52 protein-coding genes and 3 pseudogenes (2 of these 55 cut by a window edge) are annotated in these 57,671 nt (G+C 61.5%); 26 read left to right on the forward strand and 29 right to left on the reverse strand.

Annotated features, from left to right (window positions below):
• Together CKW24_RS19510 and CKW24_RS19515 are read right to left on the reverse strand one after the other, a co-directional pair.
• Positions 1–448 carry the 5' portion of a GyrI-like domain-containing protein gene (locus CKW24_RS19510; RefSeq protein WP_095169796.1) on the reverse strand. It extends 41 nt beyond the left edge of the window, so only the first 448 of its 489 coding nucleotides appear in the window; it begins with the start codon at positions 446–448; the stop codon falls past the left edge of the window.
• A 67-nt stretch (positions 449–515) separates the two neighbouring features.
• Positions 516–1,178 (reverse strand): LysE family translocator, encoded by a 663-nt coding sequence (locus tag CKW24_RS19515; protein ID WP_095169797.1) that lies wholly within the window; start codon positions 1,176–1,178, stop codon positions 516–518.
• A gap of 150 nt (positions 1,179–1,328) precedes the next feature.
• Here CKW24_RS19515 and alaC point away from each other — a divergent pair, with 150 nt between their 5' ends.
• Positions 1,329–2,537, forward strand: coding sequence for an alanine transaminase (gene alaC / locus CKW24_RS19520; RefSeq protein ID WP_095169798.1), 1,209 nt, complete (start codon positions 1,329–1,331; stop codon positions 2,535–2,537).
• Positions 2,538–2,593: 56 nt separating this feature from the next.
• Here the strand turns inward: alaC and CKW24_RS19525 are convergent, their stop codons facing one another.
• The gene (locus tag CKW24_RS19525; RefSeq protein ID WP_095169799.1) at positions 2,594–3,946 is read right to left on the reverse strand and encodes a GntP family permease; all 1,353 of its coding nucleotides are present in this window, start codon (positions 3,944–3,946) and stop codon (positions 2,594–2,596) included.
• A gap of 82 nt (positions 3,947–4,028) precedes the next feature.
• Positions 4,029–4,562: a gluconokinase gene (locus CKW24_RS19530; protein ID WP_095169800.1), complete on the reverse strand. Its 534-nt coding sequence runs from the start codon at positions 4,560–4,562 to the stop codon at positions 4,029–4,031.
• 215 nt (positions 4,563–4,777) lie between these two features.
• Here CKW24_RS19530 and CKW24_RS19535 point away from each other — a divergent pair, with 215 nt between their 5' ends.
• Entirely contained in the window at positions 4,778–5,809 is a 1,032-nt protein-coding gene (locus CKW24_RS19535; protein WP_095169801.1) for a LacI family DNA-binding transcriptional regulator, read from the forward strand.
• A gap of 9 nt (positions 5,810–5,818) precedes the next feature.
• Here CKW24_RS19535 and CKW24_RS19540 read toward each other — a convergent pair whose 3' ends face one another.
• Positions 5,819–6,697: a LysR family transcriptional regulator gene (locus tag CKW24_RS19540; RefSeq protein ID WP_095169802.1), complete on the reverse strand. Its 879-nt coding sequence runs from the start codon at positions 6,695–6,697 to the stop codon at positions 5,819–5,821.
• Positions 6,698–6,817: 120 nt separating this feature from the next.
• On the opposite strand from CKW24_RS19540, the gene CKW24_RS19545 reads away from it, so the two are divergent.
• Positions 6,818–7,249: a PACE efflux transporter gene (locus CKW24_RS19545; RefSeq protein WP_095169803.1), complete on the forward strand. Its 432-nt coding sequence runs from the start codon at positions 6,818–6,820 to the stop codon at positions 7,247–7,249.
• A 58-nt stretch (positions 7,250–7,307) separates the two neighbouring features.
• On the opposite strand, the gene CKW24_RS28700 is transcribed toward CKW24_RS19545, so the two are convergent.
• Positions 7,308–7,847 (reverse strand): methyl-accepting chemotaxis protein, encoded by a 540-nt coding sequence (locus tag CKW24_RS28700; protein ID WP_371917601.1) that lies wholly within the window; start codon positions 7,845–7,847, stop codon positions 7,308–7,310.
• Between the two features lie 3 nt (positions 7,848–7,850).
• Positions 7,851–8,633: pseudogene (locus CKW24_RS28705) on the reverse strand (PAS domain-containing protein); the annotation flags it as partial.
• A gap of 583 nt (positions 8,634–9,216) precedes the next feature.
• On the opposite strand from CKW24_RS28705, the gene CKW24_RS19555 reads away from it, so the two are divergent.
• Positions 9,217–9,624 (forward strand): GNAT family N-acetyltransferase, encoded by a 408-nt coding sequence (locus tag CKW24_RS19555; RefSeq protein WP_095169849.1) that lies wholly within the window; start codon positions 9,217–9,219, stop codon positions 9,622–9,624.
• A 6-nt stretch (positions 9,625–9,630) separates the two neighbouring features.
• On the opposite strand, the gene def is transcribed toward CKW24_RS19555, so the two are convergent.
• The 3 genes from def to CKW24_RS19570 form a co-directional block, all read right to left on the reverse strand.
• Positions 9,631–10,170, reverse strand: a complete 540-nt coding sequence (gene def / locus CKW24_RS19560) for a peptide deformylase (RefSeq protein ID WP_095169804.1) — start codon at positions 10,168–10,170, stop codon at positions 9,631–9,633.
• Between the two features lie 2 nt (positions 10,171–10,172).
• Positions 10,173–11,123, reverse strand: a complete 951-nt coding sequence (locus CKW24_RS19565) for a YihY/virulence factor BrkB family protein (protein ID WP_095169805.1) — start codon at positions 11,121–11,123, stop codon at positions 10,173–10,175.
• Positions 11,124–11,291: 168 nt separating this feature from the next.
• A complete protein-coding gene (locus CKW24_RS19570) occupies positions 11,292–11,483 on the reverse strand; it encodes a CsbD family protein (protein WP_095169806.1) in 192 nt (63 codons plus the stop codon).
• 199 nt (positions 11,484–11,682) lie between these two features.
• Here CKW24_RS19570 and CKW24_RS19575 point away from each other — a divergent pair, with 199 nt between their 5' ends.
• Entirely contained in the window at positions 11,683–12,060 is a 378-nt protein-coding gene (locus tag CKW24_RS19575) for a hypothetical protein (RefSeq protein ID WP_095169807.1), read from the forward strand.
• A 45-nt stretch (positions 12,061–12,105) separates the two neighbouring features.
• Here the strand turns inward: CKW24_RS19575 and fadD1 are convergent, their stop codons facing one another.
• Together fadD1 and fadD2 are read right to left on the reverse strand one after the other, a co-directional pair.
• A complete protein-coding gene (gene fadD1, locus CKW24_RS19580) occupies positions 12,106–13,806 on the reverse strand; it encodes a long-chain-fatty-acid--CoA ligase FadD1 (RefSeq protein ID WP_095169808.1) in 1,701 nt (566 codons plus the stop codon).
• 330 nt (positions 13,807–14,136) lie between these two features.
• Positions 14,137–15,825, reverse strand: coding sequence for a long-chain-fatty-acid--CoA ligase FadD2 (gene fadD2, locus CKW24_RS19585; protein ID WP_095169809.1), 1,689 nt, complete (start codon positions 15,823–15,825; stop codon positions 14,137–14,139).
• A gap of 197 nt (positions 15,826–16,022) precedes the next feature.
• Between fadD2 and CKW24_RS19590 the strand changes: the two genes are divergently transcribed.
• A complete protein-coding gene (locus tag CKW24_RS19590; protein WP_095169810.1) occupies positions 16,023–16,967 on the forward strand; it encodes an alpha/beta hydrolase in 945 nt (314 codons plus the stop codon).
• Positions 16,968–17,010: 43 nt separating this feature from the next.
• A complete protein-coding gene (locus tag CKW24_RS19595; protein ID WP_093425453.1) occupies positions 17,011–17,481 on the forward strand; it encodes a MaoC family dehydratase in 471 nt (156 codons plus the stop codon).
• 312 nt (positions 17,482–17,793) lie between these two features.
• Here the strand turns inward: CKW24_RS19595 and CKW24_RS19600 are convergent, their stop codons facing one another.
• The gene (locus CKW24_RS19600) at positions 17,794–18,261 is read right to left on the reverse strand and encodes a PA2169 family four-helix-bundle protein (RefSeq protein ID WP_095169811.1); all 468 of its coding nucleotides are present in this window, start codon (positions 18,259–18,261) and stop codon (positions 17,794–17,796) included.
• Positions 18,262–18,464: 203 nt separating this feature from the next.
• On the opposite strand from CKW24_RS19600, the gene CKW24_RS19605 reads away from it, so the two are divergent.
• Positions 18,465–18,701, forward strand: coding sequence for a DUF3820 family protein (locus CKW24_RS19605; protein ID WP_095169812.1), 237 nt, complete (start codon positions 18,465–18,467; stop codon positions 18,699–18,701).
• 27 nt (positions 18,702–18,728) lie between these two features.
• Positions 18,729–19,910 carry an aminotransferase class V-fold PLP-dependent enzyme gene (locus tag CKW24_RS19610; protein WP_095169813.1) on the forward strand — a complete coding sequence of 394 codons (1,182 nt, stop codon included), beginning with the start codon at positions 18,729–18,731 and terminating at the stop codon, positions 19,908–19,910.
• 92 nt (positions 19,911–20,002) lie between these two features.
• Here CKW24_RS19610 and CKW24_RS19615 read toward each other — a convergent pair whose 3' ends face one another.
• From CKW24_RS19615 to zwf, 3 genes are read right to left on the reverse strand one after another with little or no spacing between them, the layout of a single operon-like run.
• Positions 20,003–20,668 (reverse strand): bifunctional 4-hydroxy-2-oxoglutarate aldolase/2-dehydro-3-deoxy-phosphogluconate aldolase, encoded by a 666-nt coding sequence (locus tag CKW24_RS19615; protein ID WP_095169814.1) that lies wholly within the window; start codon positions 20,666–20,668, stop codon positions 20,003–20,005.
• A gap of 17 nt (positions 20,669–20,685) precedes the next feature.
• Entirely contained in the window at positions 20,686–21,399 is a 714-nt protein-coding gene (pgl, locus tag CKW24_RS19620; RefSeq protein ID WP_095169815.1) for a 6-phosphogluconolactonase, read from the reverse strand.
• Positions 21,386–22,855, reverse strand: a complete 1,470-nt coding sequence (gene zwf / locus CKW24_RS19625) for a glucose-6-phosphate dehydrogenase (protein ID WP_095169816.1) — start codon at positions 22,853–22,855, stop codon at positions 21,386–21,388. The genes pgl and zwf overlap by 14 nt, the downstream gene beginning before the upstream one ends.
• A gap of 228 nt (positions 22,856–23,083) precedes the next feature.
• Between zwf and CKW24_RS19630 the strand changes: the two genes are divergently transcribed.
• Positions 23,084–23,944, forward strand: coding sequence for a MurR/RpiR family transcriptional regulator (locus CKW24_RS19630; RefSeq protein ID WP_174244630.1), 861 nt, complete (start codon positions 23,084–23,086; stop codon positions 23,942–23,944).
• Between the two features lie 150 nt (positions 23,945–24,094).
• On the opposite strand, the gene CKW24_RS19635 is transcribed toward CKW24_RS19630, so the two are convergent.
• The 11 genes from CKW24_RS19635 to edd form a co-directional block, all read right to left on the reverse strand.
• Positions 24,095–24,949: a D-hexose-6-phosphate mutarotase gene (locus CKW24_RS19635; protein WP_095169818.1), complete on the reverse strand. Its 855-nt coding sequence runs from the start codon at positions 24,947–24,949 to the stop codon at positions 24,095–24,097.
• A gap of 115 nt (positions 24,950–25,064) precedes the next feature.
• Positions 25,065–26,411, reverse strand: a complete 1,347-nt coding sequence (locus CKW24_RS19640; protein WP_095169819.1) for a carbohydrate porin — start codon at positions 26,409–26,411, stop codon at positions 25,065–25,067.
• A gap of 227 nt (positions 26,412–26,638) precedes the next feature.
• Positions 26,639–27,799, reverse strand: coding sequence for an ABC transporter ATP-binding protein (locus tag CKW24_RS19645; protein WP_095169820.1), 1,161 nt, complete (start codon positions 27,797–27,799; stop codon positions 26,639–26,641).
• 3 nt (positions 27,800–27,802) lie between these two features.
• Positions 27,803–28,648: a carbohydrate ABC transporter permease gene (locus CKW24_RS19650; protein WP_095169821.1), complete on the reverse strand. Its 846-nt coding sequence runs from the start codon at positions 28,646–28,648 to the stop codon at positions 27,803–27,805.
• Positions 28,641–29,549 carry a carbohydrate ABC transporter permease gene (locus CKW24_RS19655; protein ID WP_095169822.1) on the reverse strand — a complete coding sequence of 303 codons (909 nt, stop codon included), beginning with the start codon at positions 29,547–29,549 and terminating at the stop codon, positions 28,641–28,643. Before CKW24_RS19655 ends, CKW24_RS19650 begins: the two co-directional genes overlap by 8 nt.
• A 159-nt stretch (positions 29,550–29,708) precedes the next feature.
• A complete protein-coding gene (locus CKW24_RS19660; RefSeq protein ID WP_095169823.1) occupies positions 29,709–31,001 on the reverse strand; it encodes an ABC transporter substrate-binding protein in 1,293 nt (430 codons plus the stop codon).
• A 116-nt stretch (positions 31,002–31,117) separates the two neighbouring features.
• On the reverse strand, positions 31,118–32,344 hold the full coding sequence (locus tag CKW24_RS19665) for an AGE family epimerase/isomerase (protein WP_095169824.1): 1,227 nt from the start codon (positions 32,342–32,344) through the stop codon (positions 31,118–31,120).
• Positions 32,345–32,547: 203 nt separating this feature from the next.
• A complete protein-coding gene (locus CKW24_RS19670; protein ID WP_095169825.1) occupies positions 32,548–34,017 on the reverse strand; it encodes an ATP-binding protein in 1,470 nt (489 codons plus the stop codon).
• Positions 34,007–34,738 (reverse strand): response regulator, encoded by a 732-nt coding sequence (locus tag CKW24_RS19675; RefSeq protein WP_095169826.1) that lies wholly within the window; start codon positions 34,736–34,738, stop codon positions 34,007–34,009. Before CKW24_RS19675 ends, CKW24_RS19670 begins: the two co-directional genes overlap by 11 nt.
• A gap of 33 nt (positions 34,739–34,771) precedes the next feature.
• Complete coding sequence (locus tag CKW24_RS19680; protein WP_095169827.1) at positions 34,772–35,722, reverse strand: glucokinase; 951 nt, start codon at positions 35,720–35,722, stop codon at positions 34,772–34,774.
• Complete coding sequence (gene edd / locus CKW24_RS19685; protein WP_095169828.1) at positions 35,719–37,545, reverse strand: phosphogluconate dehydratase; 1,827 nt, start codon at positions 37,543–37,545, stop codon at positions 35,719–35,721. The genes CKW24_RS19680 and edd overlap by 4 nt, the downstream gene beginning before the upstream one ends.
• Positions 37,546–37,769: 224 nt before the next feature.
• On the opposite strand from edd, the gene gap reads away from it, so the two are divergent.
• The 10 genes and pseudogenes from gap to CKW24_RS19730 all read left to right on the forward strand — a co-directional run bounded on the left by gap (position 37,770) and on the right by CKW24_RS19730 (position 48,597).
• Positions 37,770–38,771 (forward strand): type I glyceraldehyde-3-phosphate dehydrogenase, encoded by a 1,002-nt coding sequence (gene gap, locus CKW24_RS19690; protein WP_095169829.1) that lies wholly within the window; start codon positions 37,770–37,772, stop codon positions 38,769–38,771.
• 54 nt (positions 38,772–38,825) lie between these two features.
• Positions 38,826–39,290, forward strand: a complete 465-nt coding sequence (locus tag CKW24_RS19695) for a methylglyoxal synthase (protein ID WP_095169830.1) — start codon at positions 38,826–38,828, stop codon at positions 39,288–39,290.
• Between the two features lie 78 nt (positions 39,291–39,368).
• Complete coding sequence (locus tag CKW24_RS19700) at positions 39,369–39,887, forward strand: RNA polymerase sigma factor (RefSeq protein WP_095169831.1); 519 nt, start codon at positions 39,369–39,371, stop codon at positions 39,885–39,887.
• A gap of 119 nt (positions 39,888–40,006) precedes the next feature.
• Positions 40,007–40,978: a FecR domain-containing protein gene (locus tag CKW24_RS19705; protein WP_095169832.1), complete on the forward strand. Its 972-nt coding sequence runs from the start codon at positions 40,007–40,009 to the stop codon at positions 40,976–40,978.
• Between the two features lie 120 nt (positions 40,979–41,098).
• Positions 41,099–43,687, forward strand: coding sequence for a TonB-dependent receptor (locus tag CKW24_RS19710; RefSeq protein ID WP_095169833.1), 2,589 nt, complete (start codon positions 41,099–41,101; stop codon positions 43,685–43,687).
• Between the two features lie 122 nt (positions 43,688–43,809).
• Positions 43,810–44,418, forward strand: a complete 609-nt coding sequence (locus CKW24_RS19715) for a biliverdin-producing heme oxygenase (protein WP_095169834.1) — start codon at positions 43,810–43,812, stop codon at positions 44,416–44,418.
• Between the two features lie 86 nt (positions 44,419–44,504).
• Positions 44,505–44,900, forward strand: coding sequence for a YbaN family protein (locus CKW24_RS19720; RefSeq protein WP_095169835.1), 396 nt, complete (start codon positions 44,505–44,507; stop codon positions 44,898–44,900).
• A gap of 296 nt (positions 44,901–45,196) precedes the next feature.
• A pseudogene (locus CKW24_RS28710) lies at positions 45,197–46,288 on the forward strand (chemotaxis protein); the annotation flags it as partial.
• Positions 46,289–46,663: 375 nt separating this feature from the next.
• Positions 46,664–47,194: pseudogene (locus tag CKW24_RS28715) on the forward strand (methyl-accepting chemotaxis protein); the annotation flags it as partial.
• 56 nt (positions 47,195–47,250) lie between these two features.
• On the forward strand, positions 47,251–48,597 hold the full coding sequence (locus tag CKW24_RS19730; RefSeq protein ID WP_095169837.1) for a CoA transferase: 1,347 nt from the start codon (positions 47,251–47,253) through the stop codon (positions 48,595–48,597).
• Positions 48,598–48,793: 196 nt separating this feature from the next.
• On the opposite strand, the gene CKW24_RS19735 is transcribed toward CKW24_RS19730, so the two are convergent.
• Both CKW24_RS19735 and arcD (CKW24_RS19740) read right to left on the reverse strand, forming a co-directional pair.
• Complete coding sequence (locus tag CKW24_RS19735; RefSeq protein WP_095169838.1) at positions 48,794–49,672, reverse strand: DNA-3-methyladenine glycosylase; 879 nt, start codon at positions 49,670–49,672, stop codon at positions 48,794–48,796.
• On the reverse strand, positions 49,669–51,096 hold the full coding sequence (gene arcD / locus CKW24_RS19740) for an arginine-ornithine antiporter (protein WP_095169839.1): 1,428 nt from the start codon (positions 51,094–51,096) through the stop codon (positions 49,669–49,671). The genes CKW24_RS19735 and arcD (CKW24_RS19740) overlap by 4 nt, the downstream gene beginning before the upstream one ends.
• Before the next feature lie 434 nt (positions 51,097–51,530).
• Here arcD (CKW24_RS19740) and arcD (CKW24_RS19745) point away from each other — a divergent pair, with 434 nt between their 5' ends.
• The 6 genes from arcD (CKW24_RS19745) to CKW24_RS19770 form a co-directional block, all read left to right on the forward strand.
• Entirely contained in the window at positions 51,531–52,958 is a 1,428-nt protein-coding gene (arcD, locus tag CKW24_RS19745; protein ID WP_095169840.1) for an arginine-ornithine antiporter, read from the forward strand.
• Positions 52,959–52,995: 37 nt separating this feature from the next.
• Complete coding sequence (arcA, locus tag CKW24_RS19750) at positions 52,996–54,252, forward strand: arginine deiminase (protein WP_095169841.1); 1,257 nt, start codon at positions 52,996–52,998, stop codon at positions 54,250–54,252.
• A gap of 68 nt (positions 54,253–54,320) precedes the next feature.
• The gene (locus CKW24_RS19755; protein ID WP_095169842.1) at positions 54,321–55,331 is read left to right on the forward strand and encodes an ornithine carbamoyltransferase; all 1,011 of its coding nucleotides are present in this window, start codon (positions 54,321–54,323) and stop codon (positions 55,329–55,331) included.
• A 168-nt stretch (positions 55,332–55,499) separates the two neighbouring features.
• Entirely contained in the window at positions 55,500–56,429 is a 930-nt protein-coding gene (arcC, locus tag CKW24_RS19760; RefSeq protein ID WP_095169843.1) for a carbamate kinase, read from the forward strand.
• 12 nt (positions 56,430–56,441) lie between these two features.
• Positions 56,442–56,804, forward strand: a complete 363-nt coding sequence (locus tag CKW24_RS19765) for a DUF5064 family protein (protein ID WP_095169844.1) — start codon at positions 56,442–56,444, stop codon at positions 56,802–56,804.
• A 123-nt stretch (positions 56,805–56,927) separates the two neighbouring features.
• Positions 56,928–57,671 carry the start of a sigma-54-dependent transcriptional regulator gene (locus tag CKW24_RS19770; RefSeq protein ID WP_095169845.1) on the forward strand. The gene runs 765 nt beyond the window's last position, so 744 of the gene's 1,509 nt are visible here — the first part of the coding sequence; it begins with the start codon at positions 56,928–56,930; its stop codon lies off the right edge, out of view.

The following is a 57,671-nucleotide window of genomic DNA, read 5'->3' on the forward strand; positions in this document are numbered from 1 at the left end:
GCCCGGTTTGCGGGTCGAAGTCGGCGCTGTAGCGCTCGAACTCGGGTGCATCCGCAGCCTCGCGGCCTGAGGCCGGCAGCCAGCTTTTCCAGATGTACTCAAAGGTTTGCGCGAGGCTGTCGAGGCCACCTTGATGGGTGAACACTGCATACTGCTGGGGCTGGATTTCCACCCAGCGATAGGTCTCGGGCAGGTCGTCGAGCTTGCTGATTTCGACCCCGGCGACGTACTCGAAGCCACCCTTGCCATCCGGGTTGCAACACACGCCGTAGGTCAAGTCGCCCGTTTGCCCCGGCACCTTGCCGATGTGCGGAATAAAACGCTCCCAGAGCTTGGGAATGCCCTCGGTGGCGTCCACGGCAAATCGTCCGCCCAGTCCGGCGATCAGCATAAAATGCCCCGTTTCGAAGCGCGGCTGTGCCGCTACCTGCTGTTTTGGCTGATCCACGAATCACCTCCTGCCACTGAAAATTGGGTTCGGCTGGGAGTATAGAAGCGAAACCGGATTCCCCCAGTCAAAGCCCAGGAAGTTCTGCCACGCCAGCCGCGCCGATAAACTCCTGGTAACCCGATAGGATCACGTAGACCGCGAAATAGCAGAAGATCGCTGCAGATGCCAGGTAGCTATAGCGCAGCAGTTTATCGCCCAGCAACTTGCCGCCCTGGGTCGCAGCCAAGCACAAGGCCAGGCACCAGAGAATTCCGGCGCAAAAGAACCCGGCCAGGAACAACCCGGCACTGGCCAGGCTGCTGCCGCCTGCGCGGGCAATCAGGGTCCCGCCCACCGCGGCGAACCAGAGAATGGCACTGGGCGAGGACATCGCCAGGAAAATCCCGCGAAAGAACTCCCGGCGATGGGAGCCACCACTGACCTCTGCCGTCTGCGCCAGGGCGGCGCTGTGGTGGATCGCCGAGTAGATCATCTTCGCCGCGAAGTACAACAACAGCAGCGAACCGCCGACCCACAACACCCAGCGCACCGCCGAGTACTGCAGCAGAACGGTCATGCCGGCCAGCGCCAGCACCGCGTAGACCAGGTCGCCGACACAGGTGCCCAGGCCCAGGGCAAACCCTTGGAAATAGCCGCGCTGCATGGCCAGGGTGATCATTGCAATGTTGGCCACGCCGATATCCAGGCACAGCGAAAGGCTCAGTAAAAAGCCGCTGGAAAACTCCATTTTTTTATCCTGTTGCTGTCAGTGCCGGGGAAAAAAGTTGCTGGGTGCCTCTGGACAAGCGGCCATCGGCGCCCTTATCGTGCGCCCAGACCACCGCAGTGGTCGGCGTCGCTCGGACGGTTCCGGGCGCTCACGTTATCAGAGGCAACAATGGCAGACCAAGGTTCGCCGCGCCGCTTTGCGCGCATAGATCGACTCCCCCCTTACGTATTCAATATCACTGCCGAGCTGAAGATGGCCGCCCGTCGTCGTGGCGAAGACATCATCGACTTGAGCATGGGCAACCCCGACGGCCCGACCCCGCCCCACATCGTCGACAAATTGGTCACCGTCGCCCAGCGCGAAGACACCCACGGCTACTCCACGTCCAAAGGTATTCCACGCCTGCGCCGGGCTATTTCCCGCTGGTACAAGGATCGCTACGAGGTCGACATCGACCCGGAAAACGAAGCCATCGTCACCATCGGTTCCAAGGAAGGCCTGGCGCACCTGATGCTCGCCACCCTCGACCAGGGCGACACGGTACTGGTGCCCAACCCGAGCTACCCGATCCACATCTACGGTGCCGTGATTGCCGGTGCCCAGGTGCGTTCGGTGCCGCTGATTCCGGGCGTGGACTTCTTCGCAGAGCTGGAGCGAGCCATTCGTGGCTCGATCCCGAAACCGAAGATGATGATCCTCGGGTTCCCGTCCAACCCTACCGCGCAGTGCGTGGAGCTGGATTTCTTCGAACGGGTAATCGCCCTCGCCAAGCAGTACGACGTCCTCGTCGTGCACGACCTGGCCTACGCCGACATCGTCTACGACGGTTGGAAAGCCCCGTCGATCATGCAGGTACCAGGCGCCAAGGACATTGCCGTGGAGTTCTTCACCCTGTCCAAGAGCTACAACATGGCGGGCTGGCGCATCGGCTTCATGGTCGGCAACCCGGAACTGGTCAACGCCCTGGCGCGGATCAAGAGCTACCACGACTACGGCACCTTCACCCCGCTGCAAGTGGCGGCCATCGCGGCACTGGAAGGCGACCAGCAGTGCGTCAAGGACATCGCCGAGCAATACCGGCAACGCCGCAACGTGCTGGTCAAGGGCCTGCATGAACTGGGCTGGATGGTCGAGAACCCGAAAGCTTCGATGTACGTCTGGGCAAAGATCCCCGAAGCTTATGCCCACCTGGGTTCGCTGGAATTCGCCAAGAAGCTGCTGGCCGAGGCCAAGGTCTGTGTATCGCCCGGGGTGGGTTTTGGTGAGTACGGCGACGACCACGTGCGCTTCGCCCTGATCGAGAACCAGGACCGGATTCGCCAGGCGGTGCGGGGGATTCGCGGGATGTTCCGCGCGGATGGGTTAGTCACTAAGTAAGACGATCAGCCACAAAAAAACCGCATCGCTGCGGTTTTTTTGTGGCTGCGAAACGCTTAGACGAACAACGACAACAGCAGGATAAAGCCCAGCGCGACGATGGACAGGATGGTTTCCATCGCGGTCCAGGTCTTGAAGGTTTCCGCCACGGTCATGTTGAAGTACTGCTTGACCAGCCAGAAGCCCGCGTCGTTGACGTGGGACAGGATCAGCGAGCCGGCACCGGTGGCCAGCACCAGCAGCTCACGGTTGACCCCTGGAATCATCCCCACCACCGGCACCACGATGCCCGCACCGGTAATGGTTGCGACAGTCGCCGAACCGGTCGCGATACGAATCACTGCCGCCACCAGCCATGCCAGCAGGATCGGCGAAATCTGGGCGCTTACGGCCATATGCCCGATCACATCACCCACACCGCTGGTCACCAGCATCTGCTTGAAGCCACCACCGGCACCGATGATCAGAATGATCGCGGCGGTTGGTGCGAGGCTGGCATCCAGCAGCTTGAGGATGCGTTTGGAGTCGATGCCCTGGCGATGGCCGAAGGTGTACAGCGACAACAGCAACGCCAGCAGCAGCGCCGAGATCGGGTGACCGATCATGTCCATCCAGGTGCGGAAGAAGTTGCCGTCCGGCAGCGCGACGTCAGCGAAGGTCTTGAGCAGCATCAGGAACACCGGCAACAGCACGGTGAACAGGGTGATGCTGAAGCTTGGCAGGCTGGCCGAATCCGGTTCGCGGGCCAGTTGGTCCACCAGTTCCTGGTTAGGGTGACCGGGGATGTACTTGGCAATGAACGTACCGTAGATCGGACCGGCAATGATCGCCGTCGGCAGAGCCACGATCAGGCCGTACAGAATGGTTTTACCGATGTCGGCGCCAAATACCCCAATGGCCAGCAACGGCCCCGGGTGTGGCGGCACCAGCCCGTGCACCGCCGACAGGCCAGCCAGCAGCGGGATACCGATCTTGATGATCGACACGCCAGTGCGCCGGGCCACGATGAACACCAACGGGATCAGCAGCACGAAGCCGATTTCGAAGAACAGCGGAATGCCCACCAGGAATGCGGCAAACATCATCGCCCACTGCACCCGCTCTTTACCGAACGAGCGGATCAGGGTCTGGGCGATCTGGTCGGCCCCGCCCGATTCGGCCATCATTTTGCCGAGCATGGTCCCCAGCGCCAGGATGATGCCGACAAACCCCAGTACCCCGCCAAAGCCGTCCTGGAACGCCTTGATGATGGTGCCTATCGGCATGCCCGATGTCAGGCCGAGGAACGCCGCGGCGATGATCAGCGCAATGAAGGGGTGGAACTTGAACTTGGTGATCAGGACAATTAAGCCGATCACCGTGACCACTGCATCAAGCAGCAGGAACGAGTCGTGGGACATACCGAACATTAGGGGTGACTCCTGGTTGTTGTTGTTATTAAAGCGGGTAATTCGAAAGCCATCAGGACAGCGCTACCTTTAAAAACAAAACTCATACGGCGAGCTTCAGGCCATGCCCAAGCCACCAATGGTGGGCTTGCGCGGCCAATTGCTCGACGCTGTGGGTCGAAGCATCCAGCGCCAGGGTCAGCGCTTCGCCGACCGGGGACTCGAGCGTGGCGAACTGGCTGTCGATCAGGGTCGACGGCATGAAGTGGCCCGGACGGTGGGACACCCGATCCGCGGCCACTTCCCGGGTCAGTTCCAGGAACACGAAGCCCAGGCCCGGCAAGGCGCTACGCAAGCGCTCGCGATAGCTGAGCTTGAGCGCCGAACAGGTCAGCACCGGGCGCTGGCCCGTGGCGTCGACGCGACGCAATTCGGCGCACAGGCTGTCGAGCCAGCCGGCACGGTCGTCGTCGTTCAGGGGAATACCGGCACTCATCTTTTCGATGTTGGCCGCAGGGTGAAAGCTATCGCCTTCGATGCCGGTCGCGCCGCTGAGCTGGCACAAGGCCTCGCTGACGCTGGACTTGCCGCAGCCGGCCACGCCCATGATGACCAGGGCGGAGATTGGTTGACTCATGTAACACCTCAGCGCGAAGACAGCGCTACCTTTGCTCATTGAGACTCTAGTGCAAACGCAGCCATCGTCGACGTCTTCTTGTCATTTTTATGGGTTGCAGCACGTTCTTGCTCAACGCCAAATTGTAGGGATCAGGCAACCCCCGCTCATTCATTTGCAGACGCATCGAGACAGCGCTACCTTAGTGCCTTGAATTTTGTTTGGCAAGCCGCCCGATGACCTCCACTAAAAACGATAAAAATCCCCGCACCACTGGCCGCCCTACCCTCAATGAAGTTGCTCGCCTGGCGGGGGTCAGCCCGATCACCGCTTCCCGCGCCCTGCGTGGGGTCAGTACGGTGGCCACCGAACTGGTGGAAAAGGTCCAGCAGGCCGCCCTCGAACTCAATTATGTGGTCAACCCGGCCGCGCGTGCGCTGGCCTCGGCCCAGAGCCATTCGGTGGTGGTGCTGGTGCCCTCACTGTCGAACCTGCTGTTCATCGAAACCCTGGAAGCCATTCACCAGGTACTGCGGCCCAAAGGCTTCGAAGTGCTGATCGGCAACTTCCACTACTCCCGTGACGAAGAAGAAAACCTGCTGCGCAACTACATGGCCTATCAGCCACGCGGTTTACTGCTGACCGGTTTTGATCGCACCGAAAGTTCGCGACGGATGATCGAGGCCAGCAACATCCCCTGCGTGTACATGATGGAACTGGACCACGCTGCCGGGGTGAACTGCGTCGGTTTTTCCCAACTCAGCGCCGGCGAAACGGCGGCCGAGCACTTGTTGTCCCGCGGCCGCAAGCGCCTGGCGTACATCGGCGCGCAGCTGGATCAGCGCACCTTGCTGCGCGGTGAAGGGTTCCGCCGGGCCTTGCAGAAGGCCGGTCGCTACGACCCGGACCTGGAAGTACTGACCCCGCGCGCGTCTTCCGTGGGCCTGGGCGGCGAGTTGTTCCTGCAACTGCTGGCGGCCCAGCCGGATGTCGACGGGATCTTTTTCGGCAACGACGACCTGGCCCAGGGCGCATTGCTTGAGGCCCTGCGCCATGGCATCCAGATTCCCCAGCAGGTGGCGATTCTCGGTTTCAACGACTTGCCGATGTCCGAGCACATGGTGCCGCGCCTGAGCAGCATCTATACCCCCCGCGAAGCCATTGGCCGGCGCGCGGCGGAACAGATGCTGACGTTGATGGCGGGCAACAAGGTGGCGCGGCCGGTGGAAGACATGGGGTTTGAGCTGAAGATTCGCGAAAGCAGCTGAGACTGGCGCCTACACCGTCTGGCCGAGCAGATCGACCAGGGCCAATGCGCCCTTTTGCAGCGGCTGGCTCTTGAGCCATACCGCATGCACCGGCAGCACCAGGCCGTTTTCGATATTGCGGAAGTTCAGCCGTTTCAAGCGCCCTGAATCCAGGCGTGCCTGCACCACCGACAGCGGGAAATTGCCCCAGCCCAACCCCGCCTCGACCATCTCCAGTGCCGTTTCCAGGTTGTCGGTGCGCCAGCAGGATTCGGCCACCAGCGGCCGGGTCTCGCTGATCGGCAGATCGCGGCTGGCGACGAAAATCTGCCGCACGTGCACCAGGTCCTCGAGAAACAGATCCTGTCCCTGCAGCAACGGACTGTCCGCCGCCAGCGTGGCGATCATGCGTTCGCTGCCGACGAATTGAAAGCGCTCCAGCACATTCATGCTCAGCCCGGCAAACGCCAGGCACAGGCTGACGCGCCCACTGTGCAGCATCGCCAGCACGTCATCCTGCGGCGCCGTCAGCACTTCGATGTCGAGCAACGGATGGCGCTCGGCAAGCACCTTGATCGCCGCCAGCAAGCGGCGCCGATCGATGTCCGCGACCACGCCAATCGACAGCTTGCTTTCCAGCCCCAGCGACAACTGCACCGCGTGCACCTGCAATTGCTTGAGCTGCCCGGCAATCAGCCGTGCGTGGGGCACCAGCGAATTGGCCATGGCGGTGGGTTGGGGTTCGCGGTGGCTGCGGTCGAACAATGGATAACCGAGCTCTGCCTCCAGATTGGCAATGCCCATGCTCACCGCCGAAGGGACCTTGCCCAAGGCCCGGGCGGCCGCGGAAAAAGAGCCGCGCTCAATCACGGCGAGAAACAGTTCGATGCTGTCGCTGTTGAAGTTCACTAAATCAACCTATCAATAAAACTGAAAGCTACTGACTTTTTCTGTCATCTGCATTGAAGCTATCTTTCGCCGCCTGCGCCAGCCCCACTGGCCATCAAGCACTGAAAAAGAGGCAAATCCATGCAAGGCGTCAAACGCAAACTGGTCTACGTTTCACTCTACGAGGTGATCGGCATGACCTTCTCCGCCCTCGGCCTGGCCTTGCTGTCCGGCACTTCGCCAGGCAGCACCGGGCCGCTGGCGGTGATCATCACCAGCATCGCGGTGAGCTGGAATTTCATCTACACCTCGCTGTTCGAGCGCTGGGAAAGCCGCCAGGTATCACGTACCCGCACCGTCAGACGGCGGATCGCCCATGCCGTCGGTTTTCAACTGACGTTGATCGTATTCCTGATCCCGTTGATTGCCTGGTGGATGCACATCAGCCTGGTGCAGGCCTTCCTGCTGGACCTGGCGCTGATCATCTTCATCCCCTGCTACACCTTTGCCTTCAACTGGCTGTTCGACCGCACCTTTGGTTTGCCAACCTCGGCACTGCCCGACCCAGCCTGAAGCCAGAGGCGCGGACAAGGCTGGCGAACACTTGCGCAGCCTTCGCCCCCCTCACCCGTCAGTGCAACTGCAGGGTCTCATTGAACTGGCTGATGGCATCCACCACATGCCGTGACCCCTGCTGGATCTCCAGGATTACCTCGCCGGCCTCGTTGGCCAACTCCACCCCCAACCCGGTACGGCTCAAGCTCGATTGCATGCTCGACACCGCACTCAACGAGAGGTCGTGGTTCTTGCGCACCACGTCGACAATTTCCAGGGTCGCCTTGCTGGTGCGCGCCGCCAGGCTGCGCACTTCGTCGGCCACCACGGCAAATCCGCGTCCATGCTCCCCGGCCCGCGCGGCTTCGATAGCGGCGTTGAGGGCTAGCAGATTGGTCTGGTCGGCGATGCCGCGAATGGTCTGCACGATGGTGCCGATGATGTCTGACTGTTTGCTGACCGCATCGATGCTCAGCGCAGCCTCGTTCAGGTCCTGGGAGATCTGCTCGATGATCTGCACCGTCTGCTGCACCACCTGCGAGCCCTTCTGGGCACAGGCGTCGTTTTGCACCGAGGTCGAATGCGCGGCTTCAGCAGCAGATTGCAGGGTGGTCACCTGCTGGGTGATGTCGCTGGCAAACTTGACCACCTTGTACAGTCGGCCCTTGGCGTCGAAGATCGGGTTGTAGGAGGCTTCCAGAAACACGATGCGCCCGAACTTGTCGACCCGCTCGAAGCGGTGTGAGTGATATTCGCCACGGTTGAGCGAGGCCCAGAATGCCTTGTAGGCCGACGACTCGCTTTCCGCACGGTGACAGAACAGGCTGTGGTGCTGGCCCATCACTTCGCCCGCGGAGTAATGCATGGTCTGCAGGAAGTTATCGTTAGCACTGATGACTTTGCCGTCGGGGGAGAACTCGATCACCGCCATCGCCCGGCCCAAGGCATTCACCAGTGCCTGGTTCTCATGCTCCTTGATGATTCGGGCGGTGATGTCCGTGGCCACCTTGATCACGCTGTGCACCTGCCGGTCGGCACCGATCACCGGCATGTAGCTGGCTTCGAGCCAAACCTCCCGCCCTTGCCTGTCCAGGCGCTGGAACGTCCCGCTGTTGGGTTCGCCACGCTCCAGTTCACGCCAGAAGCGTTGGTATTCCTCGCTCTTGGCGTAATCGCCCTCGCAAAAGATCCGATGGTGCTTGCCGCGTATTTCTTCGAGGGAGTAACCCATTGCCTTGCAGAAGTTTTCATTGGCATCGAGGATCACCCCGGCAGGGTCGAACTCGATCATCGCCATCGAGCGACTGACCGCCGCCAGCTTGGCGTTGGCCTCGCTCAAAGCACAACTGAAGCGTTGGATTTCGAGCAGGTCAGACTTGTGATGTAGGTTAAACATGGTCATATCACCCTAAGCGCGGTCTTTTGATTGATGAAAGTACTTCGGTCTTTCAACGGATCCACCACAACGTTCCATGGAACAGGTACACGCCTTCCTCCAGCGCAAGGACAGATAAGGTGATAAATGATGGGTAATCGGAGAGTCCGTGGGGGCAACGTTCTGGCCCCGGACATCCTGATCAGGAAGATCAGTGCTGAGCATAGACAGGCTCGGCATGGATGCAAGGCCACTAATAAGCCACCATCGAGGACAAAATCGGTTCAGCACCCGCCCGACGTCAGTACATCAGCGCAGGAAAATCTGGCAGCGAGGGGTTATTGGCTTGGAACTGAATACGGAGCCCGCTTGCCGGGCTCCGTCGAGACGGGTCTGATTAGTGGCCGAATATGCCGACCTTCTTGGCTTTCTTGTCTGCGCGTTTTTCATCGGCGCTTTTTGCCGGTTTTTTCTTCGCGGCTTTTTTTGAATCCATGCCTTTGGCCATGATACTTACTCCACTCATACAGGATGTGAGTTCAGGTATACACCTATCGCAGAGCGCCCGTTCTTTTATAATCCACGGCTTTGCGCACCGATGGCCTCTTTCATGCCCCACACCCAGTACACACAGCTAGATGACGCGCTGTGGCCCTTGATGAACAAGTTCTACCGCCGTCATCAGTCATCGATGAAAGCGGTACGGGATGCACAATTGTGGGTCGGTAAACGTGATGAGATAGTCGCCGGCCTGTGCTTGCGACCCATGGCCGAAGGGTTGTGGCTGACGGGCCTGCTGGTTGCTCCGGCCTGTCGCGGCCAGGGCGTGGCAGCGGCCTTGATGGCCGAGGCGCTGGCAACGGTCACCCAGCCGGTGTGGCTGTTGTGCCACCCGGACCTGCGTGAGTTCTATCAGGGCAACGGCTTCAGCGCCAGCCCGCAACTGCCCTATGCGTTGGCCGAGCGCCTGCTGCGCTACAGCCGCAGCAAGCCGATGATTGCCATGGGGCGTAGCTGATCGTGATCAGTCGTCCGCCGCTGGGTCGAGTTCGGGGAACATCACCTCGGTAAAGCCGAACTTGGCAAAGTCGCTGATCCGCGACGGGTACAGACGGCCAATCAGGTGATCACATTCGTGTTGCACCACGCGGGCATGAAACCCCGAGGCCATACGCACGATCGGCTCGCCCTTGGGATCGACGCCCTCATAACGAATGTGCTGGTAGCGCTGCACCGCACCCCGTAACCCGGGCACTGACAGGCAACCTTCGAAGCCCTCCTCCAGGGTGGGCTCCAGCGGGGTGATCAGCGGGTTGATCAGGATGGTCTGCGGCACGGCTTCCGCGTCGGGGTATCGCTCGCTGTGTTCAAAGCCGAAGATCACCAGTTGCAGGTCGACGCCAATCTGCGGCGCGGCCAGGCCGACCCCGCCGACGCTTTCCATGGTCTGGAACATGTCGTCGATCAACTGCCACAACTCAGGGCTGTCGAACATCTGCGCCGGAACCGGCGGGGCAATACGCAGCAGGCGCGGATCGCCCATTTTGAGAATTTCACGGATCATGGTCAGGCTTCGTCAGTGGTCGGTTTGAGCGAGTGGTCCCGTCCCAGTCCCGAAACGTGGTGTTTATGTGCATGGTCGTGGTCGCCCGGGACCTTTTCGCCAGGGTCCTTGCCTTCGCTCGACATGTGTTCGATCACCGCATTCATCTCCGCCCCCAGCAACAGCACTGCAGCGGAGATATAGAAGTACAGCAACAGCACGATGATCGCGCCGATACTGCCATACATGGCGTTGTAGTTGGCGAAGGTTTTCACGTAGAAACCAAAGCCCAGGGAAGCGATGATCCACACCACCACCGCCAGCACCGAACCTGGGGTGATGAAGCGGAACTCCTGCTTCACGTCGGGCATCACGTAGTAGATCAAGGCCACCGCGATCATCAGCAGAATCACGATCACCGGCCAACGCAGAATGGTCCAGACCGTGACGATGAATTCCTGCATGCCAATCTGCGATGCGATCCATTCCATCACCTGCGGGCCAAGCACCATCAAGGCCGCGGCCACCAGCAGCATGCCGGCGATACCGACGGTGTAGAAAATCGACAGCGGGAAGCGCTTCCAGATCGGCCGTCCTTCGACCACGTCGTAGGCGGCATTCATCGCGCTCATCATCAGCCGCACACCGGCCGAGGCGGTCCACAGGGCGATGACGATACCCACCGAGAGCAACCCGCCTTTGGATTGCTGCAACTGGTCAATCACCGGGTTCACTTGCTCCAGGGCCTGGGGCGGCAACACCAATTCCGATTGCAGGCGCAGCCAGGAGAAGAAGTCCGGCAAGTGCAGGAACCCGATCAGGGCGATCAGGAACAGGATGAAAGGAAACAGCGAGAACAGCATCTGATAGGCCAGCGCCGAGGCATAGGTCGACATTTCGTCGTCGACGAACTCGGTGACCGTGCGCATCATCACGCGATGCAGGGGCAAGCCTTTCAAATCCGGGAAAATCATAGCGTCTCCTTTCGCCGCAATCAGGTTGTAGTCGGGGGCGACTCAGGGGCCGTTTTCTACAACAAGGTAACCTGTTTGGCGACCTTGAAACAATTTCCACGCGTTGCTTAACCATAGTCGACAAAAAAACGGCCACCCGCGGATGGCCGTCGCCCTGCCTTGCGGCTATCAGGCCTTGTCGACTGTTTTCTTCACCGCGTCCTTGGCGTCGCCGAGCGCTTGCTGGGCCTCACCTTTCTTTTCCTGGATCTTGCCTTCGGTCTGCAGCTTGGGATTATCGGTGGCTTTACCGACACCCTGCTTGATGTTGCCGATCGCTTCGTTGGCCAAACCTTTCGCTTTATCGCCAGTGCTGCTCATGGTCTTGCTCCTGTGAACATTCAAAGGTCAGTGTCGTTACGTAGAGGTTGACCGGCGGGCGTCAGGCGGAGTTTCATTTATTTTCACCGCGTCATTTCATCGCCAGATGCAGGTTGGGCTTTATGTTTTTGGGCTTTGCCGGGAGAATGCGCAACGTATTCAGGCCTTGGCGCTGAACGTCCAATCCCGTAGGAACGTTATGAAACTCGATAAAAAGCAGGCCATTGCCCGCAGAAACCAGGAACTGGGTGGTGCCGTGCTTGGCGTCAACAACTGCCACTTCACTGAACTGAACCGCAACCGCAACATCTGGTGGTTCGATATCCCGGTGGCCCGCCTGGCCGTGGGTCAGTACGAGTGGATTCACCTGCTGATGCACACCCCGGACACCGACCAGTTGCTGCACTTGAAAGTGCCAACCGTGTTCCTGCGGGAAAAACTCGAAGGCCTGGTAGTGCGCAACGAAGGCAAGCGCAAGGCTGCCCTGAGCCTGGAACTGAGTGCCGACAAGGACTCGTACCTGCAGGACATGCGTCCGGCCGGCACCAATGTGAATTTCGCGCAGTTCCAGCAGTAACGTTCCACCCACAAAAAACCCCGCATCGGCGGGGTTTTTTATGGGTCAGGCGCTGACCTTCTTCAAGCCGAGCTTCTTCAGCTCTTCGTCCCGCAGCTCGCGACGCAGGATCTTGCCGACGTTGGTGGTCGGCAGCGCATCGCGGAACTCGACAGCCTTGGGCACCTTGTAACCCGTGACGTTGGCACGCATGTGCGTCATCACCTGTTCCTTGGTCAGGGTCACGCCAGGTTTGGCAACGATGAAAATCTTGATCGCCTCGCCCGACTTGTCGTCCGGCACGCCGATGGCTGCGCACTGCAGTACGCCTGGCAGAGTCGCCAGCACGTCTTCCAGTTCATTCGGATAGACGTTGAAACCGGAGACCAGAATCATGTCTTTCTTGCGATCGACAATGCGCATGTAGCCATCCGGCTGGATCAGCGCGATGTCACCGGTCTTCAACCAGCCTTCGCTGTCGAGCATTTCATCGGTGGCGTCCTGGCGCTGCCAGTAGCCCTTCATCACCTGCGGCCCCTTCACGCAAAGCTCGCCGATTTCGCCCAGCGGCTGCTCGACGCCCTCGTCGTTGATGACCTTGCACAACGTCGAAGGAACCGGAATCCCGATGGTACCGATCTGGATGTTCTGGATCGGGTTGACCGTGGCCACCGGGCTGGTCTCGGTCATGCCGTAGCCTTCGCAGATCGGGCAGCCGGTGACTTCTTTCCAGCGTTCGGCGGCGGCCAGTTGCAAGGCCATGCCACCGGACAGGGTGACCTTGAGCGCCGAGAAGTCCAGCTTGCGGAAGGCTTCGTTGTTGCACAGCGCGACAAACAAAGTGTTCAAGCCGACAAACCCGCTGAACTTCCACTTCGACAGTTCCTTGACCATCGCCGGCAGGTCGCGCGGGTTGCTGATCAGGATATTGTGGTTGCCGATCAGCATCATTGCCATGCAATGAAAGGTGAAGGCATAGATGTGGTACAGCGGCAGCGGGGTAATCAGGATCTCGCAGCCTTCGTGCAGGTTCGAGCCCATCAACGCCTTGCACTGCAACATGTTCGCCACCAGGTTGCGGTGGGTCAGCATTGCGCCCTTGGCCACGCCGGTGGTGCCGCCGGTGTATTGCAGTACGGCGACGTCGCTGCTGGCCGGGTTGGCCTCGGTCACGGGTTGCCCCTGGCCTTTGCTCAGCACGTCATTGAACTTGATGGCCTTGGGCAGGTTGAACGCCGGCACCATCTTCTTCACGTACTTGATCACGCTGTTGATCAACAGGCGCTTGAGTGGCGGCAGCAGGTCCGCCACTTCGGTGACGATCACATGCTTGACGCCGGTCTTGGGTACCACGGCCTCGGCCAGGTGCGCCATGTTCGCCAGGCAGACCAGGGCCTTGGCCCCGGAATCGTTGAACTGGTGTTCCATTTCCCGCGCGGTGTACAGCGGGTTGGTGTTGACCACGATCAAGCCGGCGCGGATGGCACCAAACACGGCGATCGGGTATTGCAACAGGTTAGGCAACTGTACGGCGATTCGATCACCGGGCTGCAAATCGGTATGCTGTTGCAGATAAGCGGCAAATGCCCCGGACAGTTCGTACAGCTCACCGTAGGTGAGTGTCTTGCCGAGGTTGCTAAAAGCCGGTTTGTTGGCGAAGCGTTGGCAGGATTGCTTCAACACTGCCTGAATATTCGGATACTCGTCTGGATTGATGTCGGCAGCAATCCCAGCTGGGTACTTATCCTTCCAAAAGTCTTCGATCATGGAAGCCCACTCCTCAGCAACGCGAATTCTTCACCGCATTTGATGCGATTATTATTGGTGTGTGTTTTTTGGTGAATCTGGCTTTTACTCAAGGCCGAGAAGTCACAAAGCGCGCCGAGAGTAGCAGCTTTGCCAAGGGCCTACTAGAGCCAAACGAAGGCTCTACGGTCACGATAATGACTCAAGACCAATCAATGGTCATTTTTAGAGTAAAAATTCTATATGCCGTGAAAGCCCCGTTCTACAGGGCTTCGCGCGCTTTTACTGGGACAAAAAAAGGGGCGCTCCAACTCGAGCGCCCCTTCTTGCTGCTGCATCGCTAACAATTCATTACGCGATATCGCGCAACTCCCGCCGCAGGATCTTGCCCACGGGGGTCATCGGCAACGAATCTCGCAGCACGATGTGCTTGGGCACCTTGTAGGCGGTGAAGTTCTCTTTGCAGTAGGCCTTGAGCTCTTCCAGGCTGACCCCGGCTTCACGCGCCACCACGAACAGCTTCACCGCTTCCCCGGAACGCTCGTCCGGCACACCGATTACCGCGCAATTGGCAACGTTGGGGTGGGCCATGACCACGTCTTCGATCTCGTTGGGGTACACGTTGAAACCCGAGACGATGATCATGTCTTTCTTGCGATCGACGATGCGCACAAAACCATCCGGATCGATCACCGCAATGTCACCCGACTTGAACCAACCCTCGGCATCCAGCACCTCCTCGGTGGCCTCGGGTTTCTGCCAGTAGCCCTTCATGATCTGCGGGCCCTTGATGCACAACTCGCCGCGCTCGCCCATGGCTTGCTCGACACCATCGTCGTTGATCACCTTCAGCGTGGTGCCCGGTACCGGCATGCCCACGGTGCCGATGCGCGACAGGTCGCCATAGGGGTTGGTGCAGGCCACCGGCGACGTCTCGGTCAGGCCGTAGCCTTCAGTAATCCGGCAACCGGTGAGCTTTTCCCAGCGCTCGGCGGTGGCCTTGACCAGTGCCGTGCCGCCGGAGTTGGTCAGCTTCAGGCTGGAGAAGTCCAGGGTCTTGAAGTCCGGGTGATCCATCAACGCGACGAACAGGGTGTTGAGCCCAAGCAAGGCCGAGAAGCGCCAGTTCTTCAGTTCCTTGATAAAGCCGGCGATGTCCCTAGGGTTGGTGATCAGCACGTTATGGTTGCCAGTCACCATCATGCACATGCAGTTCGCCGTGAAGGCATAGATGTGGTACAGCGGCAGCGGCGCGATCATCACTTCCTGGCCTTCGCGCAACAGCGGTTGTCCGTCGCGACCGAACTGGCCCAGGCAGGCACGGGCCTGCTGCATGTTGGCGACCAGGTTACCGTGGGTCAGCATCGCGCCCTTGGCCAGACCCGTGGTGCCGCCGGTGTATTGCAGCACGGCGACGTCATCGAGACCGACCTGAAGTGGCTTGATGCTCTGCCCACGGCCCATGCGCAAGGCACTTTTGAAGGAGATCGCCTGGGGCAGATTGTAAGCCGGGACCATCTTCTTGACCTTGTCCACCAGGGTATTGACCAGCCAGCCCTTGGCGGTAGGCATCAGGTCACCCATCTTCGCTTCGATCAGGTACTGGATCTCGGTGTCGGGCAGCACTTCCTGGACTTTCTGCCCGAACATGTTCAGGTACACCAGCGCCCGGGCACCGGAGTCCTTGAACTGGTGGCGCATCTCGCGCGCGGTGTACAGCGGGTTGGTGTTGACCACGATCAGGCCGGCGCGCATGGCACCAAACACGGCAATCGGGTAATGCAGGACGTTGGGCATCTGCACCGCGATGCGATCGCCGGGCACCAAGTCAGTCTGGCTTTGCAGGAAGCCGGCGAACGCCGCGCTGTAGCGTTCGAGGTCAGCGTAGGTCAGGGTCACGCCCATGTTGCTGAACGCGGGACGATCAGCGAATTTCTTGCAGGAACGTTCGAACACCTCGATCACCGACTTGTAGGCACCCAGGTCGATATCGATGGGTACGCCGGCCGGGCGTTTATCATTCCAGAAATCAGCTTGCATTATTATTGTCCTCTATACCTGAGCCAATCCGGGCCGCCTGAGCGGAGCTTCTGGGACACTAGCAGTTATGGTGAATCAGGCAAATATCAGCACCGGCGTCATTGATCGCGTGAATCTTGCTGCCGCGGGCTTTGCGCATTACCCGTCCCCGGGTTGTTGCGCTATACAATGCAGCGACCCCGCGCAAAGGAATCGCCATGATCCACGATACGTTCTGGTTGACCGCGAACGACCACAGCCAACTGTTCGTCAACCAATGGTTGCCGGAAGGTACGCTCAAGGCGGTGATCCTGGTGTCCCATGGAATGGCGGAACATAGCGCACGCTACGCACGCCTGGCCGAACAATTGTGTAACCAGGGGTACGGCGTGTATGCCCTGGACCAGCGCGGACACGGCCAGACCGCCACCAACGGGGTCCTGGGGCACTACGCCGACGCCGACGGCTGGTGCAAAGTGGTGGGTGACCTGGCCAGCCTCAACCAGCACATCGGCCAACAGCATCCAGGCGTGCCCATAGTGCTGCTGGGCCACAGCATGGGCAGCTACATCGCCCAGGCGTACCTGCTGCACCACAGCGCCAGCCTGCATGGCGCGGTCCTCAGCGGTTCGAATTTCCAGCCGGTGGCGCTGTACCGCGCAGCGCGCCTGATCGCCCGTTTCGAACGCTGGCGCCAGGGCCCTACCGGGCGTAGTGCGTTGCTGGAGTGGTTGTCGTTCGGTTCATTCAACAAGGCGTTCAAGCCCAATCGCACCGCGTTCGACTGGCTCAGCCGCGATCCCGACGAAGTCGACCAGTACGTCCGCGACCCGCTCTGCGGCTTTCGCTGCAGCAATCAGCTGTGGATCGACATGCTGGGCGGCTTGCAGCAGATCAGCAAAGCGTCCAATCTCGCCCAGATCGATCCGGGCCTGCCGTTGCTGGTGATCGGCGGTGAATGTGATCCGGTGAGTGAGGGCAAGCGTCTCACCTCTTTGGCCGAGGCGCTACGCCGCGCCGGCAGCCAGGGTCTGGAACTGAAGATCTACCCCCAGGCCCGGCACGAACTGTTCAATGAGAGCAACCGCGATGAAGTGACTGCGGACCTGCTCACCTGGCTGGCCGGGGCCTTGAGCCATCGCCGTCCTGCCAGGACCGAATGACCTTCGGTTTTTTTCACTTAACTCGTCACAGGATCCAAGACACATGACCCAGGTTACCAACACGCCGTACGAAGCCCTCGAAGTCGGCCAGACCGCCAGCTACAGCAAGACCGTGGAAGAGCGCGATATCCAGCTGTTCGCGGCGATGTCCGGCGACCACAACCCGGTGCACCTGGACCCTGAATTCGCGGCCGCCAGCATGTTCAAGGAACGTATCGCCCACGGCATGTTCAGCGGTGCGCTGATCAGCGCCGCAGTCGCCTGCGAACTACCTGGGCCGGGCACCATCTATCTCGGTCAACAAATGAGTTTCCAGAAGCCGGTGAAGATCGGCGACACCCTGACCGTGCGCCTGGAAATCCTCGAAAAACTGCCAAAGTTCCGCGTACGCATCGCCACTCGAGTGTTCAACCAGCGTGATGAACTGGTGGTCGATGGCGAAGCCGAGATCCTCGCCCCGCGCAAGCAGCAGACCGTGACCCTGCCAACCCTGCCCGCAATCAGCATCGGCTGATTCGCCCTGCCAAGAAAAATCCGCAGCCCGATAAGGCCTGCGGATTTTTTATGTCCATGAGATTAATTCAGGCGAACCGCTAGCTCGCGCCTACCTGTACATCGCCACTTCTTAAAACAACCCTACATCCATGACAGCCCCGTCCGACTGCCCATGACACTGGCTCGACTACGCCACTGCGATGCCACGGATTGAAGGTGAAAAAGTCGTCTGGCTGTGGACCGGATTTAATCCAACCTGATTGCAGTGGCTGGGCCAAAAAAACGCCGCCGTCCATGGCTGGACGAGCGGCGTTTTTACACAGCTACAAGCTTACGAGCGAGCACGCGCCTGGTTGCGCAGGGCTTTGACCTGATCGTGATTGCGTTGCACGCCGTGGTACTGACGTTCAACCAGGTCACGAATGTTCACCAGGTTGTGTTTGTTGATTTTCTCCAGCGCTTCTTTGTAAGCCTTCAGGGCATGATCTTCGCCGCGCTCGGCTTCGTTAAGTACCGCCTCCTCGTCCTTGCCGGTCACCAGCGACTTGAGGTCGACCCAGCGACGGTGCAGGTCGCCGCTTACACTGGTGGAGGTTTCCGGATCGCCACCCATCGAACGCACGGTGCTCTGCAGTTCCGCGGCGGCGGTGGCGCAGTCGGTAGAACGTTTGACAAACAGCGCCTTGAGTTCAGGATGCTTGATGTCTTCGGCGCAGGTCTTGAACCCTTCCTGGCCGTCCTTGCTGGTCTCGATCAAGTCGTTGAGGACTGAAATCGCTTCTTTATTAATGTCGGTCATTTTTCAATTCCTTGCGGGTTGAGAGAGTTGCATAAGGAGTTGCAGCTCGTGTGCCAGCTTTTGAATTGATAAATTTCCGTTATTTTTCAATGACTTAGTATTTTAGATGGAATCTGTATCCACGCTATTTGCATGATCTGTCAATTGGCCTGCATGCAGAATGCCTGTATTTTCCAAAGTGTCTGAACCAGGACCGCTGACCGATGAACCCTGAAAAGCTCGAATTACTGATCACCCGCGAAATGCCCTTTGGCAAATACAAGGGACGCATCATCGCCGACCTGCCTGGCCCCTACCTCAACTGGTTCGCCCGCGAGGGTTTCCCCCACGGTGAACTCGGCGGCCTGCTGGCATTGATGCAGGAAATCGACCACAACGGGTTGTCCGATCTGCTGGACCCATTGCGGGCCAAACACGGCAAACCCAAACCTCGTCACTGAGCCACTGAACCCGCACCGAGTCGCCCCATGCCCGATAACACGCTACGCGCCCGTGATGAAGCTTTCTGGCAAACCTTCGCTGATCGCTACGATGTCCAGCCAGGTCCGATCAACCTGGAAAACGGCTATTTCGGCCGTATGTCGCGTACGGTGATCGACGAGTACCAGCGCAATATCGAACTGATCAACCGCAGTAACTCGGTGCATGTGCGCCAGCGCTTCGAACAGTTCGAGAGCGTGACCGTGCGCGAGCACCTGGCCGACTTGCTGCGGGTACCCGCCGAGGCGGTCGCCTTCACCCGCTGCGCGTCCGATGGGTTGCAAGCGCTGATTCGCAATTACAACGGCCTGCAACCGGGCGACCAGGTACTGCTCTGCGACCTGGAATACGACACGGTAAAAAGTGCGATGCGCTGGCTGGCCCGCCATCGTGGCGTGGAAGTGATTGAAATCCAGCATGACCACCCGGCGAGTTTCGAGACCCTGCTGGCAAGCTATCGCGCGGCATTCGAGCAGTACCCACGTCTCAAGCTAATGGCCCTGACCCACGTCACCCACCGCACCGGCCTGGTGCTGCCGGTCCAGGCCATTGCCAGCGCTGCCCGAGAACACGGGATCGACGTAATCCTCGACGGCGCCCACGCTCTCGGCCAGATCGAGTTCGACCTGGATGAACTGGGCATCGAGTTTGCCGGCTACAACCTGCACAAATGGATCGGCGGCCCGTTGACCCTGGGGTTCATCTACATCGCGCCGCAGCGCCTGGGCGCGATCGATCCGGACATGGGCGAGTTCCATTTCCCCACGAGCGACATCCGCTGCCGCACGCCCTACAGCACCCCGAACATTCCAGCCCTGCTGACCCTGCCCCTGGTGTTCGAAGAGCATCGAGCCATGGGCGGCGCCGCAGCCAAAGGCGCGCGCCTCAACTACCTGCGCAACCTGTGGGTCAGCGCCGTGCGCAAGGTACCGGGGATTGAAGTCATGACCCCGGATGACCCGCGCCTGTACTGCGCGATCAGCTCCGTACGGTTTACCCACCAGGCGGATCAGCAACCGATGGTCGAGCGCCTGCTCAAGGACTACAACCTATTCACTGTGGCCCGCAGCGGCTCGGCCTGCGGCCCGTGCATCCGCATCACCCCGGGCCTGACCAGCACCGCACGGGACATGCGGCTGCTGACACAGGCGTTGATCGAATTGAGCTGAGACGCCAACGAGAACAAAAAAAAAGGCGCACCGACCAAGTGCGCCAAATAGCCGTAAAACACAGAACAACTACAACGATCCTGCAAAAACCATCAATCCAACAGAGCCAGCGCCTCAGCCGTACACTCTTGAATACGCGCCCAGTCACCGTTCTTGATCCACTCCGGATCCAGCATCCAGCTCCCGCCCACACACATCACGTTCTTCAACGCCATGTAGCTCTTGATGTTCCCCGGACCCACCCCACCCGTCGGGCAGAACTTCACTTCACCGAACGGACCGCCCAGGGCCTTGATGGCCGCGACACCGCCGCTGACCTCGGCCGGGAACAACTTGAAGCGCCGATAACCCAAGGCATAACCCTCCATGATCCCCGAGGCATTGCTGATCCCCGGCAACAACGGGATCGAGCTGGCTACGCTGGCTTCCAGCAGCTCACGGGTAATCCCCGGAGTGACGATAAACTGCGAACCCGCAGCTTCAGCGGCAGCCAGCGTGGTGCGATCCAGCACCGTGCCGGCACCGGTGACCAGCTCCGGACGCTGCTCACGCAGGATCTGGATCGCCTTGAGGCCGAACTGCGAGCGCAAGGTCACTTCCAGGGCGGTCAGACCACCGGCCGCCAGGGCGTCAGCCAGAGGCAGGACATCCTGCTCGCGGGCAATGGTAATCACCGGCAGGATCCGCGCCTTGGCGCAGAGGCTGTCGATCAGGGCAACTTTGTCCGCCATGGAAACGGTCGGGGATGGGTTTTTCATAGCGGCTGATCCTTGGCTCATGGGCACCAGTAAATCTCTAACGTAGGTTGCAGAAAGGCACGAATCGGCATTGCGGCGACATCGTCACCGGCCAGTGCGTCACTCAGGGTGGCCAGCTTGGACTGACCGGAAATCGAAAGAACCGTGACCTGCGCCGACGCCAGCAACGCACGACTCATGGTCAGGCGCTGATGGGGTACGGTCGGCGCCAGCATCGGCCAGCACCGGCGCGTGCCGTCGACCTGCAGGGCCTCGGCCAGATGCGGACTGTTGGGGAACAACGAAGCGGTATGCCCGTCGTCACCCATGCCCAGCACCAGCACATCAATCTTCGGCAGCTCGGCGAGCAGGCGGTCGGCCTGTTCGGCGGCTTGCTCAAGGTTCGCGCTGGCGCTGTACAGGCTGAGGAACTGCGCCTTGGCGGCCGGCCCCTGCAGCAGATAACGCTTGAGCAGGCCGGCATTGCTGTCGGCGTGTTCGACCGGCACCCAGCGTTCGTCAGCCAGGCTGACCACGACGTTGGCCCAGTCGAGTTTCTGCTTGGCCAGATGCTGGAAAAACGCCACCGGACTGCGCCCACCGGAGACCACCAGGGTCGCCGTGCCCCGGGCTTCGATGGCGTCGCCCAGTTGCCGGGCCACTGCCAGCGCCAGGCTCTCGGCCAGCAGCACCGGGCTTTTGAATGCATGGGCGCTGACGCCCTCGGGCAGTTTTAATTCAGATATCGCCATACCACGACCTCCCGTCCCGCGTGATCAGTGCAATGGAGCTCATCGGCCCCCAGGACCCCGCCGCGTACGGCTTGGGGGCATCTCCGGATTTTTTCCATCCGGCGATCAACTGGTCGCACCACTTCCACGCGGCTTCGATTTCATCTTTACGGACAAACAGGTTCTGATTGCCGCGCATCACTTCCAGCAACAACCGCTCGTAGGCATCGGGAATCCGCGCACTGCGATAGGTATCGGAAAAATTCAGCTGCAACGGTCCGCTGCGTAGCTGCATGCCCTTGTCCAGGCCTTGTTCCTTGGTCATCACACGCAAGGAAATACCTTCGTCCGGCTGCAGGCGGATGATCAGCTTGTTGCTGATCTGCAAGCGCTGCTCGGGGGCGAAGATGTAGTGCGACGGTTCCTTGAAGTGAATGACTATCTGCGACAGCTTGTCCGGCATACGCTTGCCGGTACGCAGGTAGAACGGCACGCCGGCCCAACGCCAGTTACGAATGTCGGCCCGCAGCGCAACGAAGGTTTCGGTATCGCTCTGGGTGTTGGAGTTCTCTTCTTCCAGGTAACCCGGCACCGGCTTGCCCGCGCTGTAGCCCGCGATGTACTGGCCGCGCACCACCTGGGTAGTCAGGCCTTCCGGGCTGATCGGCGCCAGCGCCTTGAGCACCTTGACCTTCTCGTCACGGATGCTGTCGGCGGACAGGTCGGCCGGCGGGTCCATGGCGATCAGGCAGAGCAGCTGCAACAGATGATTCTGGATCATGTCGCGCAGTTGGCCGGCTTTGTCGAAGTAGCCCCAGCGACCTTCGATCCCGACTTTCTCGGCGACCGTGATTTCCACGTGGGAAATGTAGTTCTGGTTCCACTGGGTTTCGAACAGGCTGTTGGCGAAACGCAGGGCGATCAGGTTCTGTACCGTCTCTTTGCCCAGGTAGTGGTCGATGCGATAGGTACGGTTTTCCGGGAAGTACCGCGCCACGGCATCGTTGACCTTGCGCGAGGACTCCAGGTCCGAACCGATGGGCTTTTCCAGCACCACCCGGGTGTTTTCCGTCAGGCCCACTTGCGCCAGGTTCTCGCAGATAGCGCCGTACACCGCTGCCGGGGTAGCGAAGTAGGCAATCATCCGCTGCGCGGTGCCCGCCAGTTCGGCCAGGGCGACATAGTCGTCCGCCTTGAGGAAGTCGACGTGCAGGTACGTCAGGCGTGCCAGGAAGCGCTCGACCACGGCTTCGTCAAGCTCCTTGGCCTCTACATAGCGCCGCAGTTCCCGGGCGATGAAAGCCAGGTGTTCCTGCTCCGTGCCCGCTTCACGGGCCAGTGCGATAATGCGCGTGTCCTCATGCAGCAGGCCCGCGCCATCAAGTTGATACAAGGCAGGAAACAGCTTGCGCAGGGCCAGATCGCCGAGGGCGCCGAACAAGGCAAAGGTGCACGGTTCAACCGTAATCGAAGGCATGATGTTTGTTCTTTTATCAAGTTAAGCTACAAATACCTTTTTTCAAGGCATCGCTCAAGGAAAAATGTAGTAATAACCACAACATTTTTCCAAAATACAGATTCCGAGTGGTGGTCAGTCGGGGCCATCAGTAGGATAGGCCACCGTTATGGGCCCGATCAAAGTCTCAATTGGCATAGCCAAGCCCCCTCTTTGCAGAGCTGAACCAAGGAATTTCATATGGACCGCGTGCGGAACTTACTGGAACAGATCCAGAATCGCCTTGCCGACCTGAACAAGGCCGAGCGCAAGGTCGCCGAAGTGATCCTGCTCAACCCACAGCAGGCCACTCGCTTCAGCATCGCCGCCCTCGCCCAGGCCGCCTCGGTCAGTGAGCCGACGGTCAACCGTTTCTGCCGTTCATTCGGGGTCAGCGGCTACCCGGAGCTCAAGCTGCAACTGGCGCAGAGCCTGGCCAGCGGCGCGGCCTACGTCAGCCGCGCGGTGGAGGCCGATGACAATCCCGAAGCCTACACCCAGAAAATCTTCGGCAGCGCCATCGCCTCCCTCGACAGCGCCTGCCAGGCACTGGACCCGAACCTGATCAGCCGCGCCGTCGACCTGTTGATCCAGGCCCGGCAGATCCACTTCTTCGGCCTCGGTGCTTCCGCCCCGGTGGCCCTGGACGCCCAGCACAAGTTCTTCCGCTTCAACCTGGCGGTCACCGCCCACGCCGACGTACTGATGCAGCGGATGATTGCCTCGGTGGCCCACACCGGCGAGTTGTTCGTGATCATTTCCTACACCGGACGCACCCGTGAACTGGTGGAAGTGGCGCGCATCGCTCGGGAAAATGGCGCTTCGGTCCTCGGCCTGACCGCCGAGGGCTCGCCACTGGCCAAGGCCAGCACCTTGAGCCTGAACATCCCGTTGCCGGAAGACACCGACATCTACATGCCGATGACCTCGCGGATCATTCAACTGACCGTGCTCGACGTCCTCGCCACCGGCATGACCCTGCGCCGCGGCGTCGATTTCCAGCCGCACTTGCGCAAAATCAAAGAGAGCTTGAACGCCAGCCGCTATCCGGTAGGTGACGAGTTCAACTGATCCAACAGCTTCATTGCCCGCTCAGACCTCATCGCGGGCAAGCCCGCTCCCACAGGTTCAATGGCAGCCGCAGGTTTTGTGCTCGACGTGGACGCTGTGGGAGCGGGCTTGCCCGCGAAGGGGCCAGTCCAGACACCGCAATATCTTAAACTAAGCCGCCGCCCACGCCTGCAGGCTCAAATGCGCCCGCTCCCCCGGCGCCAGGCACAAGCTGTCGGTGCCACCACTGGCGGCTTCGACACAGACAAACTCGGAAATCTCGTTCCAGCTCACCCCCAGCAACGGCCGTGAGCCGGGATGCCAGACCACCGTGTCAGCGCTGGCACCGGTGTCGATGCACAACTGGCGCTGCCAGGCGTGGTCCTTGAGCTGCAGTTCCCCCTCGTGCTGGAACACCCGCTGACAGCCGCCCTCGACCCGCAACTCGCCCTGCTGCTGGCAATTTTCCCGCTTGAGCTGGTCATAACCCTGGGCGCCATCGAGCCCAGACAGCGCTACCTCACCGACGTCACCAATACGCCAGTAAGCGTGCAAAGCATGGCTCAACTGGCACGGCAGGCTGTCCTGGTGCTCAGTGCTCAGGCGCAATTCCATGCGCTCGCCCAGGTGCGCGTGCAGGTCCACTTGCCAGTCACACAGCTGCAACTGCCAGTGCAGGCGTACGCCGTCGGCATCGCTGCTGCTGTCGATCAGCTTCCAGTCGATCAGCCGCGCCCAACCATGGGACGGCCAGGCGTTTTCGCTCGGGTGGCGGCCATACCACGGCCAGCACACCGGCACGCCGCCACGGATGGCGCCGACCTGTGGCCACTTCGCCGCACACCACAACCAGGGCTTGTGCCCCGAGGGCTGGAAATGCAGCAACTGCGCGCCCTGGCGACTGAACACCGCCTGGCACAGCGGATGATCGATCACCAACACATCGCGCTTCTGATAGCGCTCCCACGCAAACACCGGACGTTCGCGCAAGGATTTGAAGAAACGTTGTAGCGGATGCTCTTGCATGTGCCACGGTCCTGAAAATCAGCGGTAACCAGAGGGCGCGCGCCCCCAAAAAAAAGCGGACAGCCTGGGCTGTCCGCAAAAATGCGCACATGGAGAAGAGCTTATCGCAACCGCGTTAGAACACCGACTGAATTTTCAGGCCGGCCACCAGCGCGTTGTCGACTTCATCGACACCGCCCGGGTGGGTGACGTATTGCAGATTAGGACGCACCGTCAGCCAATTGGTGACGTGGAAACCGTAGTTGATCTCGTAGTTGTACTCGGTGGTCCGCAATGGCGAGAACAGCGGATCGGCATAGTCGCTGACGCCATTGGCCGCGTTGACCAGCTCGGCGTTTTTCTTCACGTCTTCGTTGACGTGGATACGGGCGAAGCCGATGCCGACGTCATCTTTTGGCCGTGCATCGAACGGGCCCTTGTACACGAACATCAGCGACTGATAGTTGTCGACGACGTTGGTGTCCTTGTCGTGGAAGGTCGCGTTGGCCGCGATGTTCAAGCCGCGGGAAGCGTCGCCGTTGTGGCTGGTCAGTTGCTGCTGGGCGACGAACCAGTAACCGTGCTTGCTGCTGTGCTCGCGGTAGCTGTCACCGCTGGTTGCGGCATCCTGGCCGTTGTCGTCCTCGCGCACGTCATTGGCTGCGGCCGTGCTCTTGTAGTAGCCCACACGGTATTCACCCGGCAGGTTGTTGACCTTCGGCGACCAGACCAACTCGACCGGCAACACGGTGCCCTGAGTGCCGCTGCCGCTGAGCTTGAAGCCGTTGCCGTGCTCCAGTTGCGACGGGTTCTGGTTGTAGGCACCGATCTGCGCGAAGAACTCTGGCGTGATGTTGTACTTCACGCGGATCGCCGCCTGGCTGACCGGCCAGTTGTACCAGATGTTGGTGGCCCAGTTACCCACCTGGGAACCACAGAACGCCAGGTTCTGGAACTCGCACGGGAAGGTATTGAAGTCCTCGCCCTCGCCGAAGTAACCGGCCTTGACGTCGAGCTTGTTGTCGAGGAACTGATGCTGGATCCACAACTGGGTCAGACGCACCATATGGCCGCGACCGTAGACTTCCTGGGAGGAACTCAAGGTGCCCGCGCGCGGGTCGCCGATACGGTCGTTGGAGATGTTTTCGCCATTGCGGTTGGTCAGCTGGATCTTGGCCTGGGTGTTGTCCCAGCCCCAGAGTTTCTGCAGGTCCAGCGCCACGCCGAGGCCAAACTGGTCGGCATAGCGCGCGGTCTTGTCGTCGTTGTAGCCACCGTTGAGGTTGCCACCGACTTCACCCACGTAGTCGGCCTTGATGTCGATGCCTTGCTCGATCAGCCGGGTACGCTCGCCGCCCCAATCGCCGGTCATCCACTTGGAGTCAGCGCTGAACGCGTCAGCGGCATGCGCGTTGGCTGCCAGGCACATAGCTGCGACCGCCGACAGCTGGCAGATGAGTTGAGCGTTGTTCTTGATCTTCATCCCTACTTCCTCGTTTTATTGTTATTAACTGGCATCCCCTGTGGGAGCTCGCTCGCGATGGTCTCAACTGCACCGCGCTCATTCAGACGGTGCAGGCCATCGTTCACGTCCATCGCGAGCAGGCTCGCTCCTACAATCCCCTGTGGGAGCGAGCTTGCTCGCGATGGTCTCGACTGCACCGCGTTTGTTCAGGCGGTGCACGCCATGGTTCACGACAGTCTTGTGTTTCAGCGGCCTTTGAATTGGGTCACGTTGGCGCTGTGTGCCTCAATCCTTGGCAAACCCGCCGCCCCCAGGCGTTCACCGGTCTTGGCATCGAACAGCAGCACCTTGGCCGGATCGAATTGCAGGGTCAGGGTCTCGCCCACGGCGGGAGCCACATCCGGCGCCAGGCGGCAGCAGACCTTGGTATGATTCAGGTTGACGAACACCAGCGTGTCCGGCCCGGTCGGCTCGGTGACCTGGACCTCGGCCCGGATCGTCGGCAAACCGTTGGTTTCGCCAGACGCCAGCACAATCTGCTCCGGACGCATGCCGAGGATCACTTCGCGATCCTCGAGGCCAGCGTCCTGCATGCTCAATGGCAGCTCGACGCGCGCCTGGCCACTGTCGAGCAGGGCCAGCAGGCGGCCGTCCTTGCGCTGCAGGCGCAGGGGAATGAAGTTCATCGGCGGCGAGCCAATGAAGCTCGCGACGAACAGGTTGGCCGGGTCGTTGTAGATCTGCTTCGGCGTGCCGAACTGCTGGATGATCCCGTCCTTCATCACCGCCACCTTGTCCCCCAGGGTCATGGCTTCGATCTGGTCGTGGGTGACGTAGACCGTGGTGGTTTTCAGGCGCTGGTGCATCAGCTTCATTTCGGTACGCATCTCGACCCGCAGCTTGGCGTCGAGGTTGGACAGTGGTTCGTCGAACAGATAGATCTTCGGCCGCCGCGCCAACGCCCGGCCCATCGCCACGCGCTGTTGCTGGCCGCCGGAAAGCTGGCCCGGCTTGCGCCCGAGCAGGTGTTCGATCTGCAGCAGCTTGGACACCCGCGCCACTTCCTCATCGATTTCGGCGGTCGGCATTTTGCGAATCTTCAGGCCGAAGGCGATGTTGTCGCGCACGCTCATGGTCGGGTACAGCGCGTAGGACTGGAACACCATGGCGATGTCTCGGTCCTTGGGGCTCATGCCGCTGATGTCGGCGTCGTCCACCAGGATCGCCCCGCCGCTGATGTTCTCAAGGCCGGCAATACAGTTCATCAGGGTCGACTTGCCGCACCCGGACGGGCCGACCAGGATCAGGAACTCACCGTCGTCGATCTTCAGCTCGATGTTTTTCAAGGTGTCCGGCAAGCCGGCGCCATAGGTCTTGTTGACGTTGCGTAATTCGAGAGTTGCCATGTTCTACCCCTTGACCGCGCCGGACGTCAGCCCACGCAGGAAATACTTGCCAGCGAATATGTAGACCAGCAGTGTCGGCAACCCGGCGATCATCGCCGCCGCCATATCAACGTTGTATTCCTTGGCCCCGGTGCTGGTGTTGACCAGGTTGTTCAAGGCCACGGTGATCGGTTGCGCGTCGCCACTGGCGAAGACCACGCCAAACAGGAAGTCATTCCAGATCTGGGTGAACTGCCAGATCAGGCAGACCATCACGATCGGGATCGACATCGGCAGCAGGATCTTCCAGAAAATCGTGAAGAAGCCCGCGCCGTCCAGGCGTGCCGCCTTGACCAGGGCATCGGGAATGCTCACGTAGTAGTTACGGAAGAACAGCGTGGTGAACGCCAGCCCGTAGACGATGTGCACCAGCACCAGCCCGGTGGTGGTGTTGGCCAGGCCGAGCTTGCCGATGGTGAACGAGGCTGGCAGCAGCACGGTCTGGAACGGCAGGAAGCAGCCGAACAGCAGCAGGCCGAAGAACAGCTGCGAGCCACGGAAGCGCCACATCGACAGTACGTAGCCGTTCATCGCGCCAATAAAGGTCGAGATCAGTACCGCCGGCACGGTGATTTTCACCGAGTTCCAGAAGTACCCTCCTACGCTGTCCCAGGCCTTTAGCCAGCCGATGCCGTCGATCACTTGCGGCCAGCTCAGCAGGTTGCCGGTACGGATGTCTTCCGGCGACTTGAAGCTGGTCAACAACATCACCACCAACGGGATCAGGTACACCGCAGCGGCCAGCAGCAGCGTCGCGTAGATGGCGATCCGGCTGACGCTCAGGCGCGGGGTGGCAAGCGAGTTATTCATGGCGTTTGCCCCGCAGTTCGGAGTACAGGTACGGCACCAGGATCGCCAGGATCGCGCCGAGCATCATCATTGCGCTGGCGGAACCGATGCCCATCTGGCCACGGCTGAAAGTGAAGGAATACATGAACATCGCCGGCAGGTCGGAGGAGTACCCCGGGCCGCCCGCGGTCATGGCCGCGACCAGGTCGAAGCTCTTGATCGCGATGTGCGCGAGGATCATGAAGGCGCTGAAAAACACCGGGCGCAGGCTCGGCAGGACGATCTTCAGGTAGATGGTCGGCAGGCTTGCACCATCGACCTGGGCGGCGCGGATGATCGACTGGTCGACCCCGCGCAGACCGGCGAGGAACATCGCCATGACAAAACCCGAGGCTTGCCACACGGCGGCGATCACCAGGCAGTACACCACGCGATCCTGATCCACCAGCCAGTCCAGGCGAAAGCCTTCCCAGCCCCAGTCACGCAGCATCTTGTCCAGGCCCAGGCCCGGGTTTAGCAGCCACTTCCAGGCGGTACCGGTGACGATCATCGACAGCGCCATCGGGTACAGGTAGATGGTGCGGATGAAGCCTTCCTTGCGAATGCGCTGGTCCAGCAGCACCGCGAGGAACACCCCCAGCACCAGGCTGATGCCGATGAACAGGCCGCCGAACAGCGCGAGGTTCTTGCTCGCCACCCACCAGCGATCGTTGTCCAGCAGGCGGGTGTACTGCTGCAGGCCGACCCACTTGTAGCTCGGCATGAAGCTGGAATTGGTGAAGGACAGAACGAATGTCCAGATGATGTAACCGTAGAAGCCGACCAGAACGATCAGCATGCTGGGCGCCAAAACCAGTTTGGGCAGCCAGCGCTGCAGTGCATCGAACGGTGAGGCTTTGCTGAAAACCGCCACAGAGCTCATCGGGATTATCCAAGTGAAAGGAGTAAGAGTCGGAGTCGAGGAGAACCCTTGTGGGAGCGGGCTTGCCCGCGATAGCGATGCAACAGTCGACACTGCTGTTGAATGTCAGTCAGCTATCGCGGGCAAGCCCGCTCCCACAGGGTTACTCAGGGTCCAGGATTACTGCGCGGCTTTGACCGCCGAGGCCAACTGGGCGCTGGCCTTGGCCGGGTCGGCGTCCTTGTCGTTCATGAAGTTGGTGACGACGTCGAAGATCGCCCCCTGCACCGCTAGCGAAGTGGCCATGTTGTGGGCCATGCTCGGTTGCAGGCCGCCGGACTTGTCGTCCGCCAGGAAGTCCTTGGCCGCGGCCTGGGCGCAGGAGTCGAAGCCCAGCGCGCTCATGTCGTTGAGCATGTCGGTGCGCACCGGGATCGAGCCCTTGTTGATGCTGAAGACCTTCTGGAAGTCCTTGCCCAGCGCGACTTTGGCCAGGTCCTGCTGCGCGGCGATGTCACCCTTGCGATCGGCTTTCAACTTGAACACCGCCAGGGAGTCGATGTTGTAGGTGAAGGCGTTTTCAGTGCCTGGGAACGGCACGCACTGGTAATCCTTGCCGGCGACTTTGTTCGCCGCGGTCCACTCGCTCTTGGCCCAGTCACCCATCATCTGCATGCCAGCCTTGCCGTTGATCACGTCGGCGGCAGCGATGTTCCAGTCACGGCCCGCGCGGTTGGGGTCCATGTAGCCGATGAGTTTTTTCAGCACGGTGAAGGACTTGACCATCTCGGGGCCGGAGAGGGTTTTCTGGTCCAGGTCGACCAGGGCTTTCTTGTAGCCTTCAGCGCCCATGACCGAGAGCACCACGTCTTCGAACACGGTGCTGTCCTGCCATGGCTGGCCGCCGTGGGCCAGGGCAATGAAGCCGGCCGCCTTGAGCTTGTCGGCAGCGACGTAGAATTCTTCGAGGGTGGTCGGGGCCTTGTCGATCCCGGCTTTCTTGAACACTTCTGGGTTGATCCACAGCCAGTTGACGCGGTGGATGTTCACCGGTACTGCGACGTAGTCACCTTCGTATTTGACGGTGTCAGAGACTTTTTTCGACAGCAGGCCGTCCCAGTTTTCCGCCTTGGCGACCTCGGTCAGCGCGTCGGTGCTGAGCAGGCCGGTGCTGCCCCACTCCTGGATATCCGGGCCCTTGATCTGGGCCACGCCCGGTGGGTTGCCGGCCACGGCGCGGCTCTTGAGTACGGTCATGGCCGTTGCGCCACCGCCGCCTGCCACCGCACCGTCCTTCCAGATAAAGCCGTCTTTTTCAACCTGGGCCTTGAGTACGTCGACCGCTGCTTTTTCACCACCCGAGGTCCACCAGTGCACAACCTCCACGGAACCTTTGGGGTCGGCGGCCAGGGCGCTGAGGGGGAACATGGAGGCGAGGGAAATGACTGTGGCGAGGCGAGAAATCGCATTCATCTGAAGTACCTTTCTTGTTGTTATGCATGCAAGTCTGGTGCTTGCGCTGCAAACGAGTTTAAACAGGCTGGGATCCGCCGCAGGTAACGAAGCGACGGCGAAATGTCACCGCATGGTTACATAACCCGTGACCCAGAGCCCTGCGCCAACGCCGTAGCCATGCTCGGGGCCAACGGCAGCCGCGGAATCAGCACCGCCTGCCAGGCGTGATAAAGGTCCGGCTTGCCACCCCAGATCTGCGCACTCGGGCGATTGTCGGTATCCAGTTCGTGGTGCCAACTGCCATGGACGAGGTCGATCAGGTACTGCTCGCTGTACTCCCAAAGCCGCCGATACCAGGTTTCGTATAGGCCCTCGCCGGTGCGCTGGAGCAAGGCACTGGCCGCCGCGCTCGCCTCGCAGTGCACCCAATGCAAACGCTGACGCACCACTGGGCGACGGTCCCAGTCGAGGGTGTAGACCATGCCCGGCGCACCATCGACCTGCCAGGCGTGCTGGCAGTTGTTGGCGAACAGCTGCTGCGCATCGCGCAGCAGCCAGCCGGGGGTGAGCATGCCGGCCTGGACCCGCGCCGCCTCCAGGTGCAACAGCAGCCGCGCCCATTCAAACCCGTGGCCCGGGGTGGTGCCAAAGGGGCGGAAACCATCGGCCGGATTGGCCTGATTGTAGGCGTGCAGCGGCTGCCATTGACGGTCGAAATGCTCGACCACCAGGTACTGATTGGCGGCGCCGTGACCGTGGATCAGTCGCTCGGCAATGCGCAAGGCGCGGTTCAGCCAGCGGCTGTCCTGGGTGACGTCGGCCAGGGCGAGAAAGGCTTCGGTGGCGTGCATGTTGCTGTTGGCGCCGCGATAGGCTTCCTCGACGCTCCAGTCGCGATTGAACGACTCGCGCATCGCGCCCTCCTCCTCGCACCAGAAATGCCGGTCGATGATCTCGATCGCATCGTCAAGCAACGCCTGGGCACCAGGGCGCCGAGCGACCCGCGCGGAACTCGCGGCCAATGCGACGAACGCATGCAGGTAAGCGGCTTTACCGGTATTGCCGTCGCGGTGCTCGGGCGAGGCGAACCAGCCGCCGTGTTCGGCGTCACGCAGCGGCCCAGTGAGGGCCTGGATACCGTGATCCACCAGCTCGGCAAACCCTGGCAAGCCCTGGATATGGGCCAGGGCGAAGCTGTGGGTCATGCGCGCGGTGTTCATGGTTTCAGCTTGCGCGTCCGGCGGCAGGTGGCCGCGCTCGTCGAGATTGCCGAAACCTGTGGGCAGCCTGGAAGCCTTGGCGAACGCCAACAGGCGCAAGCCCTCGGCAGCCAGCCATTGTTGGTGGGCAGGTGAGTACATGGTGGACCTTTTTTTGTTGTTATGACTGCCAGCAGTCTAAACAACAGGTCGTGACGGCCAGGTAACGAAGGCGCCGAGTTATGTCACCAGGCTGTGACATTGGCTTCGGGTGCCATCGCGGGCAAGCCCGCTCCCACAGGAAATCCACCATCCGTCCCTGTGGGAGCGGGCTTGCCCGCGATCAACGATTACGCGATCCCTGATTAATCCACACTGCGCGGCAACTGCAGCGTCACCCGCAACCCACCCTCGCGCAAATTCTGCAAACTCACTTCGCCGCCATGGCTATGGGCGATGTTGCGCGCAATCCCCAACCCCAGGCCATACCCCTGCTGCTTCCCGGCCAGGCGAAAGTGTGGCTCGAACACTTGCTCCAGGCGCTGCTCCGGCACACCCGGGCCCTCGTCGTCGACATGCAGGATAAACGCGCTGTCATCGTCATCGATGTGCAGGTGGGCGGTCTGTCCGTACTTCAGCGCATTGTCGATCAGGTTGCCGATGCAGCGCTTGAGCGCCAGCGGTTTGCCCGGATACGCCGTGAGCGCCCGCCCCTGCTGGGTCACGCGGCCGTTGCCGTTGGGCGCCAGGTAAGGTTCGACCAGGCATTCGAGCACGTGATTGAGGTCCACCGGCTCGATGTTCTCGTGAATGTCGGTGTCCTTGACGCATTGCAGCGCGCCCTTGACCAGCAGCTCCAGCTCGTCCAGGTCGCGGCCGAACTTGGCCTGCAACTGCTCGTCGTCCAGCAGTTCGACCCGCAGCCGCAAGCGCGTGATCGGCGTACGCAGGTCATGGGAAATCGCGCTGAACAACTGGCTGCGCTCGGTCAGGTAGCGGCTGATGCGTTCGCGCATCGCATTGAATGCACGGCCCACTTCGACCACTTCGCTGCCGCCGCCCTCGGCCACCGGCAGCACGTCGGCGCCCAGGGACATGTCCCGCGCTGCCCGCGCCAGGCGCTTGAGCGGCCGGCTTTGCCAATGCACCAGCAGCCCGATGAACAGCAGCAGGAAGCCGCTGGTGAGCACGATGAACCACACCTGCTGCGACGGCAGGCCCTGTTCTTCAAGGCTGGTGTAGGGCTCGGGCAACAGGGAGGCGATGTACAGCCATTCGCCCTTGGCCAGTTTGATCTGGGTCACCAGCACCGGCGGGTTGACCGGCTCCAGCGTCAGCGCGTAGTGCGCCCAGGAGCGCGGCAATTCATCGAGCTTCAAGCCGCCATTGAAGATCCGCAGATCATCCGGGCTGACAAACTGCACGGAAATATCGGTGTCGGCCCCCAGCGACGTGCGCAGCACCTCGTCCACCGCGGCCAGCACCGCCTGCTTGCGCGGGGTGGCGGGCAGCAGTTGCATATCCAGGGGCTTGTCGTTGAGGGTGACCACAAATCGGGTGCCGCCCATGCTGCGCAATTGGTCCAGCACCAGCGGCCGATAGGCCACCGGCAACGAGCGGAAGTAACTGACGCTGGCGTTCATCGAATGAGCCAGGCTGCGGGCGGCGGTCACCAGCCCTTCGAGCTGGGTGGCGCGCAACTGCGAGACCCAGATCACGCTCGACAGGGCTTGGGCAAACAGTACCGCCAGCAACGTCAGCAACAGCATCCGCCCCAGCAGCGAGCGCGGTACCGGGACCTTGCGCAGCAGCCGGGCGAAAAACTCAGTGACCATTGCTGGCGACCACGCTGGCCGCCAGTTGATAACCGCTGCCGCGCACGGTACGGATCAGCCGTGGCGGCTTTTCGGTGTCGCGCAGGCGCTGGCGCAAGCGGCTGACCGCCATGTCGACAATCCGGTCCAGGGGCATCAGGTCGCGGCCCCGGGTGGCGTTGCCGATGGTGTCGCGGTCGAGGATGGCCTGGGGGTTATCGAGGAACAGTTTCAGCAAGGCAAAATCGGCGCCGGAGAGAATCACCTCCTCGCCGTCGGTGTGAAACAGCCGGTGGCTGACCATGTCCAGCCGCCACTCGTCGAAAGCCAGCACTTCGCCGCCCGAACGCTCCTGGCCGAACTGGGCCCGGCGCAGCAGGGCCTTGATCCGTGCCTGCAATTCACGGGGACTGAAGGGTTTGCCCAGGTAGTCGTCGGCGCCCAGTTCCAGGCCGATGACCCGGTCGGCCTCGTCGGAACTGGCGGTGAGCATGATGATCGGCACATGGGCCTGGCGTGGGTGCTGGCGCACCCAGCGACACAGGCTGAAGCCGTCTTCGTCGGGCAGCATCACGTCGAGGATCACCAGGTCGCAAGGCGCATCGTTCAGCGCCTGGCGAAACCCCGCGCCATCAGGCGTGGTACGCACCTGAAAGCCGGCACGACTGAGGTACGTGTCCAGCAACTCGCGTATTTCCTGATCGTCATCGACCAACAAAATCGACTTGTTGACTGAGCTCACGGGCGACTTCCTTATTGTTATGAAGGGGGCGGATTATGCTTGTTCGAGCGCCACACCCGCGCCCACCAGGCCGGAATACGGGGCTGTCACCAGCCACACCGGAATGCCCTTGAAGTAATCGCTCATGCAGCCCTTGTCGGCAAAGCAACGGGCGAAGCCACTTTCCAGGAAAAAATCGGCAAACCGCGGGATCACCCCACCGACAATGTAGACCCCGCCACGGGCACCGGTGGTCAGCACGTTGTTGCCCGCCACCCGACCCAGCCAGCAGCTGAACTGCTCAAGTACTTCGCGGGCAATCGGGTCGCCGGCCAGGCCAGCGGCGGTGATGGCTTGCGGGGTGTCGAGTGTTGGCGCGTGCCCGTCCACCGCGCAGATCGCCCGGTACAGCCGTGGCAAACCACCGCCGCTGAGCACGCTTTCTGCGCTGACATGGCCAATTTCGTTATGCAGGTGCTGCCACAACTGGGTTTCCCGCACGCTGCTCAACGGCAGGTCGACATGCCCGCCCTCACCCGGCAGGGCCGCCCAACGCCCCTGCCCCTGATCGAGCAAGGTGCCGACACCCAGGCCCGTGCCCGGGCCGATCACCACCGCCGGGCGTAGCGGCTCGGGGGTGCCGGCGCAGACCAGGCGAAACTCCCCCGGCTGCAGGCGCGTCATGCCCAGGGCCATGGCCGAGAAATCATTCACCAGCAACAGTTGCTCCAGTTGCAAGGCCTGGCAGAACGCCTTGCGACTCAGGCGCCAGTGGTTGTTGGTGAAACGAAACTCATCGCCACTGACCGGGCCGGCCACCGACAGGCAGACCGCACCGATCGCTCCGGGCGCCAGGCCCAGACCCTGGAGATAGGCACCAATGGCATCTTGCGGACAGGCAAAGTCGGCTGTCGCCAGCACCTGGACCGACTCCAGTTGCTGGTCTTTCCACAAGGCAAAACGTGCATTGGTACCGCCAATGTCACCGACCAGCGCTAGTTTCACTTAAGGGTCTCCAGGGCAGAGGTAAAGGCGCTGGCGCCCTGCTCTGCCGAGCTGAAGGCCATGCGCATGAAACCGAACAGTTCGCGCCCGCAACCAATGCCGTTATCCAGCAGGCCAGTGGCCGGGGTACGCGCGTCAAATTCAGCGGCGTCCACCAGCACTTGCAAAGTGCCTTTGACGCCATCGACGCGGATGATATCGCCCTCTTGCACGCGGGCCAAAGCGCCACCGACAAAAGCTTCAGGGCTGACGTGAATGGCCGCCGGGATTTTCCCCGACGCGCCGGACATCCGCCCGTCCGTGACCAGTGCCACTTTGAAGCCGCGATCCTGCAGCACGCCAAGGAACGGGGTCATCTTGTGCAGTTCCGGCATGCCATTGGAACGCGGGCCCTGGAAGCGCATCACGGCGACAAAATCCTTCTCCAACAGGCCAGCCTTGAACGCATCGGCCAGGTCCTGCTGATCCTGGAACACCATGGCCGGAGCCTCGACCACCTGATGTTCCGGGGCTACCGCCGAGACTTTCATCACACCGCGCCCCAGGTTGCCTTCCATCACCCGCAGGCCGCCTTCGGCCGAGAACGCCCGGGCCACCGGCCGCAGGATGTTTTCATCGAGGCTTTCGCTCGGGCCTTCGCGCCATACCAACTGACCGTCCTCGAGGAACGGCTCCTGGGTGTAGCGGCTCAGGCCGTGGCCGGCCACGGTGTTGACGTTTTCATGCAGCAGGCCGGCCGCCAGCAGCTCACGAATCAGGAACGACATGCCGCCAGCCGCCTGGAAGTGGTTGATGTCGGCCTTGCCGTTCGGGTAGACGTGGCTCAGGGTCGGCACCACCTCGGAGAGGTCGGCCATGTCCTGCCAGGTCAGTTGGATGCCCGCCGCCATGGCAATCGCCGGCATGTGCAGGGTGTGGTTGGTCGAGCCGCCGGTGGCGTGCAGGGCCACGATCGAGTTGACCAGCGAGCGTTCGTCGACGATTTCGCCGATCGGCATGAAGTTGCCGCTCTGCTTGGTCAGGCGGGTGATCTGGAACGCCGCCTCGCGGGTCAGGGCATCACGCAACGGGGTGTTCGGGTTGACGAACGAAGCACCCGGCAGGTGCAGGCCCATGACTTCCATCAGCAACTGGTTGGTGTTGGCAGTGCCGTAGAAGGTGCACGTGCCAGGGCTGTGGTAGGACTTCATTTCCGACTCCAGCAGCTCTTCGCGGCTGGCCTTGCCTTCGGCGTAACGCTGGCGAACGTCGGCTTTTTCCTTGTTGGAAATCCCCGAGACCATCGGGCCGCCCGGGACGAAGATGGTCGGCAGGTGACCAAAACGCAGCGAGCCCATCATCAGGCCCGGGACGATCTTGTCGCAGATGCCCAGCATCATCGCCGCGTCGAACATGTTGTGCGACAGCGCCACGGCGGTCGACAGGGCGATCACTTCACGGCTGGCAATCCCCAGCTCCATGCCCGGCTCGCCCTGGGTCACGCCGTCACACATTGCCGGGACACCACCGGCGAACTGGCCAACCGAGCCGATCTCGCGCAGCGCCTGCTTGATCTGTTCCGGGTAGGTCTCGTAGGGCTGGTGCGCCGAGAGCATGTCGTTATATGACGAAACAATTGCCACGTTGGCCGCGTTCATCATCCGCAGGCTTTGCTTGTCTTCGGTGCCACATCCGGCCACACCGTGGGCGAAGTTGGCACATTGCAGCTTGCCGCGCATCGGGCCATCACTGGCGGCGCCGCGAATCAATGCAAGGTAAGCCTCACGGGTAGCGCGGCTACGGGTGATAAGCCGTTCGGTGACCTCAAGTACGCGGGGATGCATGTGTAGAACTCCAGGCTAACGGATATGGCGACCTGTTCGTGTCTATGCTGATCAAGAGGCGTCCACGCGGGCAGCGTTTGACGGTTTTCTTGACCAATCGGACCAGTTGATTCAGGTCACTCGTTGTAGATAGAACAAAATATTGCCACTAAAAAGGCTTGTTTTCTATTTTTATGCGAATAATCTTGTAATTCCAACAACAAAACGACGGCGGCGCTGTTCAAATGACTCTTCGAATCGCAATCAATGGTTTTGGCCGTATCGGCCGCAACGTCCTGCGGGCACTGTATACCCAAGGCTACCGTCAGGATTTGCAGATCGTCGCCATCAACGATCTGGGCGACAGTTCGATGAACGCCCACCTGCTCAAGTACGACACCGTGCACGGCACGTTTGATGCCCAGGTGGAACACGACCAGGAGAGCCTGACGGTCAACGGCGACCGCATTGCGGTCAGCGCCATTCGCAACCCGGCCGAACTGCCATGGGCTGCAGAAAAGATCGACGTAGTGTTCGAATGCACCGGTCTGTTCACCGACCGGGCCAAAGCCGCCGCGCATATTAGCGCCGGCGCGCGCAAAGTGATCATTTCAGCACCGGCCAAGGGCGCCGATGCCACCGTGGTGTATGGGGTCAACCACGACATCCTGCGCCAGTCGCACCAGATCATCTCCAACGCCTCGTGCACCACCAACTGCCTGGCCCCGGTGGCCCAGGTGCTGCACCGCGAGCTGGGCATCGAGAGTGGCCTGATGACCACCATCCATGCCTACACCAACGACCAGAACCTGACGGACGTCTACCACAGCGACCCGTACCGCGCCCGCTCCGCCACCCAGAACATGATCCCGAGCAAGACCGGCGCCGCGGAAGCGGTGGGCCTGGTGCTGCCAGAGCTGGCCGGCAAGCTGACCGGCATGGCCGTGCGCGTGCCGGTGATCAACGTCTCCTTGGTGGATCTGACCGTGCAGCTCAAGCGCGACGTCACGGCCGATGAGGTCAACGCGCTGCTGCGCGAAGCCAGCCAGCACTCGAAAATCCTCGGCTACAACACCCTGCCCCTGGTTTCCAGCGACTTCAACCACAACCCGCTGTCGTCGATCTTCGACGCCAACCACACCAAAGTCAGCGGCAAGCTGCTCAAGGTGCTGGCCTGGTACGACAACGAATGGGGGTTCTCCAACCGCATGCTGGATAACTGCCTGGCGCTGTGCAACGCCGAATAAGCAATGCGGGAGCTGCCACCGGCAGCTCCCCTCTGGTTTTGTTGGAGCCCACCGATGATCGGCATCACCTTCACCGAAAAAACCATGGCGGCGCGCAAGCGTATCGCCCTGGTCGCCCATGACCACTGCAAGGTGTTCCTGCTCGACTGGGCCGAGCGCCAGAAACACAAGCTCGCCCAACACCAACTCGTCGCCACCGGCACCACCGGCATGTTGCTCAGCCAACGCCTGGACCTGCCAGTGGAAAGCATGATCAGCGGCCCACTGGGTGGCGATCAGCAGCTCGGGGCACAAATCGCCGAGCAACGCGTAGACCTGCTGGTGTTCTTCTGGGACCCCTTCGAACCACAACCCCACGACCCGGACATCAAGGCGCTGCTGCGGGTGGCCGCGGTCTGGAACATTCCAGTGGCCTGCAACGAATGCAGCGCCGACTACCTGCTCAGCAGCCCGCTGCTGGATCAGCCACACGCCCACCGGATCCCTGATTACCCAGCCTACCTACAAGGTCGCCGATAATTCCTACAGAAAGAAGCGCTTGACCTTTGACATAGATGATAAGCATTATCATTCGCTTGAAATCGATCAGGTCCTACTGTGAGTCAAGCGCACTTCAACCACGTCTTCCTCGCTCAGCGCGTCTCGCTGCTGCGCACATTGGAGCGGATGGTCAATAACCACAGCACCGCCGAGGACCTGTTGCAGGAAACCTACCTGCGCGTGACCCGGGCGTTGAGTGAGCGGGCCATCGACCACCTGGAACCCTTCGTCTTTCAAACTGCCCGCAACCTGGCGCTGGACCACCTGCGCGCCCGCCGTATCCAATCACGCACGATGCTCGAGGACGTACCGCTGGAGGTGGTGCAGAACGTTGCCGCGCCGCTGAGCAGTGCCGAGGACGCCGCCCATGCCGAACAGATGCTCGAACGCTTGAACATCAGCCTCAACCAACTGACTGCGCGCCAACAACAGATTTTCATCCTCAGCCGTCTGCATGGCCACAGCTACCTGGAGATCGCCGAGAAGCTCAGCGTGTCCCTGAGCACCGTGCAAAAGGACCTGAAGCTGATCATGGCGATCTGTGTCGGTGTCGCCGATCGTCTCAACGGCCGTTGAGTCGCTCGGTCCATTGTTTTGCACACCTGCGTCAGGGCGTCGGCTTTGTTACCCTTAGCCGAGGTTTGTAGCACTCTTATCCAAAACCAGCCGCGCGCAGACGTGGCCGAGGAACACCCGTGACGGACAGCCACCACTCCCACCCGCCAACCCCGGCGCGGGATTCAGCCAGCACCTCGGCGATGGATCAAGCCCTGGACTGGCTGATCGTGCTGGACAGTCCGAGCGAGGAGCAAAGCCGTGAATTTCACGCCTGGCTCGCCGCCGACCCACACAACGCCGAAGCCTTCGCCATGGCCCAGGCCGTCTGGGACGGCCCGCAAGTGGCACAGTGCGCACAGACCCTGGACAGCGCCAAGCGCAAGGTCAGCGTGCTCGGGCGCCTGCGCCCACACTGGAAACCCCTGGCCAGCGCGGCAGTGCTGCTGCTCGGCCTGTTCAGTTTCAGCAACCTGCCCATGCGCCTGCAGGCCGATCACCTGACCGTGGTCGGCGAGCGCCAGCGCCTGCAACTGGAGGACGGCTCGAAAGTCCTGCTCAACACCAACTCGGCGTTCTCCAGCACCATCAACGATCAACAACGCGTGGCTCGCCTGTTCCAGGGCGAAGCCTATTTCGAGGTAGCCGCCAATCGTGGCCTGCCCCTGGAAATCGATGCCGGGCCGGTCACCGCCAGCGTGCGCGATACCTCCTTCGCCGTGCGTTACCTGGACGGCGTCGCCCAGGTGCGGGTGCAGCGCGGCGATGTCGACCTGCGCAGCACCCACAGCGATGCACGGGTGCGCTTGAGCGCAGGCGAAAGTATCCGTATCGGGCCCAATGGTTTCGATCAACCGGCCCGCCTCGATCCCGCGACAGACCTGGCGTGGGTCCAGGGCCGCCTGGTGTTCGAAAACTGCCCGCTGAACCAGGTCCTGGCCGAGTTGCGCCGCTACTACCCGGGCTGGATCATCAACAACAACGAACAGTTGGCCAACGTTTCGGTCACCGGTAACTACCGCCTCGACCAGCCGCTGGACGTGGTCCGGTCGCTGGCTCACATCACCTCCGCCAAGCTCCAGGAGTTCCCGGCGCTGGTGATTTTGAACTGAATGAGAATTATTTTTACTCGATAGTCATTCGCCGTACGTCTCGTTATAGCCAATGCAATTGATTCGCATCCTTGATGCCAATCTGCACCTATAAGATTCGTGCGACACGGAGCGCTATCGATGTCCTCTCGCCTTACCCGCCAGTCCTCTTCACCATCCGCCCGCGTGCACAACTGCACGCTGTCCTTGCTGACCGCCGCCATGCTGCTGGCCGGCACCCAGGCTGCGCCTGTGATGGCCGCCACCCCGGCCCAACAGCCAAGCCGCCAGATGGGCGACTACAGCTTCGCCATTGCCCAGCAGCCACTGGTCTCGGCGCTCAACGAGTTCACCGCCGTCACCGGATGGCAGGTCGGCTTGCCGGCAGAACTGGCAGAAGGCGTGGCCTCGCCAGGCGTGCACGGCGCACTGAGCCCGGAAAAAGCCCTGGATCGCCTGTTGGTGGGGACCAACCTGAGCTATCGCAAGCTGGGCAGCAACAACATCGCGCTGGAAAAACGCACCGCCGGCGGCACCCTCGCACTGCAGCAGATGACCATCAGCGCCACGCGCCAGGAGCAGAGCGTCGACAGCGTGCCCAGCACCGTGACCGTGCACACCCGCGAAGAGCTGGATCGCAACAACGTCAACACCATCAAGGACCTGGTGCGCTATGAGCCAGGCGTATCGGTCGGCGGTACCGGCACCCGGGGCGGCATCAGCGGCTACAACATTCGCGGCATCGACGGCGACCGGATCCTGACCCAGGTCGACGGCGTCGAGATTCCCAACGGCTTCTTCAACGGCCCATATGCCAAGACCCAACGCAACTACGTTGACCCGGAAATCGTCAAGCGCGTGGAAATCCTCCGCGGCCCGGCCTCGGTGCTGTACGGCAGCAACGCTATCGGCGGCGCGGTGAGCTACTTCACCCTTGACCCGGAAGACATCATCAAGCCCGGCCAGGATGTCGGCGCCCGCCTGAAAACCGGTTACAGCTCCGCCGATGACAGCTGGCTGAAATCCGCCACCGTCGCCGGACGCGCCGATCAGTTCGATGGCTTGCTGCACTTCAGCCAGCGCGACGGTCACGAAACCGAATCCTACGGCCAAAACAACGGCACCGGCCTGGATCGCACCGCGGCCAACCCGGAAGACGTGCGCACCACTAACGTGCTGGCCAAGGCGGGCTGGAACTACGCCGAAGACGCCCGCCTGGGCCTGACCTACGAGAAGTACAAGGACCACCGCGACGCCGACCTGCAAAGCGCCGTCGGCGGCCCGTTCAACAATGGCCAACCCATGGGCATGTACCGCTCGCGCACCGGTGAAGAGACCGTCAGCCGCGAACGTTTCGGCCTGGAAAACAGCTTCGCCGTCGATGCCCTGCTGGTGGACAACCTGAAGTGGAGCCTGAACTACCAGATCGCCAAGACTGGCCAATCCACCCTGGAAAACTACTTCCCGTTCAGCCGCAACGTGATGCGCTCGCGCGAAACCCTCTACGAGGAAAAGCAGTGGGTGTTCGACGCGCAACTGGACAAGGCATTCGCCATCGGCGAGACCGGCCATGTGCTGACCTACGGCACCACCCTCAAACACCAGAAAGTCACCGGCTCGCGCACCGGCAGCGGCACCTGCCTGGCGGTAGGTCGTGGTTGCAGCGCCGTGGGTGCCATCAGCCCCAGCGATGTGCTGAAAAAATCCAGCGACTTCCCGGACCCGACCATCGACACCTACAGCCTGTTCGCCCAGGACCAGATCACCTGGAACGACTGGACCTTCATCCCGGGTCTGCGCTACGACTACACCAAGCTCAAGCCCCATGTCACCCAGGAGTTCCTCAACACCGTAGCGCCTGATGGCCTGGGTACGGTCAGCGACGAGAACAAGACCTGGCATCGGCTCTCGCCCAAGTTCGGCCTGACCTACGCCCTGGACGACAACTACACCTGGTTCGGCCAGTACGGCGAAGGTTTCCGGACGCCGACCGCCAAGGCCTTGTACGGTCGTTTCGAAAACGTCAACCCGGGCTACAGCGTGGCGCCGAACCCGGACCTGGAACCGGAAAAAAGCAAAACCTACGAGACTGGCCTGCGCGGCAACTTCGAGGCAGGCAACTTCGACATGGTGGTGTTCTATAACAAGTACCGCGACTTCATCAACGAAGACGCCGTGACCCCCGGCTACAACGAGCTGACGTTCCAGAGCAACAACATCAAGCACGCCACCATCAAGGGCATGGAGCTCAAGGGTCGCCTGAACCTCGATACCTTCGGCGCACCACAGGGCCTCTACACCAAGGGCTCGATCGCCTACGCCCACGGTCGCAACAATGACACTGGCGAGCCACTCAACTCGATCAACCCGCTGACCGGCGTGTTCGGCCTGGGCTATGACCAGGACAGCTACGGCGCCTTGCTCAGCTGGACCCTGGTGCAGAAGAAAAACCTGGTGGACGACAGCAGCTTCAAGTCGCCGGACGGCGTCAGCAGCCAGTTCAAGACCCCAGGCTATGGCGTGCTCGACCTGGCCGGTTTCTACAAGGTCAGCGACGACGTGACCCTCAGCGCCGGCGTGTACAACCTGGCGGACAAGAAATACTGGCAGTGGGACAACGTGCGCGGTTACGACAGCGTCGGCGAGGCCGCCGTGCTCAGCCCGGCCAACCTCGATCGCCTGACCGAGCCAGGCCGCAACTTCGCGATCAACCTGATCTGGGATATCTGATCGTTACCCGCTAATGGAAATCTCGTTGCGCCTTTTTCCCAGGCGCAGCGAGGATTTTTTACTGTGCTGCGCCTGCTGGTTCGTCTAGTTACCAAGCGCATCTCATTCTCAAGGACTTCTTCATGACCGCTGCCGATCCTACTCAACGCCCGAGCCTGCGTTCCCAACGCCTGAACCAGATCACCCACGAGCCCCATGCCAAGCTCGACGCCCTGGTCAAGGCCCATGCGCCGTTTGAAACCCAGGCCAACTTCGCCCGTTTTGTGGTGGCCCAGTACCTGTTCCAGTCGGAACTGGTGTCGCTGTACAACGATCCCGAGCTGATCGCCATCGTCCCCGACCTGGCAGAGCGCTGCCGCGCCGAAGCCGCCAAGGCCGACCTGGCTGACCTCGACACCCTGGTCCCGGCCCCGGTGGCAGGTGCCGTGCAACAGCCGAGCAAGGCCGAAGCCCTGGGCTGGCTGTTCGTTTCCGAAGGTTCGAAACTCGGTGCCGCGTTCCTGATCAAGCGTGCCGTAGGCCTGGGCCTGAGCGAAACCTTCGGTGCCCGCCACCTGGGCGAGCCGGCCGGTGGTCGCGCCGAAGGCTGGAAAAACTTCGTCAGGACCCTCGACGGCCTGGTATTCAGCGCCGAAGAAGAAGCCGCAGTCGATAAAGGCGCCATCGACGCCTTCAACCGCTTCACCGTATTGCTGGAACAGGCTTACGCCACCGAACCTGAACTGGCCTGATTGAACCCCTGCCCTGCCCAACCTGGTTGGGCAGGGCAAACCTGTAGCCTTGCGATCCAACCTCGCGGTCAACCTCTGAATAATCCATGTCTCGCCTCGCTTCCTCCAAACTCGCGCGCATCCTCTTCGGCCTGCTGGCCTATGTCAGCCTGGGCATTGGCCTGATCGCCATTGTCGTGCCGGGGTTGCCGACCACCGAATTCATCCTGTTGGCCGCCTGGGCGGCGACCAAGAGTTCGCCGCGCCTGAGTGCCTGGCTGGAAAACCATCGGCTGTTCGGGCCGATCCTGAAAAACTGGCGCAACGGCAAGATTGTCGCGCGTCGGGCCAAGATCAGCGCCACCGCGAGCATGCTGCTGTGTGCCGGCCTGATGCTGGTGATGCTCGACCACGGCTGGCCGATCTACCTCGCCATCGCCGGCATGAGCCTGGGCAACCTGTGGATCTGGTCGCGCCCGGAGTCCCTGCCTCAAGCCTCCTGATATCTCCAGTCCCTGCCGCGCCAGCGACCGTTCGTCGGCTGTCGCTCATGCCCAGCTCTTGTAAGCCGATGTGTCACACATGGCGCTGAATGGATTTGGCGAGCGGGTCGCTCAAGACCCTCAGCCCACCAGTCATCCCTTCGCGAGATCGCCCCATGTTCGACTCTCTTTCCATCCGCCTGAAAATCGTGCTGTTGTCCGGACTGTGCCTGTTGGGCGTGGTGGGCCTGATCGTCGGCATGAACATCTACCAGACCAATCAGAACGATCAACTGGTCAGCGCCTCCAGCACCCGGATGCTCACGGCCAGCGTCGAGAACCTGCTGCAGGCCAAGGCTGCCGAGCAGGCGGTGCGGGTGCAGAAGACCTTCGGCGAAAGCCTGCTGGTAGTGACCGCCCTGGCCGACCAGATCGCTGATCTGCGTCGTCTGGCCGGCAAGCGCGCCCTGGATCCCGGCGCCCTGCGCGAGGAGTTGAACCAGAGCCTGAAGAGCGCTTTCGAGCGCAACACCGGGGTCTTGGGAATCTGGCTGGCATTCGAACCCAATGGCCTGGACGGCCAGGACCAGGGCTTCGTCGACGACGCCGCTCGCCTGTCCAACGAAGCCGGGCGATTCGCCAGTTACTGGAGCCGAGCCGGGGGGACCGGGGAAAACACCATCATGACCGAAGAGGACATGACCAAGACCACCCTCAATCTCAGTGGCACCCCGTACAACAGCTGGTACACCTGCCCCCGCGACAGCAAGCGTACCTGCCTGCTCGACCCCTATGCCGACACCGTCGCCGGCAAGGAAATGCTGATGACCAGTATTTCCGTGCCGTTGCTGGTCAATGGCAAGGCCATCGGCGTGGTCGGTATCGACATTTCCCTCGACGCCCTGCAAGCGGCCGCCCTCAGCTCCCAGCGGGACTTGTTCAACGGTGCCGGGCACATGCTGATCGTGTCTGGCAGCGGTGCGCTGGCCGGCTACAGCGTCGACGCCAGCAAACTGGGGAAAAACCTGGTCGAGGCCCTGGGCAACGATGGCAAGGAAGTGCTGCAACTGATCAACGCCAACACGGCGAAAATTCTCCAGCACGGCGACCTGATCCGCGCGGTGCTGCCGGTCAGCCCGATTGCCGACACCAAGCCTTGGGGGGTAGTGATCGACCTGCCCCGGCAAGTGCTGCTGGCCGACTCGCTGAAACTGCAAACGGTGCTCGATGAGGCGCAGGACCTTGGCACCTACAAGACTCTGGCCGTGGCCATCGGCGCCGGCCTGCTGGGCCTGCTGCTGATGTGGTTGACTGCCTCCGGCGTGACCCGGCCAATCAACAGCGTGGCGACCATGCTCAAGGCGATTGCCAGCGGCGACGGCGACCTCACCCAACGCCTGAACTACAGCAAGCAAGACGAGTTGGGCGAGCTGGTGAGCTGGTTCAACCGCTTCCTCGACAAACTGCAGCCGACCATCGCACAGATCAAGCAAAGCATCACCGACGCCCGGGGCACCGCCGACCAGTCCTCGGCAATCGCCCGCCAGACCAGCGAAGGCATGCAGGTGCAGTTCCGCGAAATCGACCAGGTCGCCACCGCCTCCAACGAAATGAGCGCCACCGCCCATGACGTCGCCAACAGCGCCTCGAATGCCGCCAGCGCCGCCAGGGGCGCGGACCAGTCGGCCCGGGACGGGATGTCGATCATCGAACGCAGCACCCGCGACATCAATCAACTGGCCGAAGAAGTCAGCAAGGCAGTGACCGAAGTCGAAGCGTTGGCCGTCAACAGCGAGCAGATCGGCTCGGTGCTGGAAGTGATCCGTAGCATCGCCGAACAGACCAACCTGCTGGCCCTCAACGCCGCGATCGAGGCGGCTCGCGCCGGCGAAAGCGGACGCGGCTTTGCGGTGGTCGCCGATGAAGTGCGCAACCTGGCCAAGCGTACCCAGGATTCGGTCGAGGAGATCCGCCTGGTGATCGAGCGGATCCAGACCGGCACCCGCGGCGTGGTCGCCACCATGCATTCGAGCCAGACCCAGGCGCACAACAACGCCGGGCAGATCCAGCAAGCGGTGCAGGCCCTGGGCAAGATCAGCGAGGCAGTCACGGTGATCAGCGACATGAACCTGCAGATCGCCAGTGCCGCCGAGCAGCAGAGCGCCGTGGCCGAAGAGGTCAACCGCAACGTTTCGGCGATCCGCACGGTCACCGAGACCCTGACCGAGCAAGCCACCGAGTCGGCGCAGATCAGTAGCCAGCTCAACTCCCTGGCCACCCACCAGATGAAACTGATGGACCAGTTCCGGGTTTAGGCCCTCCACCACAGCGCTTTTGTTCTATGCTCGAGCCCTCTTTCGGAGGGCTCTCGATGACCACTTTGCTGACTGCCCTGCAAGCCGCATTGGGCTTGCAGAAAACTGCCATCCGGTTCACCGCCGAGGGCGCCCTGCCCTCGGCGTTTGCCGTCACCGAGCTGGCCAGCGCCAGCATTGCGGTGGCCGGCCAGGCCCTCAGCGAACTGCTGCAGCAACAGACCGGCCGTTTACCGACCCTCGAAGTTGATCGCCGACTTGCCTCCTTCTGGTTCGCCACCTCCTTGCGCCCGCTGGGCTGGAAGGTGCCGCCGATGTGGGATCCGCTCGCCGGTGACTATGCCACGGGCGATGGCTGGATCCGCCTGCACACCAATGCTGCCCATCATCGACGCGCCGCCGAAAAAGTACTGGGTGCCTGCAGCGACCGCAGCGCGATGGCCGCCAAGGTTGCGCCGTGGGCCAAGGAGGATCTGGAACAGGCGGTGGTCGACGCCGGGGGCTGCGCGGCGGTCATGCGCTCCTGGCAGCAATGGCAGGTCCATCCCCAGGGGCTGGCGGTCAATGCCGAGCCGCTGGTGCACTTGGCGCCCCTTGAGGATCAACGCCGGCAGGCCTGGTCGGGATCAGTCGCGAGGCCGCTGGCGGGGCTCAGGGTGCTGGACCTGACCCGGGTCCTTGCCGGCCCCGCAGCCAGTCGTTTTCTCGCCGGCCTGGGCGCCGATGTGCTGCGCATCGACCCACCCCACTGGCACGAGCCGGGCGTGGTCGCGGAAATGACCCTGGGCAAACGCTGCGCCCACCTTGACCTGCACCAACGCAGCGACCGCCAGGTGTTTGAAGCCCTGCTCAAGGACGCCGACATCCTGCTCCATGGCTACCGCGCCGACGCCCTGGAAAACCTCGGCTACGGCACCCGTGCACGCCAGGCGCTGGCGCCGGGGCTGATCGACGTCAGCCTCAATGCCTATGGCTGGAGCGGTCCCTGGCAGAATCGCCGGGGCTTCGACAGTCTGGTGCAGATGAGCACCGGCATCGCCGAAGCCGGCATGGCCTGGCAGCACAGCGACCAACCGACGCCCTTGCCGGTGCAGGCCCTGGACCACGCCACCGGGTACCTGATGGCGGCCAGCTGTCTCAAGCTGTTGACCGAGCGCCTGGCCAGCGGCTGCGGCGGATCCGCCCGCCTGTCATTGGCGCGCACGGCGAAGCTGCTGCTGCAACAGCCCGCCACACCACAACCGGCGCTGCGTGCCGAAGAGGCCAGCGATCAGGGACTCGTGCTGGAACAAACAACCTGGGGACCGGCCAATCGACTGCAGGTGCCACTAACCATCAGCGGCACGCCCCTGCAGTGGTCACTGCCGGCCGGGGAACTGGGGGCCCATCGGGCACGGTGGTGAACAGCGCCTGCTATGGGCATTCAGGCAGCGATGGTGCCCGCAAAATCTGCTGGCAGCCAAAAATCCTGTGGGAGCGGGCTTGCCCGCGATGGTCTCAAGAGCGCTGCGTTGATCCTGAATCTGCGCGTTATCGTTGACGTCCATCGCGGGCAAGCCCGCTCCCACACAATCCGGCGAAGCCGGTCTTTGCTACACCTCAATCCCCCCGACTCAAGGACGTCCACAACACTTGCGCCGCATAACCCCGGTATGGTCGCCAGCTTTCTGCCCGGGCCAACAGGTGCTGGGCGCTGACTGGCTGGCCTTCGAGGGCGGCCAGCGCCTTGAGCAGCCCCACATCCCCCGGCGGGAACGCGTCCGCCTCGCGCATCTGGCGCAAGGCAATGTACTGGGCCGTCCAGTCACCCACGCCCCATAACGCCAGCAACGGCGCCACGGACGCCGGCAGGTGCTCGCGCGCCTCGAACAACTCAGGGTTCTCCAGCAACGCCTGGGCCACACCCGACAAAGTGCGCCCACGGCTGCGGGGCATGCCCAGCGTGGCCAGATCCGCCGAAGCCAACACCTGCGCCTCGGGAAACACCTGCCTCAGGCCCGGCAACCACGGCTCGGGCCCCACCAGCGGCGCGCCGTATTGCGCCACCAGCTTACCCGCCAGCCTGATCGCCGCCGCCACACTGATCTGCTGCCCCAGCACCGCCCGCATCGCCAACTCCAGGCCGTCCCAGGTGCCCGGCACACGCAAGCCCGGGCGCCGGGCAATCAACGGCGCCAGCAGCGGGTCTGTGGCCAGGTGCCGGTGGATGGCCGGCAAGTGCGCATCGAGGTCGAACATCCGCCGCAAGCGCGCCACGATCTGCGGCAACGCCGCCGAATCGGCATAGGCCAGCTCTACCGCCAGGCCGTGACCCGGCGCCTGGCTGATGACAAACGTCCCCTGCAAACCGTGCAGGCAGAAGCTGCGGGCGTACGACCCGGAGCGAACCACCTCGAGCCCATCGATGGCCCGCGCCGCCAAGAAGTCGAGCATCGCCGGCCAATCGTAGGCCCCCTGATAGTCGAGCGTCAGCCTCACAAACTCAGCACGCCGCTGTACAAGCCATAGGCCGCCACCAACGCACCGACAACCACGCAGGCGAAAATGCCTTTTTCGATGTGGGTGAACAACGGCTGGCCCTGCTCATGCTTGGCCTTGGCGAACAGAATCACCCCCGGTGCATACAGCAGCGCCGACAGCAGCAGGTACTTGACCCCTCCGGCATACAGCAGCCAGACCGCATAAACCAGGGCGATCGAGCCAATCAGCAAATCCTTGGTGCGCTCGCCCGAGGCGTTTTCATAGGTTTCACCGCGCCCGCTCAACAGCACCGCGTAAGCCGCCGACCACAAGTAAGGCACCAGGATCATCGACGAGGCGAGGTAGATCAGGCTGGTGTAGGTACCAGCAGAAAACAGGGTGATCAGCAGAAACAGCTGGATCATCGCGTTGGTCAGCCACAGCGCGTTGACCGGTACATGGTTGGCGTTTTCCTTTTTCAGGAACGCCGGCATGGTCTTGTCCCGGGCCGTGGCAAACAGGATTTCAGCGCACAGCAGCGCCCACGACAGCAATGCCCCAAGCAACGAAATGGCCAGGCCGACGCTGATCAGCAAAGCGCCCCACGGCCCGACAATGTGCTCCAGCACCGCCGCCAGCGAAGGGTTCTGCAGGTTGGCCAGCTCCGGCTGACTCATGATCCCCAGTGACAGCACGTTCACCAGCACCAACAGCGCCAGCACCCCGATAAAGCCAATGACGGTGGCCCGGCCCACGTCGGAGCGTTTTTCCGCGCGGGCCGAATACACGCTCGCGCCTTCGATGCCGATAAACACGAATACCGTGACCAGCATCATGTTGCGCACCTGGTCCATCACGCTGCCGAAGTTCGGGTTACTGCGCCCCCAGATATCCCGGGTAAAGATGTCAGCCTTGAACGCCACGGCGGCAATCACGATGAACATCACCAGCGGCACGATCTTGGCCACCGTGGTCACCTGGTTGATGAACGCCGCCTCCTTGATCCCGCGCATCACCAGGAAATGCACCGCCCACAGCAGCACCGAGGCGCAGCCGATGGCAATCGGCGTATTGCCCTGGCCAAACACCGGAAAGAAGTAACCCAGGGTGCTGAACAGCAGCACGAAATAGCCAACGTTGCCCAGCCAGGCACTGATCCAGTAGCCCCAGGCCGAGGAGAACCCCATGTAGTCGCCAAACCCGGCCTTGGCGTAGGCGTACACCCCCGAGTCCAGTTCAGGCTTGCGATTGGCCAGGGTCTGGAACACAAAGGCCAGGGTCAGCATGCCCACGGCGGTGATGGCCCAGCCGATCAACACGGCCCCGGCATCGGCGCGGGCGGCCATGTTCTGCGGCAAGGAAAAGATCCCGCCGCCAATCATCGAGCCGACCACCAAGGCGATCAAGGCACTGAGTCGGAGCTTTTGCGCCGGTTGCGACATCGTTACCTCTCAAATCGACGTTTTGTCATGTTTGCGAACCATAACAAGTGTTCACTCAATTAAATATCCAGCGCAGCCGAACGTTTATCAGTAAAGGATAAAAATCAGACTTCGCTTAGAACTGTCTCATCTATGCCGCCGGGGGATTTTGCCAGTTTTGTGAAGCATTTCCGATAAATCCATTCTGTACTGAGAACCGCCGGTAAAAATTTGCACATTCTGAAAAACCAACTAGCTTCATATCTTGCTGCAATACGATGCATTCCCTTTAGTTTCACCTGGAAGCCTCTAGGAGAGGCCTCTCAGCGCGTTAACAAACCGACGAAAGTCATTCATCAACAATGGAATGTGGCAATGAACTGATCTAAGTCAGCTGTTTGAAACGTCAGCGGATTTACTCTGCGAACTCACTTCTCCTGCATTGGAGTCATGCAATGTCAGAATCTCCCGGAAAACTACGACTAGGTGCCCTGGTCGCGCTTGTGGTCGGCTCCATGATTGGCGGCGGGATCTTTTCCTTGCCCCAGAACATGGCCGCCAGTGCCGATGTCGGCGCTGTTTTGATCGGCTGGGCTATCACCGCTGTCGGTATGTTGACCCTGGCCTTTGTCTTCCAGACCCTGGCCAATCGCAAGCCGAATCTGGATGGCGGGGTCTACGCCTATGCCAAGGCCGGTTTCGGCGACTACATGGGTTTCTCCTCGGCCTGGGGCTACTGGATCAGTGCCTGGTTGGGGAACGTCGGTTACTTCGTATTGCTGTTCAGCACCCTGGGTTACTTCTTCCCGATTTTCGGCGAAGGCAACACCGTCGCCGCCGTCATCGGTGCGTCTGTGCTGTTGTGGGCGGTGCACTTCCTGGTCCTGCGCGGGATCAAGGAAGCAGCGTTCATCAACCTGGTGACCACGGTGGCCAAGGTTGTACCGCTGCTGCTGTTTGTCCTGATCGCCATTTTCGCCTTCAAACTGGACATCTTCACTGCCGATATCTGGGGGATCAAGAACCCGGACCTGGGCAGCGTGATGGACCAGGTGCGCAACATGATGCTGGTCACCGTCTGGGTGTTCATCGGTATCGAGGGCGCGAGCATCTTCTCCTCCCGTGCGGAAAAACGCTCGGACGTGGGTAAAGCCACGGTGATCGGCTTCATTACCGTGCTGCTGTTCCTGGTGCTGGTGAACGTCCTGTCGCTGGGGATCATGACTCAACCGGAACTGGCCAAGCTGCAGAACCCGTCGATGGCCGCCGTGCTTGAGCACGTGGTGGGTCACTGGGGTGCGGTGCTGATTAGTGTTGGCTTGATCATCTCCCTGCTGGGCGCCCTGCTGTCGTGGGTCCTGCTGTGTGCGGAGATCATGTTCGCCGCCGCCAAAGACCACACCATGCCGGAGTTCCTGCGCAAGGAAAACGAGAACCACGTACCGGTCAACGCCCTGTGGCTGACCAACGCCATGGTGCAGATCTTCCTGATCATCACCCTGTTCTCGGCCAGTACCTACCTGTCGCTGATCTACCTCGCGACCTCGATGATCCTGGTGCCTTACCTCTGGTCGGCGGCCTACGCCCTGCTGTTGGCAGTGCGCGGCGAGACTTACGAGAACGCCCTGGCCGAACGCAAGAAAGACCTGTTCATCGGCGCCGTAGCCCTGATCTATGCGGTCTGGCTGATTTACGCCGGCGGCCTGAAGTACCTGCTGCTCTCTGCCCTGCTCTATGCCCCTGGCGTGATTCTGTTCGCCAAGGCCAAGCGCGAGTTGGGCAAACCGATTTTCACCAACGTCGAGAAGCTGATTTTCGCCGCGGTAGTCATAGGTGCGCTGGTAGCGGCCTATGGGCTCTACGACGGCTTCCTGACCCTGTAACACTCAAGTTTGTATTGTCATCTGGAGGATCACTGTAATGACCACGGAAAAAGTTAAGTACGGCGTACATTCCGAAGCCGGCAAACTGCGCAAAGTCATGGTTTGCTCCCCCGGCCTGGCCCACCAGCGGCTGACCCCGAACAACTGTGACGAACTGCTTTTCGATGATGTGCTGTGGGTTGCCCAAGCCAAGCGTGACCATTTCGACTTCGTTACCAAGATGCGCGAACGCGGGATCGACGTGCTGGAAATGCACAACCTGCTGACCGACATCGTTGCCATCCCCGAAGCGCTGGACTGGATCCTGGAACGCAAGGTCACCGCCGACTCGGTAGGCCTGGGCCTGATCAACGAAGTGAAATCCTGGCTGCGCAGCCTGGAGCCACGGCACATCGCCGAGTACCTGATCGGTGGCGTGTCCGCCGATGATCTGCCGGACAGCTTCGGTGGCAAGACCATCCAGATGTTCCGCGACTTCCTCGGCCACACCAGCTTCATCCTGCCACCGCTGCCCAACACCCAGTTCACCCGCGACACCACCTGCTGGATCTACGGTGGCGTGACGCTGAACCCGATGTACTGGCCGGCCCGTCGCCAGGAAACCCTGCTGACCACCGCCATCTATAAGTTCCACCCTCAGTTCACCAACGCCGACTTCGAGATCTGGTACGGCGACCCGGACCTGGATCACGGCAGCTCCACCCTTGAAGGCGGCGACGTCATGCCGATCGGCAACGGTGTGGTCCTGATCGGCATGGGCGAGCGCTCGTCCCGCCAGGCCATCGGCCAACTGGCACTGAACCTGTTCAAGAACAAAGCCGTCGAGAAAGTGATCGTTGCCGGCCTGCCGAAGTCCCGCGCAGCCATGCACCTGGACACCGTGTTCAGCTTCTGCGACCGCGACCTGGTCACGGTCTTCCCGGAAGTGGTGAACCAGATCGTTGCCTTCACCCTGCGACCTGACGAAAGCAAACAGGGCGGCATCGACATCCGCCGCGAGGAAACCAGTTTCCTCGACACCGTGGCCAAGGCCCTCAACCTCAAGGCGTTGCGCGTGGTGGAAACCGGCGGCAACAGCTTCGCCGCCGAACGCGAGCAGTGGGACGACGGCAACAACGTGGTCGCCGTGGAGCCAGGCGTGGTCATCGGTTACGACCGTAACACCTACACCAACACCCTGCTGCGCAAGGCCGGGATCGAGGTCATCACCATCAGCGCCGGCGAGCTCGGTCGCGGCCGTGGCGGCGGCCACTGCATGACCTGCCCGATCATCCGCGACCCAATCGACTACTAACCTATAAACCCTGGCCGACACTTATCGAGTGCGGCCAGGGGGATAACCGAAACCCAAGGAGATCCAAAATGGCTTTTAACATTCATAACCGCAATCTGCTGAGCCTGGAACACCACACCCCTCGCGAATTGCGTTATCTGCTCGACCTGTCCCGCGACCTCAAGCGCGCCAAGTACACCGGTACCGAGCAGCAGCACCTCAAAGGCAACAACATCGCGCTGATCTTCGAAAAAACCTCGACCCGCACCCGCTGCGCGTTCGAAGTGGCCGCTTATGACCAGGGCGCCAACGTCACCTACATCGACCCGAACTCCTCGCAGATCGGCCACAAAGAAAGCATGAAGGACACCGCCCGCGTACTGGGGCGCATGTACGACGCCATCGAATACCGTGGCTTCAAGCAGGAAATCGTCGAAGAACTGGCGAAGTTCGCCGGCGTACCGGTGTTCAACGGCCTGACCGATGAATACCACCCGACCCAAATGATCGCCGACGTGCTGACCATGCGTGAACACGCCGACAAGCCGATCCACGAGATCAGCTACGCCTACCTGGGCGACGCGCGCAACAACATGGGCAACTCGCTGCTGCTGGTCGGCGCCAAGCTGGGCATGGACGTACGCATCTGCGCACCCAAAGCCCTGTGGCCTCTCGACGACCTGGTGGCTCGCTGCAAAAAATACGCGGAAGAAAGTGGCGCCCGCATCACCCTGACCGAAGACCCGAAAGCCGCGGTCAAGGGCGTGGACTTCATCCACACCGACGTCTGGGTATCGATGGGCGAGCCTGTCGAAGCCTGGGCCGAACGGATCCAGCAACTGCTGCCGTACCAGGTCAACGCCGAGCTGATGAAAGCCACCGGCAACCCACGCACCAAGTTCATGCACTGCCTGCCAGCCTTCCACAACAGCGATACCAAGATCGGCAAGCAGATTGCCGAGCAGTATCCGCACCTGGCCAATGGCATCGAAGTGACCGATGACGTGTTCGAGTCGCCAGCCTGCATCGCCTTCGAGCAAGCGGAAAACCGCATGCACACGATCAAGGCGATCCTGGTATCGACCCTGGCTGATCTGTAACAGCTCACTCGGCTCCCACTGACTGGACACAGTCAATGTGGGAGCTGGCTTGCCTGCGATGGCAGCACCCCGGTGCTTCTGACAGACCTTGGTGATGCTATCGCGAGCAAGCTCGCTCCTGCAGGGGACCGCGTACCGGCTTATATCTCTTCGAAGAAGGACTGCATTATGCGTATCGTCGTTGCTCTGGGCGGTAACGCCCTCCTACGTCGTGGTGAACCCATGACGGCAGACAATCAACGCGCCAACATCCGGATCGCCACCGAACAGATCGCCAAGATCCACCCCGGCAATCAACTGGTGATCGCTCACGGCAATGGCCCGCAAGTCGGCCTGCTGTCGCTGCAGGCAGCCGCCTACACCTCCGTTTCCCCCTACCCGCTGGACGTGCTCGGTGCCGAAACCGAAGGCATGATCGGCTACATCATCGAACAGGAACTGGGCAATCTGCTGGACTTCGAGGTGCCGTTCGCAACCCTGTTGACCCAGGTTGAAGTCGACGCCAACGACCCGGCGTTCAAGAACCCGACCAAGCCGATCGGCCCGGTCTACAGCAAGGCTGAAGCCCAAGCGCTGGCGGCGGAAAAAGGCTGGGCCATCGCCCCCGATGGCGACAAGTTCCGCCGCGTGGTGGCCAGCCCGAAACCCAAGCGTATTTTCGAAATCCGCCCGATCAAGTGGTTGCTGGAAAAGGGCAGCATCGTGATCTGCGCCGGGGGTGGCGGGATCCCGACCATGTACGACGAGAACCACAAGCTCAAGGGCATCGAAGCGGTGATCGACAAGGACCTGTGCTCGGCGCTGCTGGCCGAACAGCTGGAAGGTGACTTGCTGGTGATTGCCACCGACGTCAGCGCGGCGTTCATCGACTTCGGCAAGCCCACCCAGAAAGCCATCGCCCAGGCGCACCCCGACGAAATGGAAAAACTCGGCTTCGCCGCTGGCTCCATGGGGCCGAAAGTCCAGGCCGCCTGCGACTTCGCGCGCAACACTGGAAAAGTCGCGGTGATCGGTTCACTCTCGGACATCGAAGCGATCGTCCAGGGCAAGGCCGGCACCCGAATCAGCACGTCCAAACCTGGCATTACTTACCTGTAAGGAGAGACGTCTATGGCAAAGTTTGAGCCAGGTCATTTGCACATCGAGCGTCATGCACTGACCCCGGATGATGTCAGCTACAACGTGCACCTCGACTACGAAGTCAGCAAGAGCCCCAAGGGCGACAAGGGCATCCAGTTCACCATGCATGGCAACATTCAGGGCAAGGACATGAGCGAGACGTTCTTCCTGCCCAAGGAGGAGGCCTACAACTTTGCCAACAACGTGACGAAGATCGCCGAGAAGTACGGCATTCCAAAGACCCACAGCCAGATCGGCTCGGTGCACAAGCATTACGACCTGATGTTTGAAGACATCCGGGTGCAACTGAACATGAAATCCGGCGACCCGGTGAATATCGAACACTTCGAGTAATCCCATCCCGCTCGCGATGGCGCGCTGTCGACTGACACAGCGCTATCGCGAGCAGGCTTTCACCATTCGCCCGCCCCAAGGCATACTTGCCCCCCTCCGCACCTCAGAACCAACAAACGCCCCATGCGTATCCACGTCAGTTTCATCGACCGCGTCGGCATCACCCAGGAAGTCCTGGCCTTGCTCGGTGGGCGCAACCTCAACCTGGATGCGGTGGAAATGGTCCCGCCGAACGTCTACATCGACGCCCCGACCTTGAGCCCGCAAGTGCTCGAAGAACTGCGCGATGCCTTGTTCAGCGTACGTGGTGTGCAAGCGGTGACCGTGGTCGACATCCTTCCCGGACAACGCCGCCACCTGCAATTGGATGCCCTGCTGGCCGCCATGACCGACCCGGTGCTGGCCCTCGACAGTGCCGGCACCATTCTGTTGGCCAACCCGGCGTTGATCGCCCTGTACGGCCGCGAACCGGCCGGGGAAAACGTCGCCGAACTGTTTGCCGACCCAGCCCTGCTGGAAACCTTGCTGGAGCACGGGTTTCGCTTGCCGCTGCGGGAAATCACGGTCAACGGCCAGACCTTGTTGCTGGGCGCCACGCCGATCACCGACGCTGGCGCCCTGCTGACCCTGTATCCACCCAACCGGATCGGCGAACAGCTCTCGGCACTGCATCATGATCACGCCGAAGGTTTTGATGCCTTGCTCGGCGAGTCGCCGGCGATCCGCACACTCAAGGCCCGTGCGCAGCGGGTAGCCGCCCTCGACGCGCCACTGTTGATCCAGGGTGAAACCGGCACCGGCAAGGAACTGGTGGCCCGCGCCTGCCATGCCATCAGCGCCCGCCACAGCGCGCCGTTCCTGGCGTTG

It is taken from the genome of Pseudomonas sp. Irchel 3H3 (assembly GCF_900187635.1).
Classification (GTDB): Bacteria; Pseudomonadota; Gammaproteobacteria; order Pseudomonadales; family Pseudomonadaceae; genus Aquipseudomonas.

Excerpts from the sequence above, each read along its gene's own strand:
- CKW24_RS19515 (WP_095169797.1), bottom strand. The coding sequence starts at position 1,178 with ATGGAGTTTTCCAGCGGCTTTTTACTGAGCCTTTCGCTGTGCCTGGAT.
- alaC (WP_095169798.1), top strand. The coding sequence starts at position 1,329 with ATGGCAGACCAAGGTTCGCCGCGCCGCTTTGCGCGCATAGATCGACTC.
- CKW24_RS19525 (WP_095169799.1), bottom strand. The coding sequence starts at position 3,946 with ATGTTCGGTATGTCCCACGACTCGTTCCTGCTGCTTGATGCAGTGGTC.
- CKW24_RS19530 (WP_095169800.1), bottom strand. The coding sequence starts at position 4,562 with ATGAGTCAACCAATCTCCGCCCTGGTCATCATGGGCGTGGCCGGCTGC.
- CKW24_RS19535 (WP_095169801.1), top strand. The coding sequence starts at position 4,778 with ATGACCTCCACTAAAAACGATAAAAATCCCCGCACCACTGGCCGCCCT.
- CKW24_RS19545 (WP_095169803.1), top strand. The coding sequence starts at position 6,818 with ATGCAAGGCGTCAAACGCAAACTGGTCTACGTTTCACTCTACGAGGTG.
- CKW24_RS19555 (WP_095169849.1), top strand. The coding sequence starts at position 9,217 with ATGCCCCACACCCAGTACACACAGCTAGATGACGCGCTGTGGCCCTTG.
- def (WP_095169804.1), bottom strand. The coding sequence starts at position 10,170 with ATGATCCGTGAAATTCTCAAAATGGGCGATCCGCGCCTGCTGCGTATT.
- CKW24_RS19565 (WP_095169805.1), bottom strand. The coding sequence starts at position 11,123 with ATGATTTTCCCGGATTTGAAAGGCTTGCCCCTGCATCGCGTGATGATG.
- CKW24_RS19570 (WP_095169806.1), bottom strand. The coding sequence starts at position 11,483 with ATGAGCAGCACTGGCGATAAAGCGAAAGGTTTGGCCAACGAAGCGATC.
- CKW24_RS19575 (WP_095169807.1), top strand. The coding sequence starts at position 11,683 with ATGAAACTCGATAAAAAGCAGGCCATTGCCCGCAGAAACCAGGAACTG.
- fadD1 (WP_095169808.1), bottom strand. The coding sequence starts at position 13,806 with ATGATCGAAGACTTTTGGAAGGATAAGTACCCAGCTGGGATTGCTGCC.
- fadD2 (WP_095169809.1), bottom strand. The coding sequence starts at position 15,825 with ATGCAAGCTGATTTCTGGAATGATAAACGCCCGGCCGGCGTACCCATC.
- CKW24_RS19590 (WP_095169810.1), top strand. The coding sequence starts at position 16,023 with ATGATCCACGATACGTTCTGGTTGACCGCGAACGACCACAGCCAACTG.
- CKW24_RS19595 (WP_093425453.1), top strand. The coding sequence starts at position 17,011 with ATGACCCAGGTTACCAACACGCCGTACGAAGCCCTCGAAGTCGGCCAG.
- CKW24_RS19600 (WP_095169811.1), bottom strand. The coding sequence starts at position 18,261 with ATGACCGACATTAATAAAGAAGCGATTTCAGTCCTCAACGACTTGATC.
- CKW24_RS19605 (WP_095169812.1), top strand. The coding sequence starts at position 18,465 with ATGAACCCTGAAAAGCTCGAATTACTGATCACCCGCGAAATGCCCTTT.
- CKW24_RS19610 (WP_095169813.1), top strand. The coding sequence starts at position 18,729 with ATGCCCGATAACACGCTACGCGCCCGTGATGAAGCTTTCTGGCAAACC.
- CKW24_RS19615 (WP_095169814.1), bottom strand. The coding sequence starts at position 20,668 with ATGAAAAACCCATCCCCGACCGTTTCCATGGCGGACAAAGTTGCCCTG.
- pgl (WP_095169815.1), bottom strand. The coding sequence starts at position 21,399 with ATGGCGATATCTGAATTAAAACTGCCCGAGGGCGTCAGCGCCCATGCA.
- zwf (WP_095169816.1), bottom strand. The coding sequence starts at position 22,855 with ATGCCTTCGATTACGGTTGAACCGTGCACCTTTGCCTTGTTCGGCGCC.
- CKW24_RS19635 (WP_095169818.1), bottom strand. The coding sequence starts at position 24,949 with ATGCAAGAGCATCCGCTACAACGTTTCTTCAAATCCTTGCGCGAACGT.
- CKW24_RS19640 (WP_095169819.1), bottom strand. The coding sequence starts at position 26,411 with ATGAAGATCAAGAACAACGCTCAACTCATCTGCCAGCTGTCGGCGGTC.
- CKW24_RS19645 (WP_095169820.1), bottom strand. The coding sequence starts at position 27,799 with ATGGCAACTCTCGAATTACGCAACGTCAACAAGACCTATGGCGCCGGC.
- CKW24_RS19650 (WP_095169821.1), bottom strand. The coding sequence starts at position 28,648 with ATGAATAACTCGCTTGCCACCCCGCGCCTGAGCGTCAGCCGGATCGCC.
- CKW24_RS19655 (WP_095169822.1), bottom strand. The coding sequence starts at position 29,549 with ATGAGCTCTGTGGCGGTTTTCAGCAAAGCCTCACCGTTCGATGCACTG.
- CKW24_RS19660 (WP_095169823.1), bottom strand. The coding sequence starts at position 31,001 with ATGAATGCGATTTCTCGCCTCGCCACAGTCATTTCCCTCGCCTCCATG.
- CKW24_RS19665 (WP_095169824.1), bottom strand. The coding sequence starts at position 32,344 with ATGTACTCACCTGCCCACCAACAATGGCTGGCTGCCGAGGGCTTGCGC.
- CKW24_RS19670 (WP_095169825.1), bottom strand. The coding sequence starts at position 34,017 with ATGGTCACTGAGTTTTTCGCCCGGCTGCTGCGCAAGGTCCCGGTACCG.
- edd (WP_095169828.1), bottom strand. The coding sequence starts at position 37,545 with ATGCATCCCCGCGTACTTGAGGTCACCGAACGGCTTATCACCCGTAGC.
- gap (WP_095169829.1), top strand. The coding sequence starts at position 37,770 with ATGACTCTTCGAATCGCAATCAATGGTTTTGGCCGTATCGGCCGCAAC.
- CKW24_RS19695 (WP_095169830.1), top strand. The coding sequence starts at position 38,826 with ATGATCGGCATCACCTTCACCGAAAAAACCATGGCGGCGCGCAAGCGT.
- CKW24_RS19710 (WP_095169833.1), top strand. The coding sequence starts at position 41,099 with ATGTCCTCTCGCCTTACCCGCCAGTCCTCTTCACCATCCGCCCGCGTG.
- CKW24_RS19715 (WP_095169834.1), top strand. The coding sequence starts at position 43,810 with ATGACCGCTGCCGATCCTACTCAACGCCCGAGCCTGCGTTCCCAACGC.
- CKW24_RS19720 (WP_095169835.1), top strand. The coding sequence starts at position 44,505 with ATGTCTCGCCTCGCTTCCTCCAAACTCGCGCGCATCCTCTTCGGCCTG.
- CKW24_RS19730 (WP_095169837.1), top strand. The coding sequence starts at position 47,251 with ATGACCACTTTGCTGACTGCCCTGCAAGCCGCATTGGGCTTGCAGAAA.
- arcD (WP_095169839.1), bottom strand. The coding sequence starts at position 51,096 with ATGTCGCAACCGGCGCAAAAGCTCCGACTCAGTGCCTTGATCGCCTTG.
- arcD (WP_095169840.1), top strand. The coding sequence starts at position 51,531 with ATGTCAGAATCTCCCGGAAAACTACGACTAGGTGCCCTGGTCGCGCTT.
- arcA (WP_095169841.1), top strand. The coding sequence starts at position 52,996 with ATGACCACGGAAAAAGTTAAGTACGGCGTACATTCCGAAGCCGGCAAA.
- CKW24_RS19755 (WP_095169842.1), top strand. The coding sequence starts at position 54,321 with ATGGCTTTTAACATTCATAACCGCAATCTGCTGAGCCTGGAACACCAC.
- arcC (WP_095169843.1), top strand. The coding sequence starts at position 55,500 with ATGCGTATCGTCGTTGCTCTGGGCGGTAACGCCCTCCTACGTCGTGGT.
- CKW24_RS19765 (WP_095169844.1), top strand. The coding sequence starts at position 56,442 with ATGGCAAAGTTTGAGCCAGGTCATTTGCACATCGAGCGTCATGCACTG.